48 protein-coding genes and 1 pseudogene (2 of these 49 only partly in view) are annotated in these 57,671 nt (G+C 63.2%); 27 read left to right on the top strand and 22 right to left on the bottom strand.

Features of this window, described 5'->3' with window-relative positions; translation table 11 throughout:
• A protein-coding gene (ggt, locus tag DM374_RS17575; protein ID WP_110971011.1) for a gamma-glutamyltransferase crosses the window boundary here: on the top strand, positions 1–26 show its end. 1,642 nt of this gene lie to the left of the window's left edge; 26 of the gene's 1,668 nt are visible here — the last part of the coding sequence; its start codon lies off the left edge, out of view; its stop codon occupies positions 24–26.
• 154 nt (positions 27–180) lie between these two features.
• Here the strand turns inward: ggt and DM374_RS34360 are convergent, their stop codons facing one another.
• The 3 genes and pseudogenes from DM374_RS34360 to ypfJ form a co-directional block, all read right to left on the bottom strand.
• Positions 181–1,044: a methyl-accepting chemotaxis protein gene (locus DM374_RS34360; protein ID WP_371864354.1), complete on the bottom strand. Its 864-nt coding sequence runs from the start codon at positions 1,042–1,044 to the stop codon at positions 181–183.
• Positions 1,036–1,965: pseudogene (locus DM374_RS34355) on the bottom strand (methyl-accepting chemotaxis protein); the annotation flags it as partial. The pseudogene DM374_RS34355 and the gene DM374_RS34360, both read right to left, overlap by 9 nt.
• A gap of 344 nt (positions 1,966–2,309) precedes the next feature.
• A complete protein-coding gene (gene ypfJ, locus DM374_RS17565; RefSeq protein ID WP_110971009.1) occupies positions 2,310–3,188 on the bottom strand; it encodes a KPN_02809 family neutral zinc metallopeptidase in 879 nt (292 codons plus the stop codon).
• Between the two features lie 206 nt (positions 3,189–3,394).
• On the opposite strand from ypfJ, the gene pcaH reads away from it, so the two are divergent.
• Positions 3,395–4,114: a protocatechuate 3,4-dioxygenase subunit beta gene (pcaH, locus tag DM374_RS17560; RefSeq protein WP_110971008.1), complete on the top strand. Its 720-nt coding sequence runs from the start codon at positions 3,395–3,397 to the stop codon at positions 4,112–4,114.
• A gap of 13 nt (positions 4,115–4,127) precedes the next feature.
• Entirely contained in the window at positions 4,128–4,733 is a 606-nt protein-coding gene (pcaG, locus tag DM374_RS17555) for a protocatechuate 3,4-dioxygenase subunit alpha (protein ID WP_110971007.1), read from the top strand.
• 45 nt (positions 4,734–4,778) lie between these two features.
• Here the strand turns inward: pcaG and DM374_RS17550 are convergent, their stop codons facing one another.
• Complete coding sequence (locus tag DM374_RS17550; RefSeq protein WP_110971006.1) at positions 4,779–5,084, bottom strand: putative quinol monooxygenase; 306 nt, start codon at positions 5,082–5,084, stop codon at positions 4,779–4,781.
• 60 nt (positions 5,085–5,144) lie between these two features.
• Here DM374_RS17550 and DM374_RS17545 point away from each other — a divergent pair, with 60 nt between their 5' ends.
• On the top strand, positions 5,145–5,549 hold the full coding sequence (locus tag DM374_RS17545; protein ID WP_095159929.1) for a VOC family protein: 405 nt from the start codon (positions 5,145–5,147) through the stop codon (positions 5,547–5,549).
• On the opposite strand, the gene DM374_RS17540 is transcribed toward DM374_RS17545, so the two are convergent.
• The gene (locus tag DM374_RS17540; RefSeq protein ID WP_110971005.1) at positions 5,550–7,265 is read right to left on the bottom strand and encodes an FAD-dependent oxidoreductase; all 1,716 of its coding nucleotides are present in this window, start codon (positions 7,263–7,265) and stop codon (positions 5,550–5,552) included. It abuts the gene before it with no gap.
• A gap of 173 nt (positions 7,266–7,438) precedes the next feature.
• Here DM374_RS17540 and DM374_RS17535 point away from each other — a divergent pair, with 173 nt between their 5' ends.
• The 3 genes from DM374_RS17535 (at position 7,439) to DM374_RS17525 (ending at position 10,188) form a co-directional block, all read left to right on the top strand.
• Positions 7,439–8,215, top strand: coding sequence for an IclR family transcriptional regulator (locus tag DM374_RS17535; protein WP_110971004.1), 777 nt, complete (start codon positions 7,439–7,441; stop codon positions 8,213–8,215).
• A 205-nt stretch (positions 8,216–8,420) separates the two neighbouring features.
• Positions 8,421–9,239, top strand: coding sequence for a sugar phosphate isomerase/epimerase family protein (locus DM374_RS17530; protein WP_110971003.1), 819 nt, complete (start codon positions 8,421–8,423; stop codon positions 9,237–9,239).
• Between the two features lie 88 nt (positions 9,240–9,327).
• Positions 9,328–10,188, top strand: a complete 861-nt coding sequence (locus DM374_RS17525) for a DMT family transporter (protein WP_110971002.1) — start codon at positions 9,328–9,330, stop codon at positions 10,186–10,188.
• Positions 10,189–10,255: 67 nt separating this feature from the next.
• Here DM374_RS17525 and DM374_RS17520 read toward each other — a convergent pair whose 3' ends face one another.
• A complete protein-coding gene (locus tag DM374_RS17520) occupies positions 10,256–11,596 on the bottom strand; it encodes an MFS transporter (RefSeq protein WP_110971001.1) in 1,341 nt (446 codons plus the stop codon).
• A gap of 289 nt (positions 11,597–11,885) precedes the next feature.
• Here DM374_RS17520 and quiC point away from each other — a divergent pair, with 289 nt between their 5' ends.
• A complete protein-coding gene (gene quiC, locus DM374_RS17515) occupies positions 11,886–13,802 on the top strand; it encodes a 3-dehydroshikimate dehydratase QuiC (protein WP_110971000.1) in 1,917 nt (638 codons plus the stop codon).
• A 169-nt stretch (positions 13,803–13,971) separates the two neighbouring features.
• The gene (locus DM374_RS17510; protein WP_110970999.1) at positions 13,972–14,640 is read left to right on the top strand and encodes a TetR/AcrR family transcriptional regulator; all 669 of its coding nucleotides are present in this window, start codon (positions 13,972–13,974) and stop codon (positions 14,638–14,640) included.
• Between the two features lie 33 nt (positions 14,641–14,673).
• Here DM374_RS17510 and DM374_RS17505 read toward each other — a convergent pair whose 3' ends face one another.
• On the bottom strand, positions 14,674–15,534 hold the full coding sequence (locus DM374_RS17505) for a shikimate dehydrogenase (protein ID WP_110970998.1): 861 nt from the start codon (positions 15,532–15,534) through the stop codon (positions 14,674–14,676).
• A gap of 163 nt (positions 15,535–15,697) precedes the next feature.
• On the opposite strand from DM374_RS17505, the gene DM374_RS17500 reads away from it, so the two are divergent.
• Positions 15,698–16,852 carry an alkaline phosphatase family protein gene (locus tag DM374_RS17500; protein ID WP_110970997.1) on the top strand — a complete coding sequence of 385 codons (1,155 nt, stop codon included), beginning with the start codon at positions 15,698–15,700 and terminating at the stop codon, positions 16,850–16,852.
• Positions 16,853–16,887: 35 nt separating this feature from the next.
• Here DM374_RS17500 and trmA read toward each other — a convergent pair whose 3' ends face one another.
• The 3 genes from trmA to DM374_RS17485 all read right to left on the bottom strand — a co-directional run bounded on the left by trmA (position 16,888) and on the right by DM374_RS17485 (position 20,677).
• Positions 16,888–17,973 carry a tRNA (uridine(54)-C5)-methyltransferase TrmA gene (gene trmA / locus DM374_RS17495; protein WP_110970996.1) on the bottom strand — a complete coding sequence of 362 codons (1,086 nt, stop codon included), beginning with the start codon at positions 17,971–17,973 and terminating at the stop codon, positions 16,888–16,890.
• Positions 17,970–19,265 carry an NCS2 family permease gene (locus DM374_RS17490; protein ID WP_110970995.1) on the bottom strand — a complete coding sequence of 432 codons (1,296 nt, stop codon included), beginning with the start codon at positions 19,263–19,265 and terminating at the stop codon, positions 17,970–17,972. The genes trmA and DM374_RS17490 overlap by 4 nt, the downstream gene beginning before the upstream one ends.
• 179 nt (positions 19,266–19,444) lie before the next feature.
• Positions 19,445–20,677 (bottom strand): MFS transporter, encoded by a 1,233-nt coding sequence (locus DM374_RS17485; RefSeq protein WP_110970994.1) that lies wholly within the window; start codon positions 20,675–20,677, stop codon positions 19,445–19,447.
• A gap of 380 nt (positions 20,678–21,057) precedes the next feature.
• Here DM374_RS17485 and DM374_RS17480 point away from each other — a divergent pair, with 380 nt between their 5' ends.
• From DM374_RS17480 to DM374_RS17470, 3 genes are read left to right on the top strand one after another with little or no spacing between them, the layout of a single operon-like run.
• Positions 21,058–22,491, top strand: a complete 1,434-nt coding sequence (locus DM374_RS17480; RefSeq protein WP_110970993.1) for a cytochrome ubiquinol oxidase subunit I — start codon at positions 21,058–21,060, stop codon at positions 22,489–22,491.
• Positions 22,492–22,494: 3 nt separating this feature from the next.
• Positions 22,495–23,502, top strand: a complete 1,008-nt coding sequence (gene cydB / locus DM374_RS17475; RefSeq protein WP_110970992.1) for a cytochrome d ubiquinol oxidase subunit II — start codon at positions 22,495–22,497, stop codon at positions 23,500–23,502.
• A gap of 13 nt (positions 23,503–23,515) precedes the next feature.
• Positions 23,516–23,671, top strand: coding sequence for a DUF2474 domain-containing protein (locus DM374_RS17470; RefSeq protein ID WP_110970991.1), 156 nt, complete (start codon positions 23,516–23,518; stop codon positions 23,669–23,671).
• A 48-nt stretch (positions 23,672–23,719) separates the two neighbouring features.
• Here DM374_RS17470 and DM374_RS17465 read toward each other — a convergent pair whose 3' ends face one another.
• Both DM374_RS17465 and DM374_RS17460 read right to left on the bottom strand, forming a co-directional pair.
• Positions 23,720–24,844 carry a methyltransferase gene (locus DM374_RS17465; RefSeq protein ID WP_110970990.1) on the bottom strand — a complete coding sequence of 375 codons (1,125 nt, stop codon included), beginning with the start codon at positions 24,842–24,844 and terminating at the stop codon, positions 23,720–23,722.
• 99 nt (positions 24,845–24,943) lie between these two features.
• Positions 24,944–25,648: an autoinducer binding domain-containing protein gene (locus DM374_RS17460; RefSeq protein WP_110970989.1), complete on the bottom strand. Its 705-nt coding sequence runs from the start codon at positions 25,646–25,648 to the stop codon at positions 24,944–24,946.
• A gap of 234 nt (positions 25,649–25,882) precedes the next feature.
• Here DM374_RS17460 and DM374_RS17455 point away from each other — a divergent pair, with 234 nt between their 5' ends.
• Positions 25,883–26,659, top strand: a complete 777-nt coding sequence (locus DM374_RS17455) for a ferredoxin--NADP reductase (RefSeq protein WP_110970988.1) — start codon at positions 25,883–25,885, stop codon at positions 26,657–26,659.
• A 61-nt stretch (positions 26,660–26,720) separates the two neighbouring features.
• Here DM374_RS17455 and mscL read toward each other — a convergent pair whose 3' ends face one another.
• Positions 26,721–27,134, bottom strand: a complete 414-nt coding sequence (mscL, locus tag DM374_RS17450; protein ID WP_110970987.1) for a large-conductance mechanosensitive channel protein MscL — start codon at positions 27,132–27,134, stop codon at positions 26,721–26,723.
• 168 nt (positions 27,135–27,302) lie between these two features.
• Between mscL and radA the strand changes: the two genes are divergently transcribed.
• The 8 genes from radA to DM374_RS17410 all read left to right on the top strand — a co-directional run bounded on the left by radA (position 27,303) and on the right by DM374_RS17410 (position 38,607).
• Complete coding sequence (gene radA, locus DM374_RS17445; RefSeq protein ID WP_110970986.1) at positions 27,303–28,673, top strand: DNA repair protein RadA; 1,371 nt, start codon at positions 27,303–27,305, stop codon at positions 28,671–28,673.
• 83 nt (positions 28,674–28,756) lie between these two features.
• Positions 28,757–29,260, top strand: coding sequence for an RNA polymerase sigma factor (locus DM374_RS17440; RefSeq protein WP_110970985.1), 504 nt, complete (start codon positions 28,757–28,759; stop codon positions 29,258–29,260).
• A gap of 68 nt (positions 29,261–29,328) precedes the next feature.
• On the top strand, positions 29,329–30,333 hold the full coding sequence (locus tag DM374_RS17435; protein WP_110970984.1) for a FecR family protein: 1,005 nt from the start codon (positions 29,329–29,331) through the stop codon (positions 30,331–30,333).
• 250 nt (positions 30,334–30,583) lie between these two features.
• Entirely contained in the window at positions 30,584–33,283 is a 2,700-nt protein-coding gene (locus DM374_RS17430) for a TonB-dependent receptor (RefSeq protein WP_110971024.1), read from the top strand.
• Positions 33,284–33,370: 87 nt separating this feature from the next.
• Positions 33,371–33,973 carry a heme acquisition protein HasA gene (locus DM374_RS17425; RefSeq protein ID WP_110970983.1) on the top strand — a complete coding sequence of 201 codons (603 nt, stop codon included), beginning with the start codon at positions 33,371–33,373 and terminating at the stop codon, positions 33,971–33,973.
• 168 nt (positions 33,974–34,141) lie between these two features.
• On the top strand, positions 34,142–35,908 hold the full coding sequence (locus DM374_RS17420) for a type I secretion system permease/ATPase (protein ID WP_110970982.1): 1,767 nt from the start codon (positions 34,142–34,144) through the stop codon (positions 35,906–35,908).
• Positions 35,909–35,911: 3 nt separating this feature from the next.
• Positions 35,912–37,258: an HlyD family type I secretion periplasmic adaptor subunit gene (locus tag DM374_RS17415; protein ID WP_371929338.1), complete on the top strand. Its 1,347-nt coding sequence runs from the start codon at positions 35,912–35,914 to the stop codon at positions 37,256–37,258.
• Positions 37,258–38,607 carry a TolC family outer membrane protein gene (locus tag DM374_RS17410; RefSeq protein ID WP_110970981.1) on the top strand — a complete coding sequence of 450 codons (1,350 nt, stop codon included), beginning with the start codon at positions 37,258–37,260 and terminating at the stop codon, positions 38,605–38,607. The genes DM374_RS17415 and DM374_RS17410 overlap by 1 nt, the downstream gene beginning before the upstream one ends.
• Here DM374_RS17410 and DM374_RS17405 read toward each other — a convergent pair.
• The 4 genes from DM374_RS17405 to DM374_RS17390 form a co-directional block, all read right to left on the bottom strand.
• Positions 38,517–39,329: a copper chaperone gene (locus tag DM374_RS17405; RefSeq protein WP_110970980.1), complete on the bottom strand. Its 813-nt coding sequence runs from the start codon at positions 39,327–39,329 to the stop codon at positions 38,517–38,519. The two genes, DM374_RS17410 and DM374_RS17405, sit on opposite strands and share 91 nt — an antisense overlap.
• 2 nt (positions 39,330–39,331) lie before the next feature.
• Complete coding sequence (locus DM374_RS17400; RefSeq protein ID WP_177431571.1) at positions 39,332–40,867, bottom strand: tyrosinase family protein; 1,536 nt, start codon at positions 40,865–40,867, stop codon at positions 39,332–39,334.
• A gap of 173 nt (positions 40,868–41,040) precedes the next feature.
• The gene (locus DM374_RS17395; RefSeq protein WP_095159904.1) at positions 41,041–42,561 is read right to left on the bottom strand and encodes a nucleobase:cation symporter-2 family protein; all 1,521 of its coding nucleotides are present in this window, start codon (positions 42,559–42,561) and stop codon (positions 41,041–41,043) included.
• Between the two features lie 262 nt (positions 42,562–42,823).
• Complete coding sequence (locus DM374_RS17390; RefSeq protein WP_110970978.1) at positions 42,824–43,189, bottom strand: PilZ domain-containing protein; 366 nt, start codon at positions 43,187–43,189, stop codon at positions 42,824–42,826.
• A gap of 181 nt (positions 43,190–43,370) precedes the next feature.
• Here DM374_RS17390 and DM374_RS17385 point away from each other — a divergent pair, with 181 nt between their 5' ends.
• The 3 genes from DM374_RS17385 to yjiA all read left to right on the top strand — a co-directional run bounded on the left by DM374_RS17385 (position 43,371) and on the right by yjiA (position 46,709).
• On the top strand, positions 43,371–45,437 hold the full coding sequence (locus DM374_RS17385) for a carbon starvation CstA family protein (protein WP_095159902.1): 2,067 nt from the start codon (positions 43,371–43,373) through the stop codon (positions 45,435–45,437).
• Between the two features lie 15 nt (positions 45,438–45,452).
• The gene (locus DM374_RS17380; RefSeq protein ID WP_110970977.1) at positions 45,453–45,650 is read left to right on the top strand and encodes a YbdD/YjiX family protein; all 198 of its coding nucleotides are present in this window, start codon (positions 45,453–45,455) and stop codon (positions 45,648–45,650) included.
• Positions 45,651–45,737: 87 nt separating this feature from the next.
• Entirely contained in the window at positions 45,738–46,709 is a 972-nt protein-coding gene (yjiA, locus tag DM374_RS17375; protein ID WP_110970976.1) for a GTPase, read from the top strand.
• Between the two features lie 399 nt (positions 46,710–47,108).
• Here yjiA and glyA read toward each other — a convergent pair whose 3' ends face one another.
• Together glyA and DM374_RS17365 are read right to left on the bottom strand one after the other, a co-directional pair.
• A complete protein-coding gene (glyA, locus tag DM374_RS17370) occupies positions 47,109–48,362 on the bottom strand; it encodes a serine hydroxymethyltransferase (RefSeq protein ID WP_110970975.1) in 1,254 nt (417 codons plus the stop codon).
• Between the two features lie 107 nt (positions 48,363–48,469).
• Positions 48,470–52,318, bottom strand: coding sequence for a bifunctional diguanylate cyclase/phosphodiesterase (locus DM374_RS17365; protein WP_110970974.1), 3,849 nt, complete (start codon positions 52,316–52,318; stop codon positions 48,470–48,472).
• A 426-nt stretch (positions 52,319–52,744) separates the two neighbouring features.
• Between DM374_RS17365 and ettA the strand changes: the two genes are divergently transcribed.
• Positions 52,745–54,412, top strand: coding sequence for an energy-dependent translational throttle protein EttA (gene ettA, locus DM374_RS17360; protein ID WP_110970973.1), 1,668 nt, complete (start codon positions 52,745–52,747; stop codon positions 54,410–54,412).
• A 302-nt stretch (positions 54,413–54,714) separates the two neighbouring features.
• Entirely contained in the window at positions 54,715–56,052 is a 1,338-nt protein-coding gene (gene gdhA, locus DM374_RS17355) for an NADP-specific glutamate dehydrogenase (protein ID WP_110970972.1), read from the top strand.
• On the opposite strand, the gene DM374_RS17350 is transcribed toward gdhA, so the two are convergent.
• The 3 genes from DM374_RS17350 to DM374_RS17340 all read right to left on the bottom strand — a co-directional run.
• On the bottom strand, positions 56,049–56,552 hold the full coding sequence (locus DM374_RS17350) for a GreA/GreB family elongation factor (RefSeq protein WP_110970971.1): 504 nt from the start codon (positions 56,550–56,552) through the stop codon (positions 56,049–56,051). The genes gdhA and DM374_RS17350 overlap by 4 nt on opposite strands.
• Before the next feature lie 70 nt (positions 56,553–56,622).
• Positions 56,623–56,970 (bottom strand): hypothetical protein, encoded by a 348-nt coding sequence (locus DM374_RS17345; protein ID WP_110970970.1) that lies wholly within the window; start codon positions 56,968–56,970, stop codon positions 56,623–56,625.
• A 143-nt stretch (positions 56,971–57,113) separates the two neighbouring features.
• On the bottom strand, positions 57,114–57,671 hold the final stretch of the coding sequence (locus tag DM374_RS17340) for an Lnb N-terminal periplasmic domain-containing protein (protein WP_110970969.1). Its footprint extends 1,296 nt past the window's final position; only the last 558 of its 1,854 coding nucleotides appear in the window; its start codon lies beyond the right edge, outside the window; its stop codon occupies positions 57,114–57,116.

The raw sequence follows: 57,671 nt of genomic DNA, 5'->3' as shown, positions 1-57,671 counted from the left end.
GAGGGGTGGGGCAGGTGGTCAAGTAAGCGGAAAGGCCCTGAAATCAGCGTTGATTTTTTGGGCCTCAATCGCTGCGGTTCGGCGCCCCGACAAGCCAGCTCCCACAGGGATTTGAGCTGGCTTGTCGGGGCGCCGAACCGCAGCGATTGAGTGATAGCGGCCGCAAAGCGGCCCTATGACTCACACCCGGAAGTGACTCACCATCAACTGCAACTGATTCCCCAGCCGCGCCAGCTCGACACTGGACGCCGCCGTCTCATCGCTCGCCGCCGCTGTCTGTTCCGACACATCCCGCACGCTGAGGATGCTGCGGCTGATTTCTTCGGCCACGGCGCTCTGCTGTTCGGCTGCTGCGGCGATCTGCTGGTTCATCGACTGGATGTCGGACACCACGCGGGTGATGCTTTCCAGTGAGGTGCCGGCCTTGCGCGTCAGTTCGACGCCGCTGTCGGTCAGGCTGCGGCTGCCGAGCATGATGTTGGCCACCTGCTGGGTACCGCTCTGCAGGCCCGCGACCAGTTCCTCGATTTCTTCGGTGGATTTCTGGGTGCGCTGGGCCAGCCCGCGGACTTCATCCGCGACCACCGCGAAACCACGTCCGGCCTCGCCGGCACGGGCCGCTTCGATGGCGGCGTTGAGAGCCAGCAGGTTGGTCTGTTCAGCCACCGACTTGATCACGTCCATGACGCTGCCGATCTTCTGGCTTTCCTGCTGCAACTGCGCCATGGCCTGGGTGGAGCGCTCCACTTCGCCTGCGAGTTTCTCAATCTGGGCGATGGCTTGCGACACCACCTGATCACCCGCCCGGGCCTGCTTGTCGGCGTCGGTTGCGGCTTCGGACGCGTGCTCGGCGTTGCGCGCGACTTCCTGCACGGTGGTCGCCATTTCATGCATGGCGGTGGCGACCTGGTCGGTCTCGACTTTCTGGTTGTTGGCGCCGGCGCTGGTCTGTTCGGTCACAGCAGAGAGTTCTTCGGCAGCGCTGGCGATTTGCGTGACGCCGTCACGGATGCCGCTGATCAACTCGCGCAGGGTCGTGCCCATGCGCTGGATGCCTTGTTGCAGCACGCCCATTTCGTCGCGGCGGGTGACACGCAGTTCGTGGGTCAGGTCGCCGGCGGCAATGCGCTCGACCACGTCCAGGGTCTGGCGCAGCGGACGGGTGATCTGGCGGGTAATCAGTACTGCGGCAACGATGCCGGTGAGCAGGGCCAGCAGGGTCGCGATCAGTTGCAGGGTGCTGGCCTGGGCACTTTCGGCGTCGCGGCGCTCGAGTTGAATCTTGTAGAGGGCTTCGCTGCGATTGACGATGTCGTAGCCCTGCGCGGTCATTTCCTGACGCGCCACGCCGATGTCGGCAATGGCGTTTTTGTAGCGGTTGAGGGCATCGCGATAGCCGCTCAAGGCCGCTTCGAACTGTTGGATACGCGCGGTTTCGTTGGGCAGGGCGCGGCTCAACTGGCGGGCCTGATCCAGCGCGCTGTCCAGTTGGCGCAGGGCGGTCTGTTCGCTTTGTGCGGTGTTGTCGGCGATGTAGCCGCGGACTTCCAGGCGCACCAGCAGCAGTTGCTCCTTGGCGGCGCTGGCGGCGCGGTATTGCTCCAGGCGGGCGGAGTCGCTGTCCGACTGGGCGAGCACGTCGCGGTTGATGCCCTCGATCAGTTGCAGGGCGGTGGCGGCGGTGGTTTCCAGGTCGCCGCGGGCGCTTGCGCTGGCCTTGTAGGTGGCGCGCATCTTGTTCAGCGACACCTGATAGGCGCTGATGATCTGCGCCTGTTCTTCCAGCAGCTTGACGTTTTCCGGGCTCTTGAAGGTCTTCAGCAGGCGTTGCTGTTGCTGGCTGAACTCATTGAGCTTGACCTGCACATTACCGGCGGCGTCGTCGTCGCCGTTGGCCAGCATGTATTGCAGGCGCGCGACCCGAAGGTTGGTCAGGTCGCTGTTGAGGCGGGTGATGTCGCTCATCCAGTTGCTGCGCTGGATCAGGCTGTCGAGGCTGTTCCAGCCGGTCAGTGCAAGCAAGGCGGTCAGCAGCAGGACCAGGCCGAAGCCCAGGCCGAGTTTCAGGTTGACGCTGATGTTGGCAAACCAACTATTCATGGGTTCCCTCCAGGAAAAGGTGTAATCGGGTCGCTGATGATTTGTTTTTCTTGGAGGCCAGCGGATGTTGAGGAGCTTTTATCGGCGATAAGACGGGGAGCTGAAACGCTTTTTCAGTAAAACCGACAAAAACACTCAACAAAATGTGACAAGCCCCGCAAGTGCGGGGCTGTGGATGGAAAAAGAAGGGGTATTTCCGGGGGGGATTATCAGAGCGCCTTGGCGTTGAAGGTGTCGCACTGGTTGATATCACCCTTGCCGAAACCGGCCTTGAACCAGCGCACCCTCTGCGCCGAGGTGCCATGGGTGAACGAGTCGGGGACCACGCGGCCCTGACCCTGTTGCTGCAGGCGGTCGTCGCCGATGGCGTTGGCGGCGTTGAGGGCTTCTTCGATGTCGCCCGGTTCCAGCCAGTTGTGCCGTTGTTGCGCCTGATAGGCCCAGACCCCGGCGAGGCAGTCGGCCTGCAACTCCTGGCGCACCAGCAGGCCGTTGGCGCCCTCGACCCGCTGGCCGCTGCGCCGCGCCGCGTCGACCTTGGCCGAGACGCCCAGCAGCGTCTGCACATGGTGGCCGACCTCGTGGGCGATCACGTAGGCCTGGGCGAAGTCGCCGGCGGCGGCGAAGCGCTGCTCCATTTCGCGGAAGAAGCTCATGTCCAGGTACACCTGCTGGTCCGCCGGGCAGTAGAACGGGCCGGTGGCCGAGGTGGCGAAGCCGCAGGCGGATTTCACCTGGCCGCTGAACAGCACCAGTTTCGGGTCCTTGTATTGCTTGCCGGCCTGGGCGAAGAGCGCCCGCCAGGTGTCTTCGGTGTCGCCGAGGATGCTGGCGACGAACTGGCTGCCTTCGTCATTGGCCGCCGGCTTCTGGCCGGTCCGGGTTTGTGTCGGGGCGCCTTGTTCCATTTGTCCGGCGAGCTGGCCGAGGATCTGCATCGGGTCCTGCCCGGTGAGCAGACCGATACCGACGATCAGCACCACCGCGCCGAGGGTGAGGCCCTTGCCGCCGCCGAAGCGCGCGCCGCCCGGGCTGTCGCCCCGTGCATCGACCACGTTGTCGCTGCGTCTGCCTTTTCGCCATTGCATGGGTTGTGTCTCCCGGTGGATTTATTGCCATGAAAGGTTAGCCCACGGCCCTTGGTCGAGGGAGCCTTGTCGCTATTCATAACCAAATGGTTATGTCTGTCAGTGTTCTTTTCAGTATTCGCCGGGGCGGGTCCGCGAGACACTTTGTCACACCACCTCGCCCGTCCTGATCGGGCTCTCCATAAATCCAAGAACAGGAGAACGGCATGTCTGCTACAGACACCAGTCGCTTCGTTATCCGTGATCGAAACTGGCATCCAAAAGCCTTCACCCCGGACTACAAAACCTCCATCGCCCGCTCGCCGAGCCAGGCGCTGGTCAGCATTCCGCAGTCCATCAGCGAAAGCACCGGCCCGAACTTTTCCCACCTGGGGTTCGGTGAGCACGACAACGACCTGCTGCTGAACTTCAACAACGGCGGCCTGCCTGTCGGCGAGCGAATCATCGTTGCTGGTCGTGTTTTCGATCAATACGGTAAGCCGATTCCCAACACGCTGGTTGAAATGTGGCAGGCCAACGCTGGCGGCCGCTATCGCCACAAGAACGACCGCTACCTGGCGCCGCTGGACCCCAACTTCGGTGGTGTTGGCCGTGCACTGACCGACAGCGAAGGTTTCTACAGCTTCCGCACCATCAAGCCGGGCCCGTACCCATGGCGCAACGGCCCGAACGACTGGCGTCCGGCGCACATCCACGTGTCGATCAGCGGCCCGTCGATCTCCACGCGTCTGATCACCCAGCTGTATTTCGAAGGTGACCCGCTGATCCCGCTGTGCCCGATCGTCAAGTCCATCGCCAATCCGGACGCCATCCAGCGCCTGATCGCGCGCCTGGACATGGGTAACGCCAATCCGATGGATTGCCTGGCGTACCGCTTCGACATCGTGTTGCGCGGCGAGCGCAAGACCCACTTCGAAAACCGCTGAGAGGAGTCCAGTCATGCCTATCGAACTGCTGCCGGAAACCCCTTCGCAGACCGCCGGCCCTTACGTCCACATCGGCCTGGCCCTGGCGGCCGCCGGTAACCCGCCCCGCAACCAGGAAATCTGGAGCCAGATGGCCCGCGAAGGCGCGCCGGGCGAGCACATCGTGGTGTTCGGCAACGTCTATGACGGTAATGGTCACCTGGTCCGCGACTCCTTCGTGGAGTTCTGGCAGGCCGACCACACCGGCGCCTACAACACCGATTACAACCTGGAAAATGCGTTCAACGGTTTCGGCCGCACCGCCACCACCTTCGACGAAGGCGAGTGGACCATGCACACCGTCAAGCCGGGCGTAGCGAACAACGCCGCCGGCGTGCCGATGGCGCCGCACATCAACGTCAGCCTGTTTGCCCGGGGGATCAACATCCACCTGCAGACCCGCCTGTACTTCGATGACGAAGCCGAGGCGAACGCCAAGGATCCGGTGCTGAACCTGATCGAGCAGCCACAGCGTCGTGCCACCCTGGTGGCCAAGCGTTGCGAGCTGAACGGGAAGACGGCGTATCGCTTTGATATCCGGATTCAGGGTGAGGGCGAGACGGTGTTCTTCGATTTCTGATCGGAGTCTTCGTTTTTGGGACCGCTTTGCGGTCCCAAATACCTGTCATCCCCGCGTGGCATTGAACGCCAGCACATCCCCCTCGATTACCTCCTGCCGCACGATCAGCGGGTCCACCAGTGGCCGGCTGGCGAGGAAATGCGGCGTCAGCAGATGGGCCTCGAAGGCCGCCTCATCCGTGTACACCTCATACAGCCAGACCAGATCCGGCGCACTCCTGTCCCGCACCACATCGAACACCAGACACCCCGGTTCGTCGCGCACCGAACGGGCGGCATTGACGCTCATCGCATCCATGAATTGCTCCAGGCTACCGGGCTGAAGCTGGGTCTTGAGTAGAAGGCTGTACACGTCGAACTCCGTTTTGTCTTATATTTGCGAAAAATTGTATACAAAAACGGAGCCGAAACCATGCCTGTTCGTCCAAGCCGCCTCAACGGCCTGCGTCATATCGCGATCCTGGTGCCGAACCTTGAAGTCTGTGAGCGCTTCTATGTGGATGTGTTGGGGATGGAGGTGCTGCACCGCGCTCACGAAGACCTGGTCTACCTCACCTGCGGTAACGACAACCTGTCGCTGGGCCGCGCCTTCGCACCCAGCAGCGGGGCACAGGCGGTGGATCATTATGGTTTCGTGGTCGACAGCCTGGACGAATTGCACGCCTGGTACGGCTATCTCAAAGAGTGCGGCGTGACCCTGCTGGACACGCCGTTCGCCCATGGCGATGGCACCTGGAGCTTCCACCTGCTGGACCCTGCGGGGAACAAGGTTCAGCCGATCTATCACCCGGCGATTTCCGGGCAGCGCTTCAACTGATCACTCGTAGGCGCTGACGCCGCTGATATGGCGTGCGGCGATGTAGCCGAAGGTCGCCGCCGGGCCGAGGTTGATGCCGCCGGCGGGGTAATGCCCGCCCATGATGCTGGCCATGTCGCAACCCGCAGCGTAGAGGCCTTCGATGGGCTGCTGACTGGCGTCCAGCACTTGCGCGTGTTCGTTGGTGCGCAGCCCGGCGAAGGTGCCGAAGCAACCGGGCTCGACCTTGACCGCGTAGAACGGGCCTTTCTCGATGGGCGCCACGCACGGGTTGGGGCCGTGCAGGGCGTCGCCTTGTTTGCGGTTGTAGAGGGTGGTGCCGCGCCCGAACTGCGGGTCTTCGCCGCGCTCGGCGTGGCGGTTGTATTCGCTGACGGTGTCGAGCAGGCCGCGGGCGTCGATGCCGCATTGGTTGGCCAGGTCGTGCAGGCTGTCCGCGCGTTTGAGGTAGCCGTTGCGCACCAGCGCCGAGGTCGGCAGCGGGAACGGGCGGGCGATGCCCAGGCCGTAGCGGCGCTGGAAGGTGTGGTCGCAGATCAGCCAGGACTCGACCTTCTCGCCCAGCGCGGCGGCGACCATGGCGCTGACGTAGTCGTAGTAGCCACCGGCCTCGTTGACGAAGCGCTGACCGTTGCTCAGCACACCGATAATCCCCGGCTTGCCGCGTTCGATGATGTGCGGGAAATGCCCGGCGCTGCCGTCCTTGTACGGCACCTTCGACACCGGCGCCCAGGCCACCGCGCAGTGCAGGTCGTCGGCGACCCGGCCGCCGGCGCTCTCGCCCAGGCGCAGGCCGTCGCCATTGGCGGCGAGCGGCGGCAGGGCCAGGTGTTCGTGGCCGCTGGGCGTGCGCGGGAACATTGCCTTGCGGCGTTCGATGTCGTTGGGGAAGCCGCCAGCGGCGAGGACCACGGCGCGGGCGTTGATGGTCACTTCGCCGCTGGCGGTCTGCACCACCGCGCCGCTGACCCGGCCATTCTCATGCAGCAGGCGTCGGGCTGGCGCCGACTCCCAGAGCAGCACGCCGAGGTCTTCGGCGGATTTCGCCAGGCGCGCAATCAAGGCCACGCCGTTGACCAGGTGCAGGGCGCGACCGTGGGTGGCGAGGTCGATCAGGTGTTTGCCGATGCGCCGGGTCACGTGCAGCAGCGAGCGCCAGGAGCGGGTCAGGGTGAGGAAGGCGCCGAGGTCCTTGCCGGCCATGATCGGCATACCCCAGAACGAGGTTTCACGCATGGTCCGGCGCAGGCGCTTGAGCAACTTGCCGGCCTTGCGCCCGTCGTAGGGCGCAGCGATCACCGAACGGCCGCCGGTGCCGGCGCCGGGCGTGTCGCCGTGAATGTCGGCAATGCCGTTGCCGTCGGCGAACTGCAGGGTGGTGTGTTTCTCGAAGAAGCTCACCATGTTCGGCGCGGCTTCGAGGAAGGCGTCGATCAGCGGCGCGTTGAAGCGCTCGCCGAGTTCGTGTTCCAGGTAGGTACGCGGCGCCGAGCGGTCCTCGACGATGCCGGCGCGGCGCGCCAGCGGGTTGCACGGCACCCACATCCAGCCGCCGGACCAGGCGGTGGCGCCGCCGAAGACCGGGTCTTTCTCTACGACGATGACCTTCTGCCCATGCCAGGCGGCGGTTACTGCGGCGCTGAGGCCGGCGGCGCCGGAACCGATCACCAGGACATCGCAGTCCACTGTGCGGGCGTGTAAGGGAAGGGCAGTCATGGAGCGTCCTCGGAGAAAAGGCTGGATTGTTATTTTTGGAACATGATTCCATATTCACTGATCGCCTCGGCGCTGCCAAGCGTTGTGTCGCGAAGTTGGGCGAAGATCGAACAGTGGTTTGCGCTTTGTCCGGCGCTCTTTAGAATTCGGCAACATTTTCAGGGACCATGACCATGGCCGGCAGTCAGATCGAACGCGCGCTCAGCCTTATCGAAAGCCTTACCCGCGAACCTCGCGGTTTGCCGATGCAGGCCCTGGCCGAGCAACTGGACATTCCGAAAAGCGCGACCCACCGCATGCTCGCCGAACTGATCCGCCTGGGTTACGTGCGGCAGAACCCGGAGAACAGCCGCTACCTGCTGAGCACCCGGCTGGTGGCCCAGGGCTTCCGCTACCTGGCCAACAGCGGCGCGGACATCGTCCAGCCGATCCTCGATGAACTGGCGCGACAGAGCGGCGAACTGGTGCGCCTGGGCGTGATCGACGGCGAGCGGCAGACCTGGATCGCCAAGTCCCAGGGCGCTCGCTCCGGGCTGCGCTACGACCCGGACATGGGCCGTGATGCGCCGTTGTTCTACAGCGCGTCGGGGCATGCGTGGCTGGCCAGCCTCAGCGATGCCCAGGCGCTATTGCTGGTGGAGCGCCAGGGCGTGGGGCCGCGCGAGGATTTCGGGCCGGGCGCGCCGAAGTCCAATGCCGAACTGCTGGAGCGCCTGCGCGTGGCGCGTGAGCATGGCTACGCCTGGGTGGTGGAGAGTTCTGCGGTGGGCATGTCGGCGCTGGCGGCGGTGGTGGCGGATCCGCGCGACGGGCATGCGGTGGGCGTGGTGAGCATTGCCGGGCCGACAGCGCGGATGACCGAGGCGCGGATGCATGAGCTGTCGGCGGCGTTGCTGGCGACGACGCGGGAGTTGTCGGCGGCGAGTCCGGCGTCTGAGTTGTTTGTCTGATTCTGCTTTGGTCTTTCGGGCCTAATCGCTGGCAAGCCAGCTCCCACAGTGACGGTGCACACCACAAAACCCTGTGGGAGCTGGCTTGCCAGCGATTAGGCCCGAAAGACCTGTTAGCTCATGGGCTTTTTTCTGCTTGCATTGAAACTGGAACCAAGTTCTAAATATTCGCATCCAGAACAACAACCCCAAGAGATGCCCGCCAATGAGCCAACGAGTCCTGTCCCTGGCCGCCCTGACTGTCCTCGAACTGTCGCCACCGCAAATGGTCGAGGTCGCCGCCCGCGCCGGCTACAGCCATGTCGGCCTGCGCCTGGAGCCGGCCACGCCGGAAGAACATCATTTCCCGCTGGTCCGCGATGCCGATTTGCGCCGGCAGACCGCCGAGCGCCTGCGCGACACCGGGATCAAGGTGATGGACGTGGAAATCCTCCGCCTCAAGCCGGAAACCCGCGTCGCTGATTTCGATGCGCTGCTGGCGGTCGGAGCCGAATTCGGCGCCACCGAACTGCTGGTGGCCGGCAATGATCCGGACCCGGCGCGGATGACCGATAACTTCGCCGCCCTCTGCGACCTGGCCGCGAAATACGGCATCTACCCGCACCTGGAATTCATGCCCTGGACCGACGCGAAGAACCTCACCGAGGCGCTGCGCATCGTCGAGAACGCCGGGCGTGAAAACGGCTGCGTGTTGGTCGACGCCTTCCATTTCGACCGTTCCGCCTCGCGCCTGGAAGACCTGCGTCAGGTGCCGGCCTCGCGCATGCGCTACCTGCAACTGTGCGACGTGGCCGGGCCGCGGCCGGACGATATGGCCGAGATCCTGCGCCAGGCGCGTAACGAGCGGCGCTTCCCCGGTGATGGCGATTGCGACTTGCGCGGGCTGCTGACCAGCGTTTCCCCCGACATTCCGCTGAGCCTGGAAATCCCCACCCGGCAGTTGCTGGAGCAGGGCGTCTCGGCGCTGGAGCGCGCGCAGTGGGCGCTGGACAAGACGCGCCAGGTTCTCAGTCAGGTGCTGTAGTCACCCGCGCATCGGTGAGGTCGGGCGCCGCCTGGCCTGACCCTTGCTCGGCCGAGCCCTTCGCGAAATCATCGACCCGAGCCCGTCCATGCCCCCTCTCAGCCAGCCGTTCAAAGGCATCCTCCTGGTCGTCGTCGCGACCTTTCTGTTTTCCAGCCATGACGCCATGTCCAAGTACCTTTCGGGGTTCTACCCGATTGTCTGGGTGGTCTGGGCGCGCTACCTCGTACACACCTTGTTGATGCTCGGGATTTTCCTGCCGCGGGCCGGTTTGCGCGGCTTGCGCACGCGTCGGCCGGGTCTGCAGGCGGCGCGGGCGTTGTGCCTGCTCGGTTGCAGTTTGCTGTTCACCAAGGCGTTGCAGTACCTGCCGCTGGCCGAGGCGACGGCGGTCAACTTCCTTGCGCCACTGATGGTCACGGCGCTGTCGATGCCGCTGCTCAAGGAGCGGGTGACACGCGGGCAATGGCTGGCGGTGCTGGCGAGTTTCATCGGCGTGCTGGTGATCGTGCACCCCGGTGGTGCGCTGTTTACCCCGGCGGTGTTGCTGCCGCTCGGTTCGGCGACCTGTTTCTGCTTCTATCAGATCCTCACCCGCAAGCTCAGCGACGTCGACAGCCCGACCGTCAGCAATTTCTTCACCGGTGTGTTCAACACTCTGGTGATGAGCCTGCTGGTACCGTTCTTCTGGACCGTTCCGAGCCTCACCCACGGCCTTATGACTCTGGCTCTGGGCACCTTCGGCATGCTCGCCCACCTGTTCCTGACCCAGGCGTTCCGCCACGCACCACCGGCGATGCTGGCGCCGTTCAGCTATTGTCAGATCGTGTTTGCCGGGTTGATGGGCATCGTGCTGTTCGGCCAGCGACCGGACCTGTGGGGCATGACCGGTATCGCGGTGGTCTGCTTGAGCGGTCTGGCGGCGGCCTGGTTGCAGCGGCGGCGCTGAAACGACCGCGGGGCCGGCCCCGCTCCGTTGCCGGAGAGGGCAGGCCCCGCGTCATGTAGCGGTTGGATCAGACGTCGACTTTAGGCACTTTGCGCGGTGCCATGAAGTACATCCAGGTCAGGGCAATGAAGTACATCGCCGGGATCATGGTGAACAGGATGCTGTAGTTGTTGTTGGTGACGGTCAGCACGTAGCCGACGATCTGGGTCATGAACATGCCGCCGATGGCTGCGCACATGCCGCCGAAGCCGAACACTGTGCTCATCATGTGCTTGGGCGTGTAGTCCATCACCAGGCTCCAGATGTTGGCGGTCCAGGCCTGGTGCGCGGCGATTGCCAGGGAGATGGCCAGTACCGCGACCCACAGGCTGCTGGCGCCAGCGGCGAAGATCACGCCGATGATGGTGGCAGCGAACAGGGCCATCGACATCAGGCGCGCTTTGACTGGTGCCACGCCGCGTCCGATGAGGAACGAGGAGAGGATGCCGCCGCCGACGCTGCCGAAGTCGGCACTGAGGTAGATCACGATCAGCGGGATACCCATTTGGGTAACGCTGATGCCCAGGCTGTATTGCTGGTTCAGGAACGGTGGCAGCCAGTACAGGTAGAACCAGAACACCGGCGCGGTGATCGAGTAGGCCAGGGCGAAGGCCCAGGTGCCACGCATACGCAGGATGCGCGAGAACGGTACGCCTTTCTGCTCAGGTTCGGCTTCGCCTTGGACGTAAGCCAGCTCGGCTTTGCTCACGGTCGGGTGTTCTTCAGGGTTGAAGTACTTCAGGCCCCAGAACGTGACCCAGACCAGACCCAGTGCGCCCATGGCCATGAACGCGGCCTGCCAGCCCCACACGGTGAGGATCAGCGGCAGCAGCATCGGCGTGAACATGGCGCCAACGTTGGTGCCGGCGTTGAAGATACCGGTGGCGACGGCGCGTTCACCGGCCGGGAACCACAGGCGGGTGGTCTTGACGCAGGCCGGGTAGTTGGCCGCTTCAGTCAGGCCGAGAATGAACCGGCAGACCATGAAGCCGACCGCCGAGGTGGCCAGGCCGTGGGCGCCGGTAGCCAGGCTCCAGAGCAGTACGGCGCAGAAGAACACCTTCTTCACGCCGACCTTGTCGATCAACCGGCCCTGCAGCACGAAGCCGATGGCGTAGCCGACCTGGAACCAGAAGTTGATGTTGGCGTAGTCCATCGCCGTCCAGCTCATTTCCTTGGCCAGGATGGGCTGCATGACGCCGAGGGCGGCGCGGTCGATGTAGTTCAGGGTGGTGGCGAAGAACACCAGGGCAAGCATGACCCAGCGGGTCTTGCCGACGGCCATGGCGCCGCGGATCTTGTCGCCCATTCCTGCGTGCGGGGTGTTGCCCAGAGGCTGGGCAATGGGATTGCTGGAGCTTTGTATCATCGTGGGTTACCCGTATTTTTATGTTTATGGGTCGAGCCTGGGTGACGCAAGAAAACGTAGTGCATGTTGATTTACTTGGCAGGATCGTCCCGGTCAGGTGGCCGATGAGTACCCGCTTCATGGATGGAAATGGTGCGCACTGCTCAAAAAAGGGTCAATTCGTCACAGCGCATTTCGGGCGATAATCGCACACAAAACTAACCGGTTCGTACCTTTTGGTTGAGGTGTTTTCCGCGCCGGCCAATAATTCGTCACAGTTGGGGCACTGCCTGCCCGTTGGAGACTGAAGATGCAGCGTTCGATTGCCACCGTGTCCTTGAGCGGCACTTTGCCAGAAAAGCTCGAAGCCATTGCCGCCGCCGGGTTCGACGGCGTGGAGATTTTCGAAAACGACCTTCTGTACTACGACGGCAGCCCCCGGGAAATCCGCCAGCGCTGCGCTGATCTGGGTCTGGCGATCACCCTGTTCCAGCCGTTCCGCGACTTCGAAGGCTGCCGTCGCGACCGTCTGTCGCGCAACCTTGACCGCGCCGAGCGCAAGTTCGACCTGATGCAGGAACTGGGCACTGACCTGGTGCTGGTCTGCAGCAACGTCGCCGCCGACGCTCTGGGCGAGCGGCAGATTCTGGTGGACGACCTGCGCCTGTTGGCCGAACGTGCCGGCGCCCGTGATTTGCGCATCGGTTACGAAGCCCTGGCCTGGGGGCGTCATGTCAACCAGTGGGAACAGGTCTGGGACATCGTGCGTGAGGCCGATCATCGCAGCCTGGGCATGATTCTCGACAGTTTCCACACCTACTCGATCAAAGGCGACCCGAGCGGCATCGCCAGGATTCCGGGCGACAAGATCTTCTTCGTGCAGATGGCCGACGCGCCGATTCTGGCGATGGACGTGCTGGAGTGGAGTCGGCATTTCCGCTGCTTCCCCGGCCAGGGCGAATTCGACCTGCCGGCGTTCCTCGCACCGATCCTGCAGACCGGTTATCGCGGCCCGCTGTCGCTGGAAATCTTCAACGATGGCTTCCGCGCCGCGCCGCCACGGGCCAACGCCGCCGACGGCCTGCGCTCGCTGCTGTACCTGGAAGAGAAGACCCGCGAGCGTCTGGCCCAGATCGCGCCCGAAGTGGCCGTCGAGCCGGACCTGCTGTTCAGCACGCCGCCGGTCGGCGCTTACGACGGCATCGAATTCCTTGAATTCGCCGTGGACGACGCGCTGGGCGCCAAGCTCGGCAACTGGCTGGAGCGACTGGGCTTCGCCCGCGTTGGCCAGCACCGTTCGAAGAACGTCAGCTTGCTGCGCCAGGGCGATATCAACCTGATCCTCAACGCCGAGCCCTATTCTTTCGCCCACAACTTCTTCGAAAGCCATGGCCCGTCGCTGTGCGCCACGGCCGTGCGGGTCAAGGACAGCGCCAAGGCCCTGGCCCGCGCCGTGGCTTATCACGGTCAACCTTATCGCGGCCTGGTCGGCCCGAACGAGCGTGAGCTGGCGGCAGTGCGCGCGCCGGACGGCAGCCTGATCTACCTGGTGGACCAGGATGTCGATGGCCGCACCATCTACGACACCGACTTCAGCCTCAACGGCCAGCCGGCGCCGACCAGCCTCGGCCTGACCCGCATCGACCACATGGCCATGGCCCTGCCGGCCGACAGCCTGGACAACTGGGTGCTGTTCTACAAGAGCCTGCTGGACTTCACCGCCGACGACGAAGTGGTGCTGCCCGACCCGTATGGCCTGGTGAAGAGCCGTGCCCTGCGCAGCAAGTGCAGCACCATTCGCCTGCCGCTGAACATCTCCGAGAACCGCAATACTGCGATCTCCCATGCGCTGTCCAACTACCGTGGTTCGGGCGTGCACCATATCGCCTTCGACTGCGAGGACATCTTCTCCGCGGTCAAGCGCGCCAAGGAAGCCGGCGTGGCGTTGCTGGACATTCCGCTGAACTACTACGACGACCTGGCCGCGCGTTTCGACTTCGACGACGAGTTCCTCAGCGAGCTGGCGTATTACAACGTGCTGTATGACCGTGATGCCAACGGTGGCGAGCTGTTCCACGTCTACACCGAACCGTTCGAGGAGCGTTTCTTCTTCGAGGTGATTCAGCGGCGCAATGGTTATGCCGGGTATGGCGCGGCGAACGTGGCGGTGCGCCTGGCGGCGATGGCCAAGGCCCGGGCGGGCGGGCTGCGACACGCCAAGCTCTGATTCGATTGAGCGCTCATCGCGAGCAAGCTCGCTCCTACAGCCTTTTACCCCTGTAGGAGCGAGCTCGCTCGCGATGGGGTCAATGCAAAATCCCCTACACCTGCAAGGCTTTCTTCTGACGCAACCGAGGCCCATAATTGCGCGGTTAATCGAAGGCCATGAGCTGCGTATGACAACCACTCCAGCACTTTACGTCGCGCCCGAAACCGCGCCACGCAAAGGTCGCAAGAACAATCCGGAAAAAACCCGCGAGAACATCCTCCAGGCGGCGATCACCGAGTTCGTCCATCAGGGACTGGCCGGTGCGCGCGTCGACGCCATCGCCGAGCGCACCCAGACCTCGAAGCGGATGATCTATTACTACTTCAACAGCAAGGAGCAGTTGTACGTCGAGGTGCTGGAGAAGCTCTACGGCGATATCCGCAGCACCGAAAGCAGCCTCCATCTTGCTGAACTGGAACCGCGCCAGGGCATCCGCCGGCTGATTGAGTTCACCTTCGATCACCACGACCGCAATGTCGATTTCGTGCGCATCGTGTGCAACGAGAACATGCACCACGGCGAGTTCGTGAAGCAGTCTTCGGCGATTCGCTCGATGAACAACACGGTGCTCAAGGCGCTGAACGAGATTCTGCTTCGGGGGGCAAGCGAAGGGTTGTTCCGCGAGGGGCTGGATGCACTGGATGTGCACCTGCTGATCAGTTCGTTCTGTTTCTACCGGGTGTCGAACCGCCACACCTTCGGTGAAATCTTCCAGATCGATTTCGAGGACCAGGCCGTGAAGGCCCGGCACAAGGAAATGATCTGCGAGTCGGTCCTGCGTTACCTGCAGGCCTGATGTGTTCATCGCGGGCGCGGCCCGCGATGATCCTCAGTTACCCAGGCTGTGGAAGTGCCCGGTCATCCGCTCAGGATCGGGCTGCACGCCGCTGAACAGCTCGAACGCCTTGACCGCCTGGTACACCGCCATGGTGCCGCCATTGAGCGTGCGACAGCCCAGCGCCCGGGCTTCGCGCAGCAGTTCGGTTTCCAGCGGGAAATAAACGATCTCCGCAACCCACAACTCCGCGCGCAGCAGCGCCTTGGGCACCGGCATGCCCGGCAGCTTGGCCATGCCCATCGGCGTGGTGTTGACCAGCCCGCAGGCCTGGGCCATGGCGCTTTCCAGGTCGTGGCCGACTTTCGCCGGGGCCGCCGGGAAATGCTGGTTGAGGTTATCCACAAGGGCCTGGGCGCGTTCGATTTCCACATCGAACACCGTCAGTTGTTCTACGCCTTCGCTCAGCAGGGCGTGAGCCACTGCCGCGCCGGCGCCACCGGCGCCCATCTGCACCACGCGCTGACGCGAGACATCCGTCAGGCCGCGGCGGAAGCCTTCGGCGAAGCCCAGGCAATCGGTGTTGTGGCCGATGCGGCGGCCGTCCTTGAGCACCACGGTATTGACCGCGCCGATGCCGCGGGCTTCCGGGGACAGTTCATCGAGCAGCGGCAGGATCGCCTGCTTGCACGGGAAGGTGATGTTCAGGCCGGTGAAGCCCATGTACTGGGCGGCGGTCAGCAGTTCTTCAAGGGCCGTGCTGTCGAGCTTGAGCTGGTCCAGGTCGATCAACCGGTAAAGGTAATTCAAGCCCTGAGCGGCGCCTTCGTGCTCGTGCAGCGCGGGGGTGCGCGAGGCCTGGATGCCCGCGCCGATAAGGCCGGCGAGAATGCCGGGCGGTTTGGCCAGATTCATCGGTAAAGACTCCGTTGTTGTTCTTGGGAAAAAGTCGGGGAGGAGTGTCCCGCTAAAATGTACCGGTTGGTTAACAGGAATCAATCGGCCAGCGTCATAAGTGTTCGCTGATCGAACAGGCTGTGCTAAACCTTGTGGTTCACCAGAGGAGGAGGGGCGAGGGATGGCTTTTCAAGCACAAGTGACGGATGAACTGACGTGGCCAGGGCTGGCCAGTCTGACTCAGTCGATCCTGTCGGGGCTGGGGGCGGAGGGTTTCCGCAATCCGTTCGGTCTGGCGCCGTCGCCCGCCACCTGCCTGTTGTTGATCGACGGGCTGGGCCAGCACCTGCTTCAGGAGCATGCCCGGCATGCGCCGTTCCTTGCCTCGCTGATGCGCCCGGAAGGGGTGTTCCGCGTCGGTTTTCCCGCGACCACCGCGTCAAGCCTGGCGGCGTTGGCCTCGGGCCTGGGCAGCGGTGCTCATGGCATTGTCGGTTGCAGCTTTGCCCTGGATGCCGGCAGCGAGTTTTCACCGCTGAGCTGGACCTGCTCGCCCTTCGCGTCTGAACGGCAGGTCACGGCGCCACCGCCGCCGGAACAGTTCATCGTTCCGCAAACCGCCTGGGAACAGGCCATCGAACAGGGCGTGCGGATCAGCACGGTGATGTCGGCGCGCTTTGCCGATTCTCCCTACACCCGGGCGATCTACAAAGGCGCACAGATTCTCGGCGCGCCGGGCTACGAGGCGTACCCGGCGCTGGTGCGTCAGGCCCTGACGCTGGATGCGGCGTCGTTCTGCTTTGCCTATTTTGGCGACCTGGATTTTGTCGGGCACCTCTGCGGCCCTGGCACCGAACAGTGGCTGGTGCAACTGCGCAACGCCGACCGGCTGGCCGAAAGCATCTACCGCCAGCTACCCGCTGGCGCGCAACTGCTGGTGACGGCGGACCACGGCATGCTGGCGCTGGACAGCGCCGCAGTGGTGGATTTCGACCGCGAGCCGGGGTTGCAGGAGGATGTGCTGGCGCTGGCCGGGGATATTCGCGCACGGCATGTCTACACCGGCGGGCTCCATCAGGATCGGGTGCAGGAGCGTTGGCGTGGACGGTTGGGTGACGGTTATCAGGTGTTGAGCAAGGCCGATGCGATTGGCAGTGGGCTGTTCGGCGCTGTGGTGTTGAGTCAGGCGGAGGCGCGGATCGGCGATCTTATCGTGATCCCGACCGGGGCGGGCGGGATCATTCGCAGCGAGATGGAGCGTGATGCCAGTCGTTGGCAGGGGCACCATGGGGCGTTGACCGATGCGGATCAGTTGGTGCCGTTGTTGATGGCTTGATAGCTGTCGGGCCTGCAGAGCAGGCCCGACCTTGATCACCGCCGAACCAGCAACACCCCACTTTCCATATGGTGGGTGTACGGGAACTGATCGAACAACGCACACCGCTCGATCCGGTGGGTGTCCTGCAACTGGGCGATGTTGGCCGCCAGTGTCTCCGGGTTGCAGGAGATGTACAGGATGTTGTCGAAGCGCCGGGTCAGTTCGCAGGTGTCCGGGTCCATGCCGGCGCGCGGCGGGTCGACGAATACGCTGCCGAACGCGTAGCTTTTCAGGTCGATGCCTTCCAGGCGGCGGAACGGTCGCACTTCGTTCAGCGCTTCGGTCAGCTCTTCGGCCGACAGCCGCACCAGCCGCACGTTGTCCACGCCGTTGTCGTCCAGGTTGTGCAGCGCCGCGTTCACCGAGGTCTTGCTGATCTCGGTGGCCAACACCTTGCGTACCCGGGTCGCCAGCGGCAGGGTGAAGTTGCCGTTGCCGCAATACAGCTCCAGCAGGTCATCTTCACGCTCGCCCAGCGCATCGAAGGCCCAGCCCAGCATTTTCTGGTTCACCTGGCCGTTGGGCTGGGTGAACGCGCCTTCCGGCTGGCGGTAGCGGAAGTTGCGACCCGCCACCTGCAGTTCTTCCACCGCGTAATCACGACCGATCACCAGGCGCTTGCCCTTGGAGCGACCAATGATGCTTGCGCCCAGGTCGGCGGCCAGTTGCTGCGCCGCTGCCTCCCACTGCGCGTCAAGCGGGCGGTGGTAGCACAGGGTGATCATCGCGTCGCCGGCCAGGGTGGTGAGGAATTCCACCTGGAACAGCTTGTTGCTCAGGGCCTCGCTGGCCTGCCACGCGGCTTTCATGCGTGGCATCAGTTCGTTGATCCGCAGGCTGGCGATAGGGAAGTCGTCGATCAGGATCGGCGTGTGTTTTTCCCCTGGCGCGAACATCGCGTAATGACGCTGGCCGTCCTGGCGCCACAGGCGGAACTCGGCGCGCAGGCGGTAATGCTCGCGCGGCGAATCGAATACCGCCGGCTCCGGCGCGTCGAACGGCGCCAGCAACTCGCGCAGGCGCTCGACCTTGGCCGCGAGTTGCTGGTCGTAGGTGGAAGGGTCGAAGACAGCACTCATGCGTTGAACCAGCCCAGCTTGATGACGAACAGGATGGAAAGGATCACCAGCGCCGGGTTCAGGTCGCCACGGCGGCCCGACAACAGCTTGATCGCAGTCCAGGAGATGAAGCCGAAGGCGATGCCGTTGGCGATGGAGTAGGTCAGCGGCATGGCCAGTGCGGTGATCACCACGGGGGCGGCTTCGGTGATGTCGTCCCAGTTGATTTCCGCCAGGCCCGAGGCCATCAGCACGGCGACGAACAGCAGCGCAGGCGCGGTGGCGAAGGCCGGCACGCTACCTGCCAGCGGGGCGAAGAACAGTGCCAGGAGGAACAGGATGGCGACGACGATGGCGGTCAGGCCGGTGCGGCCGCCGGCGCTGACGCCCGCTGCCGACTCGATGTAGCTGGTGGTGGTCGAGGTGCCCAGCAGCGAACCGGCCATGGCGGCGGTACTGTCGGCGATCAGTGCACGGCCCATCTTCGGCATGTGGCCGTCCTTGCCCATCAGGCCGGCGCGCTTGGCGACGCCGATCAGGGTGCCGGAGTTGTCGAACAGGTCGACGAACAGGAAGGCGAAGATCACGCTGATCAGGCCAACGTCCAGTGCGCCCTTGATGTCCAGTTGCAGGAAGGTCGGCGCCAGCGACGGCGGCATCGACACCACGCCGCCGAAGGGCGTGACGCCCAGGACAATGGAGGTGATGGTCACGGCGAGGATGCCGATCAGCACCGCGCCACGGACCTTCAGCGCTTCCAGCGCGACGATCAGGAAGAAGCCCAGGGTGGCGAGGATCGGCGCGGGTTGCTTGAGGTCGCCCAGGCCAACCAGGGTGGCCGGGTTATCGACGACGATGCCGGCGTTATGCAGGGCGATCAGCGCCAGGAACAGGCCGATACCGGCGGCGATCGCCGAGCGCAGTGGCAGCGGGATACTGTTCACGATCCATTCGCGGATCCGGAAGATCGACAGCAGGAAGAACATCACTGCCGAGATGAAGACCGCGCCCAGCGCTACCTGCCAGGAGTGGCCCAGGTGCAGCACCACGGTGTAGGTGAAAAAGGCGTTGAGGCCCATGCCCGGCGCCAGGGCGATCGGGTAGTTGGCGATCAGGCCCATGGTGGTCGAGCCGATGGCTGCGGCCAGGCAGGTGGCGACGAACAGCGCGCCTTTGTCCATGCCGGTCTCGCCGAGGATGCTCGGGTTGACGAAGAGAATGTAGGCCATGGCCAGGAACGTGGTGACGCCCGCCAGGATCTCGGTCCGCACATTGGTGTTGTGTGCTTTTAGTTGAAACAGCCTTTCCAGCATGCCCTGCTCCCCGTGGCGCGATGTGGCGCCAAAAATTGTCGACCCAGTCAGAAAAGCACAAAGCTCCCGGCCTTTCCGTGATTTTTACTGGTCGGAAAAAAGCCGCGCATCATACCAGCATGATTGGCCGAGGGTAATGCGCCGGACCGCCGGCGGGGCGGGGGCTTGGCGATCTCGACTCAGGTGTCCGAGCGCCGGCTGTGCATATGGTCCCGCCCTGCCAGTGTCGGGAACAATTTGATCCACACCCCGGTCACCAGCAGCGTTCCCACACCGCCCATCACCACCGCCGGCACGGTCCCGAACCAGTGCGCCGTCACCCCCGATTCGAACTCGCCCAACTGGTTCGAAGCACCAATGAACAGGCCATTCACCGCGCTCACCCGCCCGCGCATTTCGTCCGGTGTCTCCAATTGCACGAAGGAACTGCGGATCACCATGCTGATCATGTCCGCCGCGCCGAGCACGGCCAGCACCGCGAGGGAAAACCAGAACGAGGTGGACAGGCCGAAGGCGATGGTCGCCACGCCGAACACGCCCACCGCGGTGAACATCACCCGGCCCACTTTGCGCTCCACCGGGAAGCGCGCCAGCCACACCGACATCAGCAGCGCGCCCACCGCTGGCGCCGAGCGCAGCAGGCCCAGGCCCCACGGTCCGGTCAGCAGGATGTCCTTGGCGAACACCGGCAGCAACGCGGTGGCGCCGCCGAGCAGCACGGCGAACAGGTCGAGGGAGATGGCGCCGAGGATGTCCGGGCGGCTGCGGATAAAGCGAATCCCTGCCAGCAGCGATTCCAGGCTGGCTCGGCCTTGGGCCAGCGGCGTCTGGCGCGAGGTCAGGCCAAGGGTCAGGCAACAGGCGATCACGTACAGGCACACGGTCGGGCCATACACCCAGACGCTGCCGAAGGCGTAAAGAAAGCCGCCCGCCGCTGGCGCGACGATGGTTGCCGACTGCATCGCCGAGGCCGACGCCGCCACCGCCCGCGGGAACAGCTCGGCCGGCACCACGTTGGGCAGTAGCGCCTGGGTCGCCGGCATCTCGAAGGAGCGGGCGCTGCCGAGCAGGAAGGCCAGCACGAAGATCAATTCGCGACTCACCGAGTCGGTGCTGCTGGCGATCGCCAGGGCCAGGGCGATCATCGCCTGCAGGCTCTGGCACAGCGCGGCGACGCGGCGGCGGTCGTAGCGGTCGGCGACATGCCCGGTGTGCAGCATGAACAGCACCCGCGGCGCGAACTCCACCAGGCCGACGAGGCCCAGGTCCAGCACGTTGCCGGTCAACTGGTAGAGGTGCCAGCCGATGGCCACGGTGAGCATCTGGAAACCGCTGGCGGTGAATACCCGGGCCAGCCAGAACGAAAGAAACGGACGGTGATGACGAAGCAACAACGGTGCGTGTGCTGACATGACGGACTGCCGGGCCTTCATGAGGGGAGGGGCGTTGCAGGTTAACACCGGGCTGTAACAAAAGGTTGCAGAGTGCGCCGTAGTCGTGCGGTCAGCGCACCGATTCACCTTTTCGTAAAGGGGGGTGAGGCAACCGGTCACGCGGCAACGCACCACACAACCGTGCGGCGTCTTCGCGACTATCCTTTCTCCCTGTCATTGATCTGGATCAATAGTTGTATTTGCAACGGTTGATGCGTCAGCGATGGGCCCTCGGGCCGAAATCCCTGTGGTGCGAAAGTTTTCAGAACAATTCCAACTTGCCGCACTCAACCACCGTAGGGGCAGTTGGCGCCAAGGCAACGGACCCTGACGCCGGATTACCTGAAAGAGGAAGCACTATGTTCGGATCAGAGGCACTCGATCTCGCCCGAATCCAGTTCGCGTTTACCGTGTCCTTTCACATCCTGTTCCCGGCCATCACCATCGGTCTCGCCAGCTACCTGGCGGTGCTCGAAGGCTTGTGGCTGAAAACCAACCAGAACGTCTACCGCGATCTTTACCATTTCTGGTCGAAGATCTTCGCCGTCAACTTCGGCATGGGGGTGGTCTCCGGGCTGGTGATGGCTTACCAGTTCGGCACCAACTGGAGCCGCTTCTCCGACTTTGCCGGCGCGGTCACCGGGCCCTTGCTCACCTACGAGGTGCTCACCGCGTTCTTCCTCGAAGCCGGTTTCCTCGGTGTCATGCTCTTCGGCTGGAATCGCGTGGGCCGCGGCCTGCACTTCTTCGCCACGATCATGGTGGCCATCGGGACGCTGGTCTCGACGTTCTGGATCCTCGCGTCCAATAGTTGGATGCAGACGCCCCAGGGCTTCGAAATCATTGATGGCCGGGTGATCCCGGTGGACTGGCTGGCGGTGATCTTCAACCCGTCATTCCCCTACCGCCTGATGCACATGGCCACGGCCGCGTTCGTCGCCACGGCATTTTTTGTCGGCGCTTCGGCGGCCTGGCACTTGCTGCGCGGCCGCGATAACCCGGCGATCCGCAAAATGTTGTCGATGGCCATGTGGATGGCCCTGATCGTTGCGCCAATCCAGGCAGTGATCGGTGACTTCCATGGCCTCAACACCCTCAAGCACCAACCGGTGAAGATCGCCGCCATCGAAGGGCACTGGGAGAACGTCGGCGACGAGCCAACCCCGCTGATCCTGTTCGGCATCCCCGACATGAAGGCCGAAACCACCCGCTTCAAGCTGGAAATCCCGGCGCTGGGCAGCCTGATCCTGACCCATAGTCTGGACAAGCAGGTGCCGGCAATGAAGGACTTCCCGCCAGAAGACCGGCCCAATTCCACGGTGGTGTTCTGGTCATTCCGGATCATGGTCGGCCTCGGCATGCTGATGATCGCGGTGGGGCTGTGGAGCGTATGGCTACGCAAGCGCGGCACGTTGTACAGCTCGCGACCGTTCCTTTACCTGACCCTGTGGATGGGCCCGTCCGGGTTGATCGCCATCCTTGCTGGCTGGTTTACCACTGAAGTCGGTCGCCAGCCGTGGGTGGTTTACGGACTGATGCGCACCGCCGACGGCGTGTCCAATCACAGCTACGCCCAACTGGGAATCACCCTGGTGATGTTCGTGGTGGTTTATTTCGCCCTGTTCGGTGCGGGCCTCGGCTACATGATGCGCCTGGTGCGCAAAGGGCCGAAGACCGGTGAAGGCGAGGAAACCAATCCGGGCGGCCCTGGCCAGCCACGTACGCCGGCGCGGCCGTTGTCGGCTGCCGACGACGATCACGAAGAAGGCGCCAGCCTGAACAAAGGACACTGAATCATGGGTATTGATCTTCCACTGATCTGGGCTGTGGTCATCATCTTCGGAATCATGATGTATGTGGTCATGGACGGCTTCGACCTCGGCATCGGCATCCTCTTTCCCTTCGTCAAGGGCGAAAGCGACCGCGACGTGATGATGAACACCGTCGCGCCGGTCTGGGACGGCAACGAAACCTGGCTGGTGCTGGGCGGTGCGGCGTTGTTCGGGGCCTTTCCACTGGCCTACGCGGTGGTGCTGTCGGCGCTGTACCTGCCATTGATGCTGATGCTGGTGGGGCTGATTTTCCGCGGCGTGGCCTTCGAGTTCCGCTTCAAGGCCAAGGCCGACAAGCGCCACCTGTGGGACAAGGCGTTCATCGGCGGCTCGCTGGTGGCGACCTTCTTCCAGGGCGTGGCGTTGGGCGCCTTCATCGAAGGCTTCAAGGTGGTGGACCGCCAGTTCGTCGGCGGCACCCTGGACTGGATGACGCCGTTCGCGCTGTTCAGCGGCCTGGGCCTGATCGTTGCCTACGCATTGCTCGGCTGCACCTGGCTGATCATGAAGACCGAAGGCAAGTTGCAGGAGCAGATGCACAACCTGGCGCGGCCGCTGGCGCTGGTGCTGCTGGCGGTGATCGGCGTGGTCAGCCTATGGACACCGCTGGCCTACCCGGACATCGCCAAACGCTGGTTCAGCATGCCCAACCTGCTGTGGTTCATGCCGGTGCCATTGCTGGTGATGGTGACGTTCTACGGCCTGCTTCGGGCGGTGGCGCGCAATGCGCACTACACGCCGTTCCTGCTGACCCTGGTGCTGATCTTCCTCGGCTACAGCGGTCTGGGCATCAGCCTGTGGCCGAACATCATCCCGCCGTCGATCTCGATCTGGGAGGCCGCCGCCCCGCCGCAGAGCCAGGGCTTCATGCTGGTGGGCACGCTGTTCATCCTGCCGTTCATCCTGGGTTACACCTACTGGAGCTACTACGTGTTCCGCGGCAAGGTGACCCACGAAGACGGCTACCACTAGGAGGGCTCAGGACATGACCGGTAAAGACACCGTCGACGCCGAGAAAAAGCCGCTGTGGCAGCGGCTAGGCTGGCTGGCCCTGATCTGGACCGCCAGCGTCGCGACCCTCGCGGTAGTGGCGTGGTTGATGCGGATGTTCATGAGTGCGGCGGGATTGACCACGCACTAGCTTTGCCGCTATTCGCGACGGTTCACCGAACCGTCGCGATCGCCGACATCACTTGCGCGCCTTGAGCACCACGAACTTCGGCGTCGCCGCCACCTGTTCCACGCCCCGGAACAACCGCGCCAGCTTGGTGTGGTAACCCAGGTGGCGGTTGCCCACGACATACAGCGAACCGCCGGTGACCAGCGCTTCCCGTGCCTGCTGGAACATCCGCCAGGCGATGAAATCACCCACCACCTGCTGTTGGTGGAACGGCGGATTACACAGCACGATATCCAGCGAATCCTCGGGCTGCCCGGCCAGACCATCCGCCGCGCGCACCTCCACATCGCGCTCGCCCAACGCCGCCTGCCAGTTCTCCCGCGCCGACTGCACTGCCATGTACGACTCATCCACCAGCGTGTAGTGCGCCTGTGGATTGTCCAGTGCACTGGCGATGGCGAGGATGCCGTTGCCACAGCCAAGGTCGGCGACCCGGGCGCTGCCGAGGTTGCGCGGCAGGTGGGGAAGGAAGGCGCGGGTGCCGATATCCAGGCCTTCGCGGCAGAACACGTTGGCGTGGTTGAGCAGTTCCAGCGCCGGCTTGTCGAGGCGATAGCGGCTCGGGTAAGGCGAGACGGCGCGGGGCTTGTCTTCGTAGGTGGCGATTAGCAGGCGGGCCTTTTTTTGGGCCAGCGAGGCCTGCATCGGGCCAATGTATTTTTCCAGCAATTCACCGGCCGCCCGCGGCAGGTGTTTGATCATCGCCGCAGCTACCACCCGCGCGCCCGGCGCCAATTGGCCTTGCAGACGGATCAGTTGTTCTTCGAGCAGGGCCAGGGTCTTCGGCACGCGCACCAGAACGTGATCGTACGGGCCTTGCCAGGCTTCATTGGCCGGCACGAAGGGCACGCTGTCCCACGGCTGGTCGTTGCGCGGCAGGTTCTTTTCCAGGCCCAGGCGGGCGAGGAACGAGTCGCCGCTGCTGGTCACCGCGAAGTGCGACCGCAGGCTGATGGCCAGTCCGCCGAAACTGTCATTGAGCACCAGCACCCGCGTGCTGGCGGGCAGCGCCAGCTCGGCCAGGTGCTCCAGCAAATATTCGTCGGCGGCGTCGAAGGCTTGCAGGGGATCGTTGGCGTATTCGGGCTGGCGGATCAGGTCGAGGTCGGCAAAGGGGCTGTTCAGCAGGGGCATGGTACGAGGGCTCTGGGGCATGGGTGTGCACCGCGCTGCTCCGGGCAGGCGGGGTGACAGACAGGTGCCGATTCTACAGGGCTTTATTGGCCAATGGGGTCAGAGCAGACCATGCAGCGCGGCGAGGGCCACGGCGCCGGCCTTGTTGTTGGCGTTCATTTTGGTGATGACGCTGCGGATGTGGAAGTTCACGGTGCTCTGCGAGAGGGTGAGGATGCAGGCGATGTCTGAGGCGGTCTTGCCGGCGGCTGACCATTTCAGCACTTCCCGCTCCCGGTCGGACAAGCCGAACCCGTTGGGTTTGAGCGGGTTGATCTGCTCCAGCATTAGCGTGTGCATAACGTTGCACAGCCACAGTGCCTGGCCGGTCTTGTCATAGAACTCGGCGACGCTGACGACCTCGCGGCTGCGTACCAGGCTCAGTACGCTGTTGTTGCCACGCATATCGTGGGCCGCCTGGCTCCAGCCGTAGACCAGACCGTGAGCCTTGGCGTCCATGCGCAGTTGCGGGGATTCTTGAAACACCTCGTCTTCCCAGAGCAGCGGGATCAAAGAATGGCGGCAATGGGTGAAGGTCGGGTCCTGGATCAGGTAGTTGCAATCCCGGTAGTGGTCGTTCCACTGCGTCGTGTAGTTATTGAGGATGAGGGTCTGTGGTGTGAGGCCGCTAGCCTGGCTCTGTACCACCAGGCTCAGGTATTCCATATCGAGTTGCTGCGCCAGCGAGAGGGCTTGCTTGAACAACTGGCCGGGATTTTGCTCCCTGATTAACTGCTCAAGTTGATCCTGCTTCCAATGCGGCATTTCGGTGGCACTCCTTGAGATGGATCCAACTAGTCATCAGTGCACGCTGAGTATAGGAATTGTCCTACAAGCCAATTGGTTTTTTTCGCTATAAGTTGATCTGTGTCATGGCTTCAAAAGGCTATTTGGATTAACAAAATGTTTGGTTTGCCTCCGATAAGTCATCACAAACCGGCGGTGTTTATTCGTGCGGCTTTGCGCGAAACTGGGCATACCTGATTTCCGGAGCCAACCATGACTGCCAGCGCGGAGAAATACACCCGCCAGACCCTGCTCGACGTCCAGCCGCTGACCCCCAGCCTGTTCAGCTTGCGCACCACGCGCGACAGCGGTTTCCGTTTCCGCGCCGGGCAGTTTGCCCGCCTTGGCGTAACCAAGGCCGACGGCAGTGTGGTATGGCGCGCTTACTCCATGGTCTCGTCGCCCTTCGACGAACACCTGGACTTCTATTCCATCGTGGTCCCTGGCGGTGAGTTCACCAGTGAACTGAGCCGTCTGCGCGAAGGCGATGAGCTGCTGATCGACCGCCAGGCGTTCGGTTACCTCACCCTTGATCGCTTCGTCGACGGGCGTGATCTGTGGCTGCTGGCCACTGGCACCGGGGTCGCTCCGTTCCTGTCGATCCTGCAGGACTTCGAGGCCTGGGAGCGCTTTGACAGCATCAAGCTGGTGTATTCGGTTCGCGAATCCTGCGAGTTGGCCTATCAGTCATTGATCGCTGGCCTGGAACAGCGCGAGTACCTGGCCGAGTACGCCGGCAAGTTGCAGTTCATTCCGGTGGTGACGCGCGAACAGCACCCGGGGGCGCTTAACGGGCGCATCACCACGCTGATCGAAAACGGCGAGCTGGAGCGCGCCGCCGGCCTGGAGCTGACCCCGGAGCATTCGCGGGTGATGCTGTGCGGCAACCCGCAGATGATCGATGACACCCGGCAGGTGCTTAAAGCCCGCGGGATGAACCTGAGCCTGAGCCGGCGGCCAGGGCAGGTGGCGGTTGAAACCTATTGGTGAGTGATCAGGCCAGACAATAAAAAAGGACGGCGCCTTGGGGCGCCGTTTTTTATGTTTGGGTTCAAGGCTTGTCGTTCTGTGCCTTGAGCAGATCGCGAATCTCGGTCAGCAGGGTTTCCTGCGGCGTTGGTGCGGGTGGAGCGCTTGGCGCCACGGCTTCTTCGCGCTTGAGGCGGTTGATGACCTTGACGCCCATGAAGATGGCAAACGCCACAATCACGAAGTCGATGATGGTCTGGATGAACTTGCCGTAGGCCAGGACCACCGCCGGAATGTCGCCTTCCGCTGCCTTCAGGGTTACCGCCAGGTCACTGAAATCGACGCCGCCGATCAGCAGGCCGATCGGTGGCATCACCACGTCGCCTACGAAAGACGAAACAATTTTGCCGAAGGCTGCGCCGATGATGATACCGACCGCCATGTCCACGACATTGCCCTTGACCGCGAAGGCCTTGAATTCATTGATCATGCCCATGGTTTATTCCTTGTAACAATTGAAGGGGTGAACGCAGTGTAAATCAGCCTTCCGCTTCATGCGCTGCGCCGCTTGCAAATGACCTCGCTCATAGCCAATGGTTTGGTCGCGTTGGCACCTTTGCCGGTGCGGCGGCTATCATGGCGACTTTTTCCCGGAGATTGCCCCATGGCCAAAGCCAAGCGGTTGTACGGCTGCACCGAGTGCGGCGCGACATTCCCGAAATGGGCTGGCCAGTGCGGCGAGTGCGGTGCCTGGAATACCCTGACCGAAACCATGATCGAAAGCGGCGGCGCCGCGGCCCCCAGCGGACGCAGCGGCTGGGCCGGCGAGCAGGCGAAGATCAAGACCCTGGCCGAAGTCTCGGTCGAGGAAATCCCGCGCTTCTCCACCGCCAGCGCCGAGCTGGACCGCGTGCTCGGTGGCGGCCTGGTGGACGGCTCGGTGGTGCTGATTGGCGGCGACCCCGGTATCGGCAAATCCACGATCCTTTTGCAGACCCTCTGCAATATCGCCACGCGCATGCCGGCGCTGTACGTCACCGGCGAGGAATCCCAGCAGCAGGTGGCCATGCGCGCCCGCCGCCTGGGGCTACCGGAAGACAAACTGCGGGTCATGACCGAAACCTGCATCGAAACCATCATCGCCACCGCCCGGGTCGAGAAACCCAAGGTGATGGTGATCGACTCGATCCAGACCATTTTCACCGAGCAACTGCAATCGGCTCCCGGCGGCGTCGCCCAGGTTCGCGAAAGCGCCGCGCTGCTGGTGCGCTACGCCAAGCAGAGTGGCACGGCGATCTTCCTTGTCGGTCACGTGACCAAGGAAGGTGCGCTGGCCGGGCCGCGGGTGCTGGAGCACATGGTCGACACCGTGCTGTATTTCGAAGGCGAGTCCGACGGCCGTCTGCGCCTGCTGCGGGCGGTGAAGAACCGCTTCGGCGCGATCAACGAACTGGGCGTGTTCGGCATGACCGATCGAGGCCTGAAGGAAGTGTCCAATCCCTCGGCGATCTTTCTGACCCGGGCCCAGGAAGAAGTGCCGGGCAGCGTAGTCATGGCTACGTGGGAAGGTACGCGGCCGATGCTGGTGGAAGTTCAGGCGCTGGTGGACGACAGCCACCTGGCGAATCCGCGGCGGGTCACCCTCGGTCTCGATCAGAACCGCCTGGCCATGCTGCTGGCGGTGCTGCACCGCCATGGCGGCATCCCGACCCACGACCAGGACGTGTTCCTCAACGTCGTTGGCGGCGTGAAAGTGCTGGAAACCGCGTCGGACCTGGCGCTGATGGCCGCGGTGATGTCGAGCCTGCGCAACAAACCGTTGTCCCATGGTTTGCTGGTGTTCGGCGAGATCGGCTTGTCCGGTGAAGTGCGCCCGGTGCCGAGCGGCCAGGAGCGCCTGAAAGAAGCGGCCAAGCACGGTTTCAAGCGCGCCATCGTGCCCAAGGGCAACGCGCCGAAAGAAGCTCCGCCGGGCTTGCAAGTGGTGGCGGTGACCCGTCTGGAACAGGCACTGGACGCATTGTTCGAGGAGTGAGGTGCAGGCTCGGGGCTTCTTGCAAGTGATTCTCACTAGCGAGTAGCATGGCGCCTCCATTCCGATAGCCTTCTGGAGTTCGCGTGGCGGAGTCCGACCTCAAGCGCCTGTTCCTCAAGCACGCGAAAACCCTGCAAGGCCTGCTCACGCGCAAGGTGCGCGACCCGCAACTGGCCGCCGACCTGGTGCAGGAAAGCTTCCTGCGCCTGGCCGAACAGCAGGGCACTGAACGCATCGACAACACGCCGGCCTATCTCTACCGCACGGCGCACAATCTGATGATCGACCATCTGCGCCAGCAGCAGCGGCGCAAGACTGACCTGGTGCCTCACGAAGCCTTCGAAGGCATCGTCGAAGACAGTCCTGGCCTCGAGGACACCGCTGCTGCCGAGCAACACATGCGCCGGTTGCGTGCCGCCATGAACGAGTTGCCACCGCGAACCCGCGAAATCTTCCGTCTCAATCGCCTGGAGGGCCTGACCCACGCCGAGGTTGCCCAACGCCTGGATATTTCCGACAGCTCGGTTCAGAAGCACCTTTCCAAGGCGCTGGCCTATGTGATGCAGTGTTTGCAGGAGCCCAGATGACGAACGGTTTACTGGGAAATGCGCCTTCAGACGTCAGCCCTTACATAACCAGAATTCGAGAGAACCGTGTGACCAGCCAGATCCCGCCAGAGCAAGCAATTCGCGAGCAGGCCGCCGAGTGGGCGGTGTTGCTGGATGCCGGATGCCTGAGCCCCGAACAGATGCAGGCGTTGGCCGAGTGGCGCGACAGCGATCCGCGCCATGCCCGTGCGCTGGAGTTTGCCCGCAGCACCTGGGCCGACCTGGGGCGGTTGGGGTCATTGGACGGGCCTGCCAGCAGCGCGCCGCGAGCGGCTGCGGCCGTGGTGCGGCCGGTCAGCGGGCGCCGGCGTCGCTCGCGTCTGCGCTGGGTCGCCAACAGCGCGGCGGTGCTGTTGCTGGCGGTGTTCGCCGTCGATCGTGGGCCGGAACTGGTCCTGCACATGAGCGCCGACTACGTGGCAGGTGTCGGCGAGGTGCGCAAGGTGACCTTGCCCGACGGCAGCAAGGTCGATCTCGACAGCGGCAGCGCTATCAGCCTGGCCTACAGCGACAGCGAGCGGCGGGTGAAGCTGCTGGCGGGCGATGCGGTGTTCGACGCGGCGCCGATCAGTGAGCGGGAAAAACGGCCATTCGTGGTCGAGTACGCCGGTGCCAGCACCCGGGCGCTGGGCACGCGTTTCGTGGTGGGTGGCGAAGGACAGGGCGGCTGGGTCGGCATGCTCGAACACAGCACCCGGGTCAGCCTGGGTGAGCGACCACTCAAAGGCATCGCGGAGCAGGTGCTCACAGAAGGCCAGAGCCTGCGCTACGACCATGCCCAGGGCATCCGCCCTTGGCCGGAGCAGGACCCGTTGCGGGCCAGCGCCTGGCAGCGCGGCCTGCTGTTGTTCGAGCGCGAACCGCTGGCCGATGTGGTGGCGCAAATCAACCGCTATCGCGGTGGCCATGTGCTGATCGGCGATTCGTCGCTGGCTCGGCGTGAGGTGAGCGGCATGTTCCGTCTCGACAACCTCGATCAGTCACTGGTGATGCTTACCGATGAACTGAAGGTCAAGCGCGTGGATCTGCCTGGTCTTACCTTGATCTACTGAACATTTTTGAGGCCCGGTTCAATTCCAGTTGGGGGCAACTGCATGCACCCTCGTGGGAGCGCCGGGAAGCCCCTCCCGAACCTTTTCTCACATCCCCGAAAATTTATTTACTGACTTTTCCGCCCCCACTCGTCTGATTGTTGAGATTGATTTTCATTACTAGAAAACGCCAACACAGCGAGCAGCACACGTGACCACTCCACAACAACGACGTACCCGGTTCAACCGGGTTGCCCTGGCCAGCAGCCTGATGCTGGGTGCGTGTACCTTGCCGATGGGGATCGCCTCGGTGCATGCGGCAGAGCAGAACACCGGCGCTTCCCTGCGCACCGCCCTGATCCGTTTCGATATCCCGGCCCAGTCTCTGGACAGCGCCGTCATCGCCTTCGCCGAGCAGGCCAAGGTTCAGGTGTTCTTCGACAGCCGCAAGCTGGCCGGGCTGCGCAGCGCTGGTCTGAGTGGTGAGCACAGCGCCGAGGACGGCTTGGCAATCCTGCTGCAGGACAACCCGGTGCGCTACCGCTTCAGCGGCAATGACCGGGTTGGTCTGGAACGCTTGAGCGGCGATGGCAAAAGCCTGGAACTGAACACCACCAGCATCCGCTCCCAAGGCGATGGCGACTGGGTCTACACCGCGCCGCGTTCGGTCAGCGTGATCACCCGCGACCAGATCGACAAGCGCCCGCCACGTCACGCCGCCGACATGCTGGAAGAAACCGCCGGTGTGTACACCGCAGTCAACCAGCGCGATCCGGGCCTGTCGGTGAACATCCGTGGCGTGCAGGACTATGGCCGGGTGAACATGAACATCGATGGCATGCGCCAGAACTTCAACGTCAATGGTCACCAGCAGCGTAACGGCATCATGGTGGTGGACCCCGAGTTCATCAGTTCGGTGGAGATCGAAAAGGGCTCACAGTCAGGCATGGGCGGGGCAGGGGTGCTGGGTGGTATCGCCAGCTTCAACACCGTGCAGGCCAGCGAATTCCTGGGGCCCGACAAGGAATACGGCGGCCGCATCCGCGCTGGTCACGGCATCGGCGAGCTGGGTAACGGCACCTACTTCAACGGCAGCGCGCTGTTCGCCTTCGGCAACGAAGTGGGCGACCTGTTGCTGGGTGTCAGCGAGCGGCACTTCGGTGATTATCGTGCCGGTACCAATGACAAGGACAACCTGGGCACCCAGATTCGCGCCCGTGAAGTCTGGCCGAAGGCCTGGAACGACTGGGTGGAAAGCGAAGTCGGCGACATGGGCAGCGTGACCCGCTCGCGCCTGTTCAAGGTCGGGGTCAATCTGCCCCAGGACCAGCGTGTGCAGTTCAACTACATCGAGACCGACACGGACAGCAAGGACTCCTGGACCTGGTTCGATTACGAGAGTGACTCGTTCTACTACCAGCGAAGCGGCGCTACCGACCTCAACGCGAAAAATGCTTCGATCGACTACAGCTTCAGCCCTGACAACGATCTGATCGATGTGAAGGCGAAAGTCTATTTCGTGCGGACCCGCATGGACCGCTGGAACGCCGGCAGCACCGCGAGCATTGGCAGCGGAAACTGGTACGGGGCCTACAATGACCGCTTCCAGACTGACACCTGGGGCCTGCAACTGCAGAACACTTCGCGTTTCTACATTGGCGCCACGGACAAGCTGACCCTGGACTACGGCACCGAGCTGTTCCAGGACGAGTTCAAGCCGGCGACTGATCGTGTTCCGGCGGTCAACGAACAGGCCTATCCGTATGTGCAGGGGGCTACCCCGGAAGGCAAGAAGTTGACGGCTAGCCTCTTTGCTCAGGCGCAGTATGAACATGACGACTGGCTGACCCTGGACGCCGGTCTGCGCTATGACCGGTATCGACTGAGTGGCGAAAGTGGCATGACGCTCTGGATGTTTCCCGAAGGCCCCTATGAGGCAGGCGGGATAGTCAAGAGCCAGCAACACCTGATCTTCGATGAAACCACCGAACAGGGCCGCTTCTCGCCGACCTTCGGCATCGCCGTCAAGCCGGGAGTGGACTGGTTGCAGCTCTACACCCGCTGGGGACGTGGCTGGCGTGCGCCGGCGGTCACCGAAGTGTTCATGACCGGTCGTCCGCACGCCGGCGGCGGCGCCGAGATGGTGTATCCCAACCCTTATCTCAAGCCGGAGACGTCTCACGATTGGGAGCTCGGCTTCAATATCTTCAAGGAATCGCTGCTGCGTGATGGCGACCGCTTCGGTCTGAAAGTGGCGTACTTCGACACGCGGATCGACAACTTCTCGTTCCTCGATGTCAACGTCAGCCTGCCGGACGAAACCGCTTCGGGCATCGGTCTGGGCCGGATGGCTTACCAGAACAACGAAGAGACCACGCGCTTCAGGGGGGTCGAGTATTCCCTGGACTACGACGCAGGCCGCTATTACGGCCGGCTCTCCTACACCCACATGATCGGCACCAACGACTTCTGTTCGCAGCAGTTCTACATGGGCGGTGCGAAAAGCACCGTGCGCGTCGGTACGGTGACCCGCGCGGTCCAGGTGGGCAACCGCATCGTGATGCGTCAGTTCGCGGTCAATCAGGCGGTCCCCAACGACGCCATGAGCAACCAGATCAACTGCGGCAACATCATGGGCAACGCCACCTACATGCCGGCCGACCGTGGTTCGCTGACCCTGGGCATGCGCTTTCTCGACAACACCCTCGATGTCGGCACCCGCTTGCGCTACAGCAAGGGCAATGGCGCGAATCTGGATACCCCGACCTACGCCACGCTCGATCAGGCGGTATGGCCGAAATACAAGGTCTACGACCTGTTCGCCAGCTACTGGATGACCCCGCAGGTCAACCTGACGCTGGCCCTGGAAAACGCCACCGACCAGGCCTATTTCGTCGCGATGGGTGACGTCAACAACCTGTCCCTGGCTCGCGGTCGTACCTTGAGCGGGATGCTGGAATACAAGTTCTGATTTTTTGCAATCAACGATTTTGTCCTTCAGGACAAAAACGAGGGCAGGAGCCTTCGTCAAACCACCAAAACGTTCAGAGGAACAGTTATGAGTATTTCCGTTACTTACGATGCCGTCTTCGCCAACTACACCGTCGACCAGTACCTGTCGGAGTGGGCCACCGGATTCGCTACCGCAGGTCATGGCAATAGCAACACGGGTGGCTTCAACACAGGCACCTATGACGGCAGCGAGTACGCCACCCATGGTGCCAACGGCTCCGACTACGCGTTCATCGCCGGTAGCGATACCGCCAATGGCCTGCACTATGTCTTCACCCCTGGGGTTCCGTCCGGCAGCAACTTCAACCACTACCTGTGGGGTGCTCTGGACGAGGTGTCGCTGGGCTACGGCCTGGGTGGCGGTCAGGGTAGCGACTTCACCCTGCAACAGGACGTGGTGACCTTCGCCGGCCTGGACCTGGATTCCGTACTGGGTGCCGGCCGTACCGGAAACGAAGTCCACCAGACCATTTTCGGCCTGATGCAGGGCAATACCTCCGCCCTGGAAGGCGTACTGGACACCCTGCTGTCCAGCTACGGCGTCTCCACCGACAGCACCTTCGCTGCCATCAGCGCTGCCCTGGCTTCGTCCCCGGCCACCGCCGTCGGCGTCCAGGCGTTGCCGGAAGATCTCGCTCTGGCGGCGTGATCGCGACATAAAAAAGCGAATGTCAGGTCACCCTGGCATTCGCAGATCTGCTGCATTTACCCCGCAGCCCGTGTCTTTGCCGGGCCCAGGCTGCGGTGGTGCGAATTCTGTGGCGAGGGCGGAGTGAAAGCAATCACCCGCCGTCGCTGTCTGCGAGGAATCCAAGCAATGGGAACCGCTCCCGTTTCGGTCAATGAAGTGCGGCTGGCGCTCAAGGCCTGTCGCGCCAGCTTCGCCAATGTCGGTGTGTTCACTGCGGTGATAAACCTGCTGATGCTGGCGCCGGCGCTGTACATGCTGCAGGTTTACGACCGGGTGCTGTCGTCGGGCAACGAAATGACCTTGTTGATGCTCAGCCTGATGATCGTCGGGGTGTTCGCCTTCATGGGCCTGCTGGAGTGGGTGCGCAGCCTGGTGGTGATCCGCCTGGGCACGCACATGGACCTGCGTCTCAACCCACGGGTATTCCAGGCGGCCTATGAAGCGAGCCTGGCGGGCAGCAAGGGCGCCGCTGGCCAGGTGCTGGCGGACCTGACCAGCCTGCGCCAGTTCGCCACCGGCCAGGCGTTGTTCGCCTTCTTCGATGTGCCGTGGTTTCCGGTGTACCTCGCGGTGATGTTCCTGTTCAGTCCCTGGCTGGGCCTGATGGCGCTGGTCGGCGCGGTGCTGCTGATGATCTTGGCCTGGCTCAACGAACGGCTGACGCAAAAGCCCTTCGCCGACGCCGGCCAACTGGCCCAGCAGGCCGGACTGCAGGCCAGTGGCAACCTGCGCAATGCCGAGGCGATGGAAGCCATGGGTATGCTCGATGCGGTGCGCCAGCGCTGGACCGGCCTGCACCATGGTTTTCTCGGCCAGCAGAACCACGGCAGCGAGCGCGCTGCGGCGGTCACTGCGGTATCCAAGTGCCTGCGCCTGACCCTGCAATCGCTGGTACTCGGCCTTGGCGCCTGGCTGGCGCTGGAGAAGCAGGTGAGCCCGGGGATGATGGTCGCGGGCTCCATCCTCATGGGCCGGGTGCTGGCGCCGATCGATCAGGTGATCGCGGTCTGGCGCCAGTGGGGTTCGGCACGCCAGGCCTATGAGCGCCTGACCGCGCTGTTGCAAGCCCAGCCGCCACGCCCCGAAGGCATGCCGCTGCCAGCCCCCAGCGGTCGCCTGGCGGTGGAGCAGGTCACCGCGTTGCTGCCGGGTAGCGGCAAGCCCTGCCTGAGCAACCTTGGTTTCGCCCTGGATGCCGGCGACTCGCTGGGCATCATCGGTGCTTCGGGCTCCGGCAAGTCGACCCTCGCCCGTTTGCTTGTCGGGGCAGCGAAGCCCTTCGACGGCAAGGTCCGCCTGGACGGCGCCGACCTGCAACGCCTGGACAGGAATGCCCTTGGCCAGCACATCGGCTACCTGCCCCAGGACGTGCAGCTGTTCGCCGGCAGCATCGCCGACAACATCGCCCGTCTGGGTGAGGTTGATGCCGAGGCGGTGGTGGTGGCGGCGGCGCAACTGGCCGGGGTCCACGAGATGATCCTCAAATTGCCTGCGGGCTACGACACGGTGCTTGGCGAGGGCGGCAGCGGGCTGTCCGGCGGCCAGCGCCAACGCATCGGCCTGGCCCGCGCGCTGTATCGCCTGCCGGCACTGATCGTCCTCGACGAACCCAACTCCAACCTCGACGAGGCCGGCGAGCAGGCGCTGCTGGCAGCGGTTGCCAAGGTCCGCGAACAGCGCCGCACGCTGATCCTGATTACCCACAAGCCCAGCCTGTTGAGCGGCCTCGACAAACTGCTGGTGCTGCAGAACGGCCAGTTGCAGGGGTTCGGCCCGACCGCACGGGTGCTCCAGGACCTGCAACGGGCCGCCCGTCCTACCGTGGTGCCCACGCCTACCGCGCCGCGCAGTCCCACCTCCGTCAGCATGAGCTACGGCACACCGAGAGCCTGATCCATGAATGCCTCCGCACCGCTATCCGGCCCGGTCGACACGACCCGGCCGCCCCATAACGTACTGAACATGGACGAGCGCCGTCCGGCGCGGCTCGGCCTGTGGCTGGTGGTGGCCGGTTTCGGCGGCTTCATGCTCTGGGCCGCCCTGGCGCCCCTGGACAAGGGCGTTCCACTGAGCGGCAACGTGGTGGTGGCCGGCAGCCGTCAGGCGGTACAGCACCTCAATGGTGGCGTGATCGAACAACTGCTGGTCCGTGATGGCGATCAGGTCACGGCAGGGCAGGTGCTGGTGCGTCTCGATGCTACCCAGGCCAAGGCCCAGTACGAGTCGCTGCGGGTGCAGTACCTGACGGCGCGGGCCATGCAGGAGCGTCTGCTGGCCGAGCGCGACGGCGCCAGTGGCGTAGTGTTTTCCCCGGCGTTACTCAAGGACGCCAGCGAGCCCTGGCTGGCGGCGATCCTCGACACCCAGCGACAGCTCCTGCTCAGTCGCAGGCAGGCACTGGAAATGGAACTGGCCGGGTTGCGCGAGAACAGCGCCGGGGCCCAGGCCAGCCTCGACGGCGTGCAGGGGTCGCTGGCGGCCAAGCAGGAGCAACGTGCCGCCTTGCAAGAGCAGTTGCAGGGCCTGCGTGAGCTGGCCCGCGATGGCTACATTCCGCGCAACCGCCTGTTGGACAGCGAACGCCTGTACGCCCAGGTCAACGGCGCCATCTCCGAAGACCTCGGCACCGTTGGTCGTACCCGTCGTCAGCTTGGCGAACTGAAGCTGCGCGTCGCCCAGCGCCAGCAGGAGTATCAGCGTGAGGTGCAGCAGCAACTCACCGAGGCCCAATCCAACACTGCCGACCTCGACAACCGCCTGCGCAGCGCCGCCTTCGACCTGGACAGCACCGAGATCAAGGCGCCGGCCAGCGGTACCGTGGTCGGGTCCAGCGTCTTCACCAACGGTGGGGTGATCACCCGCGGCCAGTCGCTGATGGAGATCGTCCCCCGGGACGTGCCGCTGCTGGTGGACGCCCGCGCCACGGTGGAACTGGTGGACCGCCTGCGCCCCGGCCTGCCAGTGGAACTGCTGTTCGTCGCCTTCAACCAGAGCACCACGCCGCGGGTCGAGGGCGAGGTCACTCTGGTGTCCGCCGACCGCCTGCTGGATGAACACAACGGTCAGCCGTATTACCAGGTCCGCGTGCGGGTCGGCGAAGACGGCTTGCGCCAACTGGCCGGGAAGGACATCCGCCCCGGCATGCCGGTGGAAGCCTTTGTCCGCACCGGCGAGCGCTCGATGCTCAACTACCTGTTCAAGCCGTTGACCGACCGGGCCCATGTCGCCCTGGCGGAGGAATGATGCGTCTGTTGTCCTGCGTGATGCTGATGGGCCTGAGTCTTCCCGCTGCCGCCCTCGACCTGAGTGATGCCTTCGCCCTGGCGCTGCGCAACGACCCGACCTTTCACGCTGCCATCGCCGAGCGCGACGCCGGGCTGGAGAACCGTGCCATCGGCCGTGCTGCGTTGCTGCCGAACCTGTCGTACCGCTACAACAGTGCGCGCAACGATTCGGAAGTGACCCAGTCCACCACCGCCGGCACGCTCACCAGCCAGCGCGACTACCGCAGCTATTCCTCGACCCTGACCCTGCAACAGCCTTTGTTCGATTACGCCGCCTGGTCCCAGTACCGCCAGGGTGTGGCCAAGGCGCTGCTGGCTGATGCGCAGTTTCGCGGGCGCGGGCAGGAACTGGTGGTGCGCCTGTTCCAGGCCTACAGCGAAGCGTTGTTCGCCAATGAGCAGATTGCGCTGGCCCAGGCCCAGCGGCGGGCCTACGCCGAGCAGTTGCAGTTGAACGAGCGGTTGTTCAAGGGCGGTGAGGGCACCCGCACCGACGTTCTGGAAACCCGCGCCCGCTATTCCCTGGCCGAGGCCCAGGAAATCGAGGCGGCGGACAGTCAGGATGCGGCCCTGCGCGAGTTGCAGGCGATCATCGGCGAGCCGGTGGCGGTGAAAGACCTGGCGCCCCTGGCCGCAGGATTCCGGGTGGAGCCGTTGGCGCCGGCGAAGTTCGAGCACTGGCGCGACCTGGCGGTCGCCAACAACGCCGAGCTGATCGCCCAGCGTCACGCGGTGGAGGCGGCGGACCAAGGCGTCGAGCGCAATCGCGCCGGGCATCTGCCCAGCCTCAGCGCCTACGCCAGCACCGGGCGCTCCAGTTCCAGCTCGGAGAGCACCTACAACCAGCGTTACGACACCGACAGTGTCGGTATTCAACTGAGCATGCCGTTGTTCGCCGGTGGCGGAGTATCGGCGGCGACTCGTCAGGCTCGGGCCGAGCGGGACCGGGTGCAATATCAGCTGGACGGCAGTACCGCCGACACCCTCAATCAGTTGCGCAAGCAGTTCAACCTGTGCGCCAGCAGCGTGGCCAAGGTGCGCGCCTATGAGCTGGCGGTGGAGTCGGCGGACCGTTTGATCGACGCGACGCGCAAGAGCGTGGCGGGCGGGGAGCGGGTCAATCTGGATGTGCTGGATGCCGAGCAGCAGCTGTACACCGCGCGGCGCGACCTGGCCCAGGCCCGCCACGAATACCTGCGGGCCTGGTTGCAGGTTCACTATCTGGCGGGAACCCTGGAGGCGAGCGACTTGCGACGGCTCGACCGGTACTTCGCCAGCCGTGATGCCAGGGTCTCCACCAGCCGTTGACCAGCAGGCAGCGGCCAGCGCCAGCGGGCCTGGCGCGCCGGAAGCAGGCGCTCGTAGGCCAGCCAGACCATGCACGCCAGCATCAGCAGGCTATGCCCCTGTTGCACCAGGCTGGGCAGCAGCATCGCCGGCCAGCAGGCGCCGATGCACCAGAATCCGTTGGTCAGCCCGTAGCGCAGGCAATCCCGCACCATGGGCCAGCCGAAGGCGGAAATCCGCGGCGGATAGTGACAGTTGTTCAGGCAGTGCTGCTTGGCCGGTGAGGCCTGCCAGAGCAGGCACAGGCCCAGCACCAGCGCCAGCATCAGCCACGGGCTGTCGCTGCCGAGCAATTGCGCGGTGACACTGAGCAGGGCGATCACCACCCCGGCTGCAGTCCATACCAGGCAATAGCTGAGCAGGAACAGACCCAGGGCCAGAGGGCGGCGACGGCGCAGGCTGCGTTTCCACAGATAGACCAGCGGCCCGCCCAGCAGCAGCGGCATCATCGCCAGCAGCATCAGCAGCCAGGCGAACAGCAGGCCTTGCGGGTCGAAGGTCAGGGCCAGGGTCCAGGCGGACCACAGCCCGTCGGAGACCCGCGAGGCCACCGAACCGCAGAATGCCGGGAGCATCAGTTGGGCTGGTGCTCCGAGCATTGCCGCCCAACCGGCGAGACTGGCCACGGCCAGCCACGGCCATGGACCGCGCAGCAGCTTCTCTGCGAAATGCCGGTTGAACATCCTTACTGGCCCTGGCGGTAGACGCTGATGCGACCGATGGAGATATCGGCAGCCGGGGTCAGGTCGACGTTGGCGACCACGCTGATGTGCAGGTGATCCAGGTCCAGATGACCATTGACGTTCAGGCGGTTGACGATGTCGGTGATGTCGAGGACTGCGGTCAGACCGGCGCCGGCGTGACCTTCATCCTTCTGGCTGGCTACCCGTACACCGAACAGCCCGATGTCACCGGCGTACAGATCGGGGTAGCTCTCTGGCGATGCACCGTCTGGCAGGTTGACGTAGATCGAGAGGATCACGGCGTTGAGCTGGCCGCGGATGTTCTCCACGTTCAGGTACACCCGCTCATCGGGCAGCGGGGCGGCGTTGCCGGCGCCCAGTAGCCCGCGTGCGGAAAGGTTCCGCGTGACCTTGGCGATGCCGGGTTTGTCCAGGCGCACCGGGCTTTCGAAGCGGCTGCCGAGCAGCTTGATCGGCTGGGCATTGGCGCCGAGCAGTTCAGTGACTTTGGTATCGGTCACGGCAGTTGCCTCCACCTTCGCGGCGGCAAGGTGCGCCTGGCGTGGTTTGGGAAGGTACTGGTAGGTATAGCCCAGCTCTTCCAGGCTGAGCATCTGCGAGACGATGTACGTGTAGGTGCTGCCATCCGGAGCCGGCATGATGAACGGACGACCACCTGACGGCGGGCCTTCGACCCAGTCTGAATCATTGACCGGGTTCTTGTGCGCAGGATTACGGTCGAGCCATACCTGCCAGAGGCGGTCGATGTTGGCGTGGTGCAGCCAGAACACGGGGTCCAGACCAGCCATCTGCGGATCCGACATCAGGCCTTCGAACGGTTGTTTCTCGCCGTGCCTGTTTATGTGACCGCCAACAGCGATGTGCACCGGATTGTGCGGGTTGTTTTCCAGGCCACCTTGCACGTCACCGTCGAAATGGAAGACGGTTTCCGGGCCGCCGAAGCCCGGCGTACCACCCGTGGAGCCGCCGGTGAAGAGGGCGATGTCCAGCGACTTGAGGTTGATTTTCAGTGGATCGATGACCACCCGGTGGTCGATGGTATTGCCGAAGCGCAGTTTCGGCAGGGCCAGCGGGTTGTCGCTGCCGTCGGGCAGCTTGGCTTCGTAAAAGATGTGCGGCAGGGTGACACTGTGCAGCCGGGTGCCTATCTCGTTGTAGTTCCAGTAGGGCAGGGCCCAATCCGAGGGGCCGCCCAGCTTGGTGATGGTGTCGCGCACGATGTTTTCGAAGGCTTGCAGGTAGCCGCGGTGCCACGGCAGGAAGTACCAGCTCTGGTGCTGGCACTGGTTCCAGAACGTGTCCTGCTCCGCTTGTGAAGGGAGAGGCGTGTCGTTGGTGATTTGCCAGTGGCTTATCCAGAGGTCTTTCTTGAAACCATGGATGGCGCCGAGGAATTGCCAACTGGTGTTGTCGGTGATCGGCCGCTTCTGCAATTCCTGGACGGCCTTGGCATACCAGAGCATGGTGTCGTTCCAGCCTTCTCCCAGGTCCCACAGATCCTTACGCACATACGTCATGTTCACGCTCTCCATTTCCATGTGAAGGGGTTCCATACGGACCGATGACGATAGTCCAGTGACGGCAATGTGCCATGCCCCTGTGTCGAAATGTTGAACGAAACTGACGGCGGACACTAAAAACGAAAAAAGGACCGGTGCTTTCGCACCGGCCCTTCGGGTTTTCCGCGTTATCAGTGTTCCGCTACGGCCTGTCTTCGCGGGGCCGTGTCGGGGTTGCCGTCATGGTCCACCACTGGCACTTCCTTGCCTTCGGCGTCGAACAGCTTGCCGTCCTTGAAGTAGTCGCCATCACGCAGCACGGAGATGTCGGAGTAGTTCAGGGTGCGCTCGTAGCCTGCCGCGAATACCGACTGCTGGTCCGAGTTGCCGGTCTTGAAGTGGTTGAACAGCAGGTTCAGCGAGATCGCCATGATGGCTGCCGAGCTGATCCCCGAGTGGAAGATGGTTTCGAACCAGTTCGGGAAGTGATCGTAGAAGTTCGGTGCGGCGATCGGGATCATGCCGAAGCCCAGGGAGGCGGCGACGATGATCAGGTTCATGTTGTTCTTGTATTCCACCTTGGACAGGGTACGGATACCACTGGCAGCCACGGTGCCGAACAACACGATGCCGGCGCCACCGAGTACCGAGGTCGGTACTGCGGCAATGACCCGGCCCATGATCGGCAGCAAGCCGAGGACCACCAGGATCACACCACCGGTCGCCACCACGTAGCGGCTCTTGACCCCGGTCACGGCCACCAGGCCGACGTTCTGGGCGAAAGCGCTCTGGGTGAAGGAACCGAAGATCGGCGCCAGGATGCTCGACGCCATGTCAGCGCGCAGGCCATCGCCCAGACGCTTGGAGTCAACCTTGGTGTCGATGATTTCGCCGACCGCAAGGATGTCCGCCGAGGTTTCCACCAGGGTCACGATGATGACGATGCACATCGACAGGATCGCGGCGATGTGGAAGGTCGGCATGCCGAAGTGGAACGGCGAGGGCAGGGCGACCATCGGGCCTTCCAGCACCTTGCTGAAGTCGGCCATGCCCAGCGACCAGGCGATCAACGTACCGATGACCATCGCCAGGAGAATCGACAGGCGTGAGATCGACGCACTGCCGAGCTTGCTCAGGAGCAGCACGAAGGTGAACGTCAGGGCCGCCAGGCCGATGTTTTCCATGCTGCCGAATTCTGGCGACTTGCTGTTGCCACCCATCACCCAGCGGGCCGCGACCGGCATCAGGGTCAGACCGATGGTGGTGATGACGATACCGGTCACCAGTGGCGGGAAGAACTTGGTGATGCGCGAGAAGATCGGTGTGATCAGGAAGCCCAGGAACGAGGCCGCCATCACAGCGCCCAATACCCCCGGCAGGCCTCCGCCGCCTTCAGTGGAAAGAATGGCGCCCATGGTGGCAACGCCTGCGAACGACACACCCTGTACCAGCGGCAACTGGCAACCGAAGAACGGCAGGCCAAGGGTTTGCAGCAGGGTGGCCAGGCCACCGGCGAACAGGGACGCGGCGATCAAAAGACCAATCTCCGCAGGCCCTAGACCCGCGGCCTGGCCGAGGATCAGGGGGACAGCAACGATACCGCCATACATCGTCAAAACGTGTTGCAGACCATAGGCCAGGTTGGGACCCAGGCCGAGATTTTCGTCTTCAGGACGCGGAACTGAAGACGTGCTTGGTGAGGACGTGTTCATGGGAGCGTGATCTCTGTTTTATTGTTGTGCCGCCACTGTAGACAACTGCTACATAAGATTGCCAGCACAATTGTATACAATTTTTTGATTGTCTCAGGGACACTCTGCCCTTGACTTGAACACGATCACCTTTGCAGCTTTCGTTCCAACAGGCGCGCCAAAACGCTGAAAGGCCATGAAAAGGCCCTTCAGGTGTGTGGGATTAGCAGGATTTAAAGCTGATCAGGTCGTCAGGTTCTGGTGGGTAGCAGGCTAAACGATCTTAAACTTCGATGAGTTTTTCGAATTCCCGCTCCAATTCGGTGCGGTCTGCGAGATTAAGCTCGATAAGGCGGCGCAGGTGTTCTATCGACTCCAAGTCGAGGTGTTTACAAATGAAGCCCAGATACGGGCCCTCTACATGGCGCAATTCCACCTGCATCCTGACCACGGCGTCCGCGCTCAGGTGCACGGCGGCATCGAAAAATTGTTTATCGTCGCCGTCCCAATACTCGGGAGACTCGATCAACAGGCCCTTGAACGAGATATCGAGCAATTTGACCGGCCAGCGCCGCTCGTCCTGGATCAGTTCGGTAGGTGCATCGAAGGCAATGCGTTTGAAGCGTCGGCGTTCGTTCTGCTCGCTCATACTCGGCCCTCCACGGTTGTTCTGAACTATAGCGCAGTGCTTGCCAGCGCCAGGCAAGGGGCGCAATCTGCGATGGTGGCCATGGGCTCTGGAGGCTCTAGACCAACGTTGGGGCTGGCCTTTCCGGCCAGTATCGCTAGACTCGAAAAGCTACCTTTTATCCACTAGCTGGAAGCGAACCATGAACAACAATAATAGCCTGGCCCGCCATATTCCCTGGCTGGCGCTGGCAGTGATAGGGGCCTGTGCGCTCGGGGTGGTTGCCCTGCGGCGTGGCGAAGCCATCAATGCCTTGTGGATTGTCGTCGCCTCGGTGGCGATTTATCTGGTTGCATACCGTTACTACAGCCTGTTCATCGCCACCAAGGTGATGCAACTGGACCCGCGTCGGGCCACTCCGGCGGTCCTCAACAACGACGGTCTGGACTACGTCCCGACCAACAAGCACATCCTCTTCGGTCACCACTTTGCCGCCATCGCCGGCGCCGGCCCGCTGGTCGGTCCGGTTCTCGCCGCGCAAATGGGCTATCTGCCTGGAACGCTCTGGCTGATCGCCGGTGTGGTGCTGGCCGGCGCGGTGCAGGACTTCATGATCCTGTTCCTCTCCACTCGCCGCAACGGTCGCTCCCTGGGCGACATGGTGCGCGAGGAGATGGGCCGGATCCCGGGGACCATCGCCCTGTTTGGCTGCTTCCTGATCATGATCATCATCCTCGCGGTGCTGGCGCTGATCGTGGTCAAGGCCCTGGCCGAGAGTCCATGGGGCATGTTCACGGTGATGGCGACCATCCCGATCGCGATGTTCATGGGCATTTATATGCGCTACATCCGTCCGGGCCATATCGGCGAGATTTCGCTGATCGGCGTGGTGCTGCTGCTCCTGTCGATCTGGCTGGGGGGCCAGGTTGCCGCTGATCCGGTCTGGGGCCCGGCGTTCACCTTCACGGGTGTGCAGATCACCTGGATGCTGGTGGGTTACGGCTTCGTCGCCGCAGTGCTGCCGGTCTGGCTGGTGCTGGCACCGCGCGACTACCTGTCCACCTTCCTCAAGATCGGTACCATCATTGCCCTGGCCATCGGCATCCTGGTCATCGCGCCCGAGCTGAAAATGCCGGCGCTGACCCAGTTCACCGATGGCACCGGTCCGGTCTGGAAAGGCACCCTGTTCCCGTTCCTGTTCATCACCATCGCCTGTGGCGCCGTGTCCGGCTTCCATGCGCTGATCTCCTCGGGCACCACGCCCAAGCTGCTGGACAACGAAACCAACGCCCGCTACATCGGCTACGGCGGCATGCTGATGGAGTCCTTCGTCGCCATCATGGCCATGGTTGCCGCGTCGGTGATCGAGCCGGGTGTCTACTTCGCCATGAACAGTCCGGCCGCAGTGGTCGGCGCCGACGTCGTGTCGGTGGCGCAGACCGTCAGCAGTTGGGGCTTCGCGATCACGCCGGAGCAGCTCGAAGCGACCGCCCGTGACATCGGCGAGCACACCATCCTGGCCCGTGCCGGTGGTGCGCCGACCCTGGCGGTGGGTATCGCGCAGATCCTCCACCAGGTGTTGCCAGGTGAGAACACCATGGCGTTCTGGTACCACTTCGCGATTCTGTTCGAGGCGCTGTTCATCCTCACCGCGGTAGACGCCGGTACCCGTGCCGGTCGCTTCATGCTGCAGGACCTGCTGGGCAGCTTCGTTCCGGCGCTGAAACGCACCGAATCCTGGGGCGCCAACCTGCTGGCCACGGCTGGCTGCGTAGCGCTGTGGGGTTATCTGCTGTATCAAGGCGTGATCGATCCACTGGGTGGCATCAACACCTTGTGGCCACTGTTCGGTATCTCCAACCAGATGCTGGCCGGTATCGCGCTGATGCTCGGCACCGTGGTCCTGATCAAAATGAAGCGCCAGCGCTACATGTGGGTCACACTGGTTCCAGCGGTATGGCTGTTGATCTGTACCACCACCGCAGGCCTGATCAAGCTGTTCGACCCGAACCCGGCTGTCGGCTTCCTGGCCCTGGCCAACAAGTACAGCACCGCGCTGGACGCCGGCCAGGTACTGGCTCCGGCCAAGGACATCGGGCAAATGCAGCATGTGATCTTCAACGCCTACACCAACGCTACCCTGACTGTGCTATTCCTGATCGTCGTGTTCAGCGTCCTGTTCTTCGCCATCAAGGTCGGCATCGCCGCCTTCGGCAAGAAAGAACGCACCGACAAGGAAACGCCTTTCCAGGCGCAGCCGGACGCCTAACCGAGGAATGCCGTCATGTTCAACGACCTGGGTCGACTGGGTAAGTACCTGGGGCAGGCAGCCCGCCTGATGGTCGGGATGCCCGACTACGACAACTATGTCGAACACATGAAGAGCAAGCACCCGGACAAGCCGATGATGAGCTACGAGGAGTTCTTCCGGGAACGCCAGGAAGCCCGTTACGGCGGCAAGGGTGGGCCCAAGTGCTGTTGAATCACAGCGCTTGGCGTCAATGACAAACCTGTGGGAGCCCGGCGCGCCGGGCTCCCACAGTCATTTTCAGCGTCAGGAGAATTCCCCGTGCAGTCCCCCATTCCCGTGACCGTGCTCAGCGGTTTCCTCGGTGCCGGCAAGACCACCTTGCTGCGGCACATCCTCAAGGCCGAGCACGGCCTGAAAATCGCCGTCATCGAAAACGAATTCAGTGATGCCGGTATCGACAGCCAATTGCTCGGCGACGAACCGGTTCAGGTCATGACCCTGGCCAACGGCTGCGTCTGCTGCAGCATCCACACCGACCTGACCAAGGCCCTGTTCCTGCTGCTGGAGCGCCTGGACAGCGGTGAAATCGCCTTCGACCGGCTGGTGATCGAATGCACCGGCCTGGCCGATCCCGCGCCAGTGGCACAGACCTTCTTCATCGAAGAGGAACTGCGCGAGCGCTACATCCTCGACGGCATCATCACCCTGGTGGACGCGGTCCACGCCGACTTGCACCTGACCCAGGCCATCGCCCAGGCCCAGATCGGCTTCGCTGACCGGCTGCTGTTGAGCAAGACTGATCTGGCGGACAGCCAGTCCGTCGAAGCCCTGAGCGCCAGGCTTGGCCGGATCAATCGCCGCGCGCCCATTCGTGTTGTGGATAACGGCCGCATCGACCTTGCCGAACTGCTGGATGTACGGGGTTTCAACCTCAATGCCGACCTCGGTGGCGGCTTGAGCCTGCGCCCGGTGACGGGGCCGGCGACCCCGGACCGCATTTCCAGCATGGTCCTGCGCACCGAAACCCCGCTCGACATCGACCGCCTCAGCGACTTCATGAACGAGTTGCTGGAAGAGCATGGCAAGCAACTGCTGCGCTACAAGGGCGTGCTGAACATCGCCGGCGAAGATCGCCGGCTGGTGTTCCAGGGCGTGCTGAAACTCTATGGTTTCGACTGGGACACCGAATGGGCCGAAGGGGAAACCCGGGAGAGCGTGATGGTGTTTATTGCCGATCAGTTGCCGGAAGAGAAAATCCGGGCGGGGTTTGCGGCGTTGAGTGGTGGTTGATGCTGGCAGGCGCATGCCTACAGACTTTCAGCGTTCTTGAAACCGAGCGCCGCCCGCGCGGCGCATCGCGAGCTCGCTCCTACATCGGTTGCAACGTGCCATGGCCTGACGGAGAGGTGTTGTCCGCCCTTGGCGTTTGGCGATGAATCGCGGAGAAGCTGTTGAAGTAGGCTCGATACCGCGTCGTGCAAACAAGGCGGTCAACCATGGCCTGACAGACATAGGCGCGTTGCAACCGATGTAGGAGCGAGCTCGCTCGCGATGCGCCGCGCGGGCGGCGCTTGATCTGAAGAGCGCAAAAACTCCCGGCTAGCAGCGCCCACAAAAAAACCGATGCCAGTCACCCGGCATCGGTTTTTTCATGCCCGGCAATCAAGCCGCCGGGCGCTCATCGGTCAATCAGTTGCCGTAAACCGGCAGCTTCTTGCAGATGGCTTTGACTTTCTCGCGAACAGCGTCGATCACCGCTTCGTTGTTCAGGTCAGCCAGGATGTCGCAGATCCAGCCAGCCAGTTCCTTGCACTCGGTTTCCTTGAAACCGCGAGTGGTCACTGCCGGGGTGCCGAAGCGCAGGCCGGAGGTGACGAACGGGGAACGTGGGTCGTTTGGCACGGAGTTCTTGTTCACGGTGATGAAAGCGCGACCCAGGGCGGCGTCGGCGTCTTTACCGGAGATCTCTTGCTTGATCAGCGACAGCAGGAACAGGTGGTTCTCGGTACCGCCGGAAACCACGTCGAAACCGCGTTCGATGAACACGCCGGCCATGGCCTGGGCGTTTTTCACGACTTGTTGCTGGTAAGCCTTGAACTCAGGCTGCAGCGCTTCCTTGAAGCAGATGGCCTTGGCGGCGATCACGTGCTCCAGTGGGCCACCTTGTGCGCCCGGGAAGACGGCGGAGTTCAGTTTCTTCTCGATGTCGGCGTTGGCGCGAGCCAGGATCAGACCGCCACGTGGACCGCGCAGGGTCTTGTGGGTGGTGGTGGTGACGACGTCGGCGAATGGAACCGGGTTCGGGTAGACGCCAGCAGCAACCAGACCGGCAACGTGGGCCATGTCGACGAACAGGTAGGCACCGACCTTGTCAGCGATTTCGCGGAAGCGGGGGAAGTCCAGGACCTGCGAGTAAGCCGAGAAACCGGCAACGATCATTTTCGGTTTGTGCTCGACCGCCAGACGCTCGACTTCGTCGTAGTCGATCAGGCCATTGCCGTCGATGCCGTATTGAACAGCGTTGTACAGCTTGCCCGACGAACTCACGGCGGCGCCGTGGGTCAGGTGGCCGCCGTGGGCCAGGCTCATGCCGAGGATGGTGTCGCCAGCTTGCAGCAGGGCCAGGTAAACGGCGCTGTTGGCTTGCGAACCCGCGTGCGGCTGGACGTTGGCGTAATCGGCGCCGAACAGTTCCTTGGCGCGGTCGATGGCCAGTTGCTCAACCACGTCGACGAACTCGCAACCACCGTAGTAGCGCTTGCCTGGATAGCCTTCAGCGTACTTGTTGGTCAGCACCGAACCCTGGGCCTCCATCACGGCTGGGCTGGTGTAGTTTTCCGAAGCGATCAGCTCGATGTGCTCTTCCTGGCGCTGAGCTTCTTGCTGCATGGCTTCGAAGAGCTCGGCGTCGTACTTGGCAATGGTCAAATCACGGCTGAACATGGCGGTCCTCAAGGATCGGGGTGAAATAGGCGGGCATTCTAACCCATAGACTTTTGTCTGGCATATGAAAGGGGATCATCTGGCAGACAAATGGGATTCACGCAGGATCACTCCAGCATGAACAGGGTTTCGTTACTGAATTGCGCCTCGAACTGGTTAGGCGGCATCGGGCGCCCGAACAGGTAGCCCTGGACCTCGTCACAGCCGTGCTCGCGCAGGAATTCCAACTGCTCGTGCGTCTCTACGCCCTCGGCGATTACCGCCAGGTTCAGGCTGTGGGCCATGGCGATGATTGCCCGGGCGATTTGCGCGTCCTGCTCGCCTTCCGGCAGGCCGTCGACGAAGGTGCGGTCGATCTTCAGCACGTCGATGGGGAACTGCTTGAGGTAGTTCAGCGATGAGTAACCGGTGCCGAAGTCGTCTACCGCAATGCTCAGGCCGAGGTTTTTCAGGCTGTCGAGGATCTGCATCGCCTCGTTGACCTCGCGCATCAGGATGCTTTCGGTCAGTTCCAGTTCCAGGCAGGCCGGCGGCAGGTCGGTTTCCTTGAGGATGTTGGCGATCCGCGTGCCGAGCTGGCCGTCGGAGAACTGCCGTGCGGAGATGTTCACCGAGACCTTCGGCACCCGCACCCGCGCTTGATGCCAGGACTTGAGCTGGCGGCACGCCTCGGCGATGACCCAGTCGCCGACATCCACCACCAGACCGAGTTCTTCGATCACCGGGATGAAATCCCCCGGCGGCACCAGCCCGCGCTGCGGATGACGCCAGCGCAGCAGGGCTTCGGCGCCGGTCAGGCGCTTGCCGTCGCCGCTGAACTGCGGCTGGTAATAAAGGATGAATTCGTTCTGCTCCAGCGCGTGGCGCAAGTCGCTTTCCAGTTCCAGACGCTCCAGGGCGCTGGCGTTCATGTCCGCCTGGTAGAACTGGAAGTTGTTCTTGCCGCGTTCCTTGGCATGGTACATGGCCGTGTCGGCGTTCTTCATCAACTGGCTCAGTTCGCTGCCGTCCTGCGGACTGAGGGCGATGCCGATACTGGCGGTGACGAAGAACTCGCGGTTTTCCAGGACGAACGGCCGTACCAGACTGCCAAGAATCTGCTCAGCCACATTGATGGCGCGGTTCAGCGCCATTTCCCGTGTCGCCCGTGGTTGCAGCAGCAGGGTGAATTCGTCGCCGCCCATGCGGGCCACGGTGTCGTCGTCGTCGACGCAGTCCAGCAGGCGCTCGGCCATGTCTTTGAGCATGCGGTCGCCGGCGGCGTGGCCGAGGGAGTCGTTGATCGGCTTGAAGCGGTCGAGGTCGAGGAACATCAGCACCACCCACGACTTGTGCCGCTCGGCCTGTTGCAGCGCCGTGTGCAGGCGGTCCTGGAACAGCGTGCGGTTGGGCAGGTGGGTCAGGGCGTCGTAGTAGGCCAGGCGGTGAATGCGCTGTTCGCTGGCCTTGCGCTCGCTGATATCGGTGAAGAAGCACACGTAGCTGGCCAGGTCGCCTTCGTCGTCGAGCACCGCAGTGATGCCGACCCACGCCGGGTAATGCTCGCCATTGCGCCGCTTGAGCCAGACTTCGCCTTCCCAGGTGCCGCGCTGGTGCAGTTGCTTGAGCACGTAGCGCAGGTGCGCTTCCTGTTGTTCGTCGACGGTAAGCATGCCGGGCAACTGGTCGAGCACGTCGCTCACGGCATAGCCGCTGACCCGGCTGAACGCCTCGTTGGCCTGGACGATGTAGCCGGCCGGGTCGGTGATGAGGATCGCCGAGGTGGAGTGCTCGAAGACCGTTGCCGCCATGCGCAGGTCTTTTTCCGCGCGGCGTTGCTGGCTGATATCGCGGCCGACGCCGAGGATGCCGCCGAACTGGTCGTGCTCGTCCCAGACCAGCACCAGACGCAGTTCGATGGGGATCTTGCGGCCGTCGGCGCGCAGGCAGTCGAACAGGAACAACTGGGTCGGCACTTGGGTCCGCAGGGCTTCCAGTTGCGCGGCGTCACCGAGGGCGCGGTTGACCCGCTCGACCAGGGCGGACAGCCCGGTCAGTTGCGCCGGGTTGGCGATGGTCGATTGCCAGCCATTGTTGAAGATCCACTCGACGTCATAGCCCAATACCGCCCGCACGGACGGGCTGACATAGTTGAGGCGCAACTGATCGTCGGTGGAGAAGATCACGTCGCTGATGCTTTCGGCGAGCATGCGATAGCGTTGTTCGCTGTCGCGCAGCGATTCGCTGGCTTCGAGCTGGTCGGTGACGTCCTTGGCCACGCCGATGATCCGCGTGACATGGCCGGCCACGTCGCGGGTCAGCGCCTGTTCGCGGATGTCGTAGCGGCGCCAGCGCTGATCGTGATGGCGGAAGCGCAACTGACAGTGCAGTTGCTCGACGTAGCCGCTCAGACGCTGCTGCTGGCGCAGGTCGTTGTAGAGCGCGGCGTCTTCCGGATGCAGCAGGACTTCCCAGAAGAACTCGCCCATCTGCGCCAGTTCGTTGCGCGCGTAGCCCAGGGTCTGGCCGAGGTGGCGGTTGCTGAAGATCATCCGCAGGCTCTGCACGTCCTGGACGTAGAGCTGGTCAGGAACGGTACGGACCACGTCGGACCAGAAACTCTCGCGTTCCAGCAACGACAGTTCGACGCGTTTGCGGCTAGTGATATCGCTGATGCTGAGGATCACCGCGTGATAATCGCGACGCGCCTCCGGGAACCGCACCATCAGCCACAGGTGCTGCTCCAGCCCTTGCTCGGTCGGCAGGCGCACTTCCAGTTCCAGTTGCGTCTGGTTGTCCAGCACCGCTCCCAGCAGTTGCAGGCCGATGCCATCGTTTTCCAGCGCGCTGCCGGCGACCAATTGCCGCCAGGCACCCTCGCAGCAATCCACCCCGAGCAGTTGCAGGGCGACCTGGTTCACTTCGGTGACTTTCAGTTCGTGCAGGAGAATTTCGCGCAGCGCCGGATCCAGCTCCAGGCGTTGCTCCAGTTCGTTGCGGCTGCGCAGGCGCAGGCGTTCGAGGATCGCGGTAAGGCCGGAAAGGTTGAGGACGCAGAGGGCGACACCGGTGCTTTCGAAAATGTCCTGATAGCGCCGACGGCCTTCCTGCAAAACGCGATTGCGGCGACGCATGTTGATCAGCGCCAGCAGTGGCAGCAGGGCACAGAGCACGACCAGCATGGCTTTGCCGACCAGCGCCGGAAGCAGGTCGCGGCGGCTGCGTTCGGCGTCATAGAGGCCGCGCAGTTGCCAGTCGCTGTTATCGAGGAAAGCCAGCATCACGCTTTGCAGCGGCGCTTGTTCACTGTTTGGCGAGGTCTCCGGGCGTGGTTGCAGGTGAGTGCTGATGATTTCGCCGGTCCGGCTGTTTTCCAGTTGCCACTGCGGCTTGACCGCATGCTCCAGGCGGCTGGCCAGTTGCTGGTACCAGGTTGGCTGCAGGCGCAGCAGCCAGTAGCCGCTGCTGGTTTCTCCCGGCTGGCGCAGCAACAGATAAATAAAGGCATTGTCGTCAGCATTGCTGAAACGGTAGGTGCTGTCGCGGTTCTGCCGGAGCAACTCGGCCATCGCCGGCTGGTCGGGGGAATTGTCCATGCTGTCACGCAGGATCTGCCCATCGCCGTTCAGCCAGGCGAGGCTGTGCAGGGCCGGCAACTGTTTATGCAGGCGAGTGAACAGGGCGGGGACGGCGTCTTCGTCCGGGACCGCAGCATTGGCTTGCAGCAGGTTCAGCGCGGACTGGGCATCGAGGGCCAGATTCAGGTTCAGGCGGTCGGCCAGTTCGGCGGCGGCATCGACGCTGTGTTGGCGGCGATCGCCAAGGATGTGCCGGTATTGATCGAGCATCTGCCAGAACAACAGGGCCAGCAAAAGCAGCACCAGGATCGCCAGTGCGCCCTTCAGCGACCCGCGTAGGGACTGACCCGACGCAGCGGAGGCTTTGCGCAAGGAGGACGGCTGAGTGAGATTGGTCAAACGGTGATCCTGCGGTATGGCTGGCCGTGGTCCAGCAGCGCGAGAGCAATGCCGGCCACACGGGCGGCGATCCAGGGCTGCACTATAAGCCTGACGCCCGAAGGGCGGCTAGCATGCCTTGAGTTGTGGCAAAGTGCCAGTCCTCTTCGTCGCAAAGATTCGACCCGACGAAAGGTCGTCACGACCGCCGGGATACGCTGAACGGGGAAGCCCCTGCCCGCCGCCGTCCAGTTCGGGTAACCTTACGGGTTCCGACTACCAGATAGACAAGGGTGAGGCCGTTGCCTGAGCCCGCCGCGCACCTGCCCCGCGAAAACACCGGCAGCGCCGCGACGCAGGCCAGTGACACCTTCCCCTGACACCCGGTTTGTTCCAGCCCTGTCCTGGCGACGGGGCTTTTCCAACGATTCGAGCGAGGTCCGCATTTTGGCTCAATACGTTTACACCATGCACCGGCTGAGCAAAGTTGTTCCGCCCAAGCGTGAAATCCTCAAGAACATCTCCCTGTCGTTCTTCCCCGGCGCCAAGATCGGCGTGCTCGGCCTGAACGGTTCGGGTAAATCCACCCTGCTGAAAATCATGGCTGGCGTCGACACCGAGTTCGACGGCGAAGCCCGTCCGATGCCGGAACTGAACGTCGGTTACCTGCCGCAGGAACCGCAACTGGATCCGGCCAAGACCGTACGTGAAGTGGTCGAAGAAGCGGTCAGCGTGATCAAGAACGCCCAGGCCCGCCTGGACGAGGTCTACGCCGCCTACGCCGAACCGGATGCCGACTTCGACAAGTTGGCCGCCGAACAGGCCAAGCTGGAAGCCATCCTGCAGGCCAGCGACGGTCACAACCTGGAGCGCCAACTGGAAGTCGCCGCCGACGCGCTGCGTCTGCCGGCCTGGGACGCCAAGGTCGAGCACCTCTCCGGTGGTGAAAAACGCCGCGTGGCCCTGTGCCGCCTGCTGCTGTCCGCACCGGACATGCTGCTTCTCGACGAACCCACCAACCACCTGGACGCCGATTCCGTCGCCTGGCTGGAGCACTTCCTCCACGACTTCCCGGGCACTGTGGTCGCGATCACCCACGACCGTTACTTCCTGGACAACGTTGCTGGCTGGATCCTCGAACTCGACCGCGGCGCCGGTATCCCTTACGAGGGTAACTACTCTGGCTGGCTGGAAGCCAAATCCGACCGTCTGGCCCAGGAGTCCAAGCAGCAGTCGGCTCACGAAAAGGCCATGAAGGAAGAACTGGAGTGGGTGCGCAAAGGCGCCAAGGCCCGCCAGTCCAAGTCCAAGGCCCGTCTGCAACGCTTCGAAGAAATGCAATCGCAGGAATTCCAGAAGCGCAGCGAGACCAACGAGATCTATATCCCGGCCGGTCCTCGCCTCGGTGACAATGTCATCGAGTTCAAGAACGTCAGCAAAGGCTACGGCGACCGCGTGCTGATCGACAACCTGTCGTTCGTCATGCCAAAAGGCGCGATCGTCGGCGTAATCGGTGGTAACGGCGCAGGTAAATCGACCCTGTTCCGCATGCTGATGGGCAAGGAACAACCGGACTCGGGCAGCATCTCGATCGGTGAAACCGTGCAACTGGCCTGCGTTGACCAGAGCCGTGACGACCTGGACGGCAACAAGACCGTGTTCCAGCAGATCTCCGACGGTTCCGACCAGATTCGCATCGGCAACTACGAGATCCCGTCGCGTACCTACGTGGGCCGCTTCAACTTCAAGGGCGGCGACCAGCAGAAGTTCGTCAAGGACCTCTCCGGTGGTGAGCGTGGCCGTCTGCACCTGGCGCTGACCCTGAAAGAGGGCGCCAACGTCCTGCTGCTCGACGAACCGTCCAACGACCTGGACGTGGAAACCCTGCGTTCGCTGGAGGAAGCCCTGCTGGACTTCCCGGGCGCCGCCATTGTGATCTCTCACGATCGCTGGTTCCTGGACCGCGTCGCGACTCACATCCTGGCGTACGAAGACGACTCGCAAGCTGTGTTCTTCGAAGGCAACTACACCGAGTACGAAGCCGACCGCAAGAAGCGTCTTGGCGAAGCAGCGGCGCAACCGCACCGCGTACGGCACAAGAAGCTGGCTCAGTGAGCCGGTAATTGATGCACAGGAATGGGGCCTTCAAGGCCCCATTTTTGTGCCTTGAATTCGAGTTCCCTATTGGCCCTAATCGCTGGCAAGCCAGCTCCCACAAAGCACTATTCGTGTGGCCTGCAGCGCCGCCTGTGGGAGCTGGCTTGCCAGCGATTCGACCATCCTGCGGTGTATACACTTATAGAAATGCACCAAATAATTTCATAAAAACGACATTTTGCCCTGTTCCAGTGCGATTGCTTCTTGGTAAAGTCCCGAAAAAACCAAAAAGTCCAACTCCCTCGGTGAGATGTCTACTCATGATCGAATCTGTCGACCACTTCCTCGCACGTCTGAAGCAACGCGATCCCGCCCAACCCGAATTCCACCAGGCAGTGGAAGAAGTCCTGCGTAGCCTCTGGCCCTTCCTCGAAGCCAACCCGCGTTACCTCGAAGCCGGCATCCTCGAACGTATGGTCGAGCCTGAGCGCGCCATTCTGTTCCGCGTTTCCTGGGTCGATGACAACGGCAAGGTCCAGGTCAACCGCGGCTACCGCATCCAGATGAGCAGCGCCATCGGCCCGTACAAGGGCGGCCTGCGCTTCCACCCGTCGGTGAACATCGGCGTTCTGAAATTCCTCGCCTTCGAACAAGTGTTCAAGAACTCCCTGACCTCGCTGCCCATGGGCGGCGGCAAGGGCGGCTCGGACTTCGATCCGAAGGGCAAGAGCGACGCGGAAGTCATGCGCTTCTGCCAGGCGTTCATGAGCGAGCTGTACCGTCACATCGGTGCTGACCTCGATGTTCCTGCTGGCGATATCGGTGTGGGCGCGCGGGAAATCGGCTTCATGTTCGGCCAGTACAAGCGCCTGGCCAACCAGTTCACCTCAGTGCTGACCGGCAAAGGCATGAACTACGGCGGCAGCCTGATTCGCCCGGAAGCCACCGGCTACGGCTGCGTGTACTTCGCCGAAGAAATGCTCAAGCGTGAAGACAAGCGCATCGACGGCCGCCGCGTAGCCATCTCCGGCTCGGGCAACGTCGCCCAGTACGCCGCGCGCAAGGTCATGGACCTGGGCGGCAAAGTGATCTCGCTGTCGGACTCCGAAGGCACGCTGTTCGCTGAATCCGGCCTGACCGACGAACAGTGGGACGCGCTGATGGAGCTGAAAAACGTCAAGCGCGGCCGCCTGAGCGAACTGGCTACCCAGTACGGTCTGGAATTCCGTGCCGGCCAGCGCCCATGGACCCTGCCGTGCGACATCGCGCTGCCTTGCGCGACCCAGAACGAGCTGGACCTGGAAGACGCTCGCGCCCTGCTGGCCAACGGCTGCATCTGTGTAGCCGAAGGCGCGAACATGCCGACCACGCTGGAAGCGGTAGACCTGTTCATCGAAGCCGGTACGCTCTTCGCTCCGGGCAAGGCCTCCAACGCCGGTGGCGTCGCGGTCAGCGGTCTGGAAATGTCGCAGAACGCCATGCGTCTGCTGTGGACCGCCGGTGAAGTGGACAGCAAGCTGCACAACATCATGCAGTCGATCCACCACGCCTGCGTTCACTACGGTGAAGAAAACGGCCGCATCAACTACGTCAAAGGCGCCAACATCGCCGGCTTCGTGAAAGTCGCCGACGCCATGCTGGCTCAAGGCGTGGTCTAAGCATCGGGCTCCGGCTCGATGGCGATGACCTCGATCGACTGATCACCCACAGGCCGTCGCCATACCACCTCGTCACCCGGGCCTGCCCCCAGCAGCGCCCGGCCTAGCGGGGAACCCCAGTTGATCAGGCCGGCAGCGATGTCGGCCTGATCTTCTCCCACCAGTTGCACCTTGTGTTCCCGGTCCTGCTCGTCGAGGTAGGTCACCCGGCTGCCGATCTGTACCTTGTCGCGCGATAACGCCGGTGGCACCACCTGGGCGCTGTGTTGCCTTGCGTTGAAATAGCGCAAGTCGCGTTCGATATCGGCCATGCGCTGTTTATCCGCCTGCTCACCCTGGGCGAGCAGTTCGCTGCGTAGACGATTGAGGTGCGCCACCCGCTGCTGCAGGTGCGCCAGGCCTTGGGCGGTGACGTAGTTGGGCTGGTCGCTGACCTTGCGCTCCACCGGTTGGCTGGCCTGGGCGGCGGCCTGGTCTTCGTTGACGAATGCACGGCTCATGAAGGGTCTCCTTTGCCAGAAGACCATGCTGACAGGCCCGTGGTTTCAATGGTTATCCACAGGCGACCTTTCAGCGTCGATAGGCGCGCGCGGCATCGCGGTCCTTTTCGTGTTGCCATTGTTCTTCGCGCTCGTCCCAGTGGCGGTTGTAGTAGTTCTGTTGCTCCTGGTTCTGCTGCATCGCCTGGCATTGGCGGAAGCCGTCGTCCCAGCCGGATTCATACTGGTGGTTGTGCAGGTAGCGCGGGACATCCTTGCGAAAATCCCCAGCCATCACGCCCGCAGCCTGGCGGCCGCTGCTGCAGCCATCCTGGAAGCCATCGGCGTAGGGCGCTGGATAACCCTGATTGATCAATTGCTGATGGGTTGATTCGCAACCCGCCAGTAACAACAGAAAACACAGCCAGTACCGCCGCATGACAAGACTCTCCACAAGATAAGGAAAGTCTAGGAGGGGGAATGTCAGTGTGCTGTCAAAAGGCCGTGAAACTGTTGCAGGCGTTGCGGGCCAATCGCTGACTTGTCGGGGCGCCGAACCGCAGCGATGAGGCCCTCAAGGGCTCAGTAGTTGTACCACTTCAATTCCAGCATCACTTCGTTCTGCGCCGTCGCCAGTTGGCTGAACTCGCGCTTGGCGCTCAGGCGCAGGCCCAGGCTGTCGCTCAGTTCCCACTGCTGGTTCAGGCTCAGGCTGCGCCGCACTTCGCCGTTGATGAAGTAATCACCTTTGGCCTCAACGCTCAGGTTGCCCAGCCCGTTGCGCCATAGCAGCCCGGTGTTGAAGCCCGCCGCGGGTGCGATGAACTGGGAGAAGTCGTTGTGGTGTTCGACCCGCACCGTGCCGAGGGCGAAACCGAGCATCTCGTCGGTCAATGCCCAGGTGCCGCCGGCGCCGCCGTTGACATGGCTGACCAGCACTTCATCGTCATGCTTGCCTGGCACCCGCTCCAGGCCGCCCGCCACCTGCCATGACCAGGGCTGCAACAGGTCGTTGCGCGGGGTCAGCGAGCGAATGGTCGCGAGGTCGAGGCGTTGCACCTGCCAGTCGTTGCCCTCGTACTGGCGGACCTTGAGCTGCAGGATCTCGATCTGCGCGCCCAATGGGAAACCGTAGAGGTT

Source organism: Pseudomonas huaxiensis (genome assembly GCF_003231275.1).
GTDB lineage: Bacteria > Pseudomonadota > Gammaproteobacteria > Pseudomonadales > Pseudomonadaceae > Aquipseudomonas > Aquipseudomonas huaxiensis.
The sequence above is the reverse complement of the archived record's forward strand: the minus strand, read 5'-3'. Positions and strand labels throughout refer to the sequence as shown.

Coding starts and splice junctions, on each gene's coding strand:
- DM374_RS17405 (WP_110970980.1), bottom strand. CDS start 39,329: ATGTTCAACCGGCATTTCGCAGAGAAGCTGCTGCGCGGTCCATGGCCG.
- DM374_RS17470 (WP_110970991.1), top strand. CDS start 23,516: ATGACCGGTAAAGACACCGTCGACGCCGAGAAAAAGCCGCTGTGGCAG.
- DM374_RS17485 (WP_110970994.1), bottom strand. CDS start 20,677: ATGTCAGCACACGCACCGTTGTTGCTTCGTCATCACCGTCCGTTTCTT.
- DM374_RS17385 (WP_095159902.1), top strand. CDS start 43,371: ATGAACAACAATAATAGCCTGGCCCGCCATATTCCCTGGCTGGCGCTG.
- quiC (WP_110971000.1), top strand. CDS start 11,886: ATGCAGCGTTCGATTGCCACCGTGTCCTTGAGCGGCACTTTGCCAGAA.
- DM374_RS17410 (WP_110970981.1), top strand. CDS start 37,258: ATGCGTCTGTTGTCCTGCGTGATGCTGATGGGCCTGAGTCTTCCCGCT.
- DM374_RS17530 (WP_110971003.1), top strand. CDS start 8,421: ATGAGCCAACGAGTCCTGTCCCTGGCCGCCCTGACTGTCCTCGAACTG.
- DM374_RS17430 (WP_110971024.1), top strand. CDS start 30,584: ATGCTGGGTGCGTGTACCTTGCCGATGGGGATCGCCTCGGTGCATGCG.
- DM374_RS17400 (WP_177431571.1), bottom strand. CDS start 40,867: ATGACGTATGTGCGTAAGGATCTGTGGGACCTGGGAGAAGGCTGGAAC.
- DM374_RS17480 (WP_110970993.1), top strand. CDS start 21,058: ATGTTCGGATCAGAGGCACTCGATCTCGCCCGAATCCAGTTCGCGTTT.
- DM374_RS17525 (WP_110971002.1), top strand. CDS start 9,328: ATGCCCCCTCTCAGCCAGCCGTTCAAAGGCATCCTCCTGGTCGTCGTC.
- pcaH (WP_110971008.1), top strand. CDS start 3,395: ATGTCTGCTACAGACACCAGTCGCTTCGTTATCCGTGATCGAAACTGG.
- mscL (WP_110970987.1), bottom strand. CDS start 27,134: ATGGGCATGATCAATGAATTCAAGGCCTTCGCGGTCAAGGGCAATGTC.
- DM374_RS17505 (WP_110970998.1), bottom strand. CDS start 15,534: ATGAATCTGGCCAAACCGCCCGGCATTCTCGCCGGCCTTATCGGCGCG.
- DM374_RS17345 (WP_110970970.1), bottom strand. CDS start 56,970: ATGCGGCGGTACTGGCTGTGTTTTCTGTTGTTACTGGCGGGTTGCGAA.
- radA (WP_110970986.1), top strand. CDS start 27,303: ATGGCCAAAGCCAAGCGGTTGTACGGCTGCACCGAGTGCGGCGCGACA.
- DM374_RS17390 (WP_110970978.1), bottom strand. CDS start 43,189: ATGAGCGAGCAGAACGAACGCCGACGCTTCAAACGCATTGCCTTCGAT.
- DM374_RS17415 (WP_371929338.1), top strand. CDS start 35,912: ATGAATGCCTCCGCACCGCTATCCGGCCCGGTCGACACGACCCGGCCG.
- DM374_RS17350 (WP_110970971.1), bottom strand. CDS start 56,552: ATGAGCCGTGCATTCGTCAACGAAGACCAGGCCGCCGCCCAGGCCAGC.
- DM374_RS17380 (WP_110970977.1), top strand. CDS start 45,453: ATGTTCAACGACCTGGGTCGACTGGGTAAGTACCTGGGGCAGGCAGCC.
- cydB (WP_110970992.1), top strand. CDS start 22,495: ATGGGTATTGATCTTCCACTGATCTGGGCTGTGGTCATCATCTTCGGA.
- DM374_RS17465 (WP_110970990.1), bottom strand. CDS start 24,844: ATGCCCCTGCTGAACAGCCCCTTTGCCGACCTCGACCTGATCCGCCAG.
- ypfJ (WP_110971009.1), bottom strand. CDS start 3,188: ATGCAATGGCGAAAAGGCAGACGCAGCGACAACGTGGTCGATGCACGG.
- gdhA (WP_110970972.1), top strand. CDS start 54,715: ATGATCGAATCTGTCGACCACTTCCTCGCACGTCTGAAGCAACGCGAT.
- DM374_RS17545 (WP_095159929.1), top strand. CDS start 5,145: ATGCCTGTTCGTCCAAGCCGCCTCAACGGCCTGCGTCATATCGCGATC.
- DM374_RS17490 (WP_110970995.1), bottom strand. CDS start 19,265: ATGCTGGAAAGGCTGTTTCAACTAAAAGCACACAACACCAATGTGCGG.
- DM374_RS17540 (WP_110971005.1), bottom strand. CDS start 7,265: ATGACTGCCCTTCCCTTACACGCCCGCACAGTGGACTGCGATGTCCTG.
- DM374_RS17455 (WP_110970988.1), top strand. CDS start 25,883: ATGACTGCCAGCGCGGAGAAATACACCCGCCAGACCCTGCTCGACGTC.
- DM374_RS17535 (WP_110971004.1), top strand. CDS start 7,439: ATGGCCGGCAGTCAGATCGAACGCGCGCTCAGCCTTATCGAAAGCCTT.
- DM374_RS17500 (WP_110970997.1), top strand. CDS start 15,698: ATGGCTTTTCAAGCACAAGTGACGGATGAACTGACGTGGCCAGGGCTG.
- DM374_RS17520 (WP_110971001.1), bottom strand. CDS start 11,596: ATGATACAAAGCTCCAGCAATCCCATTGCCCAGCCTCTGGGCAACACC.
- glyA (WP_110970975.1), bottom strand. CDS start 48,362: ATGTTCAGCCGTGATTTGACCATTGCCAAGTACGACGCCGAGCTCTTC.
- DM374_RS17460 (WP_110970989.1), bottom strand. CDS start 25,648: ATGCCGCATTGGAAGCAGGATCAACTTGAGCAGTTAATCAGGGAGCAA.
- pcaG (WP_110971007.1), top strand. CDS start 4,128: ATGCCTATCGAACTGCTGCCGGAAACCCCTTCGCAGACCGCCGGCCCT.
- DM374_RS34360 (WP_371864354.1), bottom strand. CDS start 1,044: ATGGGCACGACCCTGCGCGAGTTGATCAGCGGCATCCGTGACGGCGTC.
- DM374_RS17420 (WP_110970982.1), top strand. CDS start 34,142: ATGGGAACCGCTCCCGTTTCGGTCAATGAAGTGCGGCTGGCGCTCAAG.
- DM374_RS17395 (WP_095159904.1), bottom strand. CDS start 42,561: ATGAACACGTCCTCACCAAGCACGTCTTCAGTTCCGCGTCCTGAAGAC.
- DM374_RS17425 (WP_110970983.1), top strand. CDS start 33,371: ATGAGTATTTCCGTTACTTACGATGCCGTCTTCGCCAACTACACCGTC.
- trmA (WP_110970996.1), bottom strand. CDS start 17,973: ATGAGTGCTGTCTTCGACCCTTCCACCTACGACCAGCAACTCGCGGCC.
- DM374_RS17510 (WP_110970999.1), top strand. CDS start 13,972: ATGACAACCACTCCAGCACTTTACGTCGCGCCCGAAACCGCGCCACGC.